This is a genomic window from Polaribacter sp. SA4-12 (genome assembly GCF_002163675.1).
GTDB lineage: Bacteria > Bacteroidota > Bacteroidia > Flavobacteriales > Flavobacteriaceae > Polaribacter.
Genome location: NZ_CP019334.1, coordinates 298,357 through 356,027, shown reverse-complemented (window position 1 = coordinate 356,027; position 57,671 = coordinate 298,357). Strand labels below are relative to the sequence as shown.

Annotated in this window: 54 protein-coding genes and 1 riboswitch (2 of these 55 only partly in view); of the genes, 38 read left to right on the top strand and 16 right to left on the bottom strand. The window is 29.2% G+C overall.

All coding sequences use genetic code 11. The features are described from left to right. Both BTO07_RS01550 and BTO07_RS01545 read right to left on the bottom strand, forming a co-directional pair. On the bottom strand, positions 1-1,194 hold the 5' portion of the coding sequence (locus BTO07_RS01550; protein ID WP_087519551.1) for a phytoene desaturase family protein. It extends 273 nt beyond the left edge of the window; the window shows 1,194 of its 1,467 coding nt (coding positions 1-1,194); it begins with the start codon at positions 1,192-1,194; the stop codon falls past the left edge of the window. Between the two features lie 61 nt (positions 1,195-1,255). Beyond that, positions 1,256-2,149 (bottom strand): MerR family transcriptional regulator, encoded by an 894-nt coding sequence (locus tag BTO07_RS01545; RefSeq protein WP_198342497.1) that lies wholly within the window; start codon positions 2,147-2,149, stop codon positions 1,256-1,258. 120 nt (positions 2,150-2,269) lie between these two features. Here BTO07_RS01545 and BTO07_RS01540 point away from each other — a divergent pair, with 120 nt between their 5' ends. From BTO07_RS01540 to BTO07_RS01530, 3 genes are read left to right on the top strand one after another with little or no spacing between them, the layout of a single operon-like run. After that, positions 2,270-2,764, top strand: coding sequence for an RNA polymerase sigma factor (locus BTO07_RS01540; RefSeq protein ID WP_087519550.1), 495 nt, complete (start codon positions 2,270-2,272; stop codon positions 2,762-2,764). Positions 2,765-2,768: 4 nt separating this feature from the next. Continuing rightward, positions 2,769-3,383, top strand: a complete 615-nt coding sequence (locus BTO07_RS01535) for a hypothetical protein (protein WP_087519549.1) — start codon at positions 2,769-2,771, stop codon at positions 3,381-3,383. An 8-nt stretch (positions 3,384-3,391) separates the two neighbouring features. Beyond that, a complete protein-coding gene (locus tag BTO07_RS01530) occupies positions 3,392-3,883 on the top strand; it encodes an alpha-ketoglutarate decarboxylase (RefSeq protein WP_157663256.1) in 492 nt (163 codons plus the stop codon). Here BTO07_RS01530 and BTO07_RS01525 read toward each other — a convergent pair. Further along, positions 3,880-4,899 (bottom strand): threonine aldolase family protein, encoded by a 1,020-nt coding sequence (locus BTO07_RS01525; RefSeq protein WP_087519547.1) that lies wholly within the window; start codon positions 4,897-4,899, stop codon positions 3,880-3,882. The two genes, BTO07_RS01530 and BTO07_RS01525, sit on opposite strands and share 4 nt — an antisense overlap. Before the next feature lie 102 nt (positions 4,900-5,001). Here BTO07_RS01525 and prfB point away from each other — a divergent pair, with 102 nt between their 5' ends. From prfB to BTO07_RS17615, 4 genes are all read left to right on the top strand, one after another. Next, positions 5,002-6,105, top strand: a complete 1,104-nt coding sequence (prfB, locus tag BTO07_RS01520) for a peptide chain release factor 2 (RefSeq protein ID WP_087519546.1) — start codon at positions 5,002-5,004, stop codon at positions 6,103-6,105. 117 nt (positions 6,106-6,222) lie between these two features. After that, a complete protein-coding gene (gene arsC, locus BTO07_RS01515; protein WP_087519545.1) occupies positions 6,223-6,564 on the top strand; it encodes an arsenate reductase (glutaredoxin) in 342 nt (113 codons plus the stop codon). A 101-nt stretch (positions 6,565-6,665) separates the two neighbouring features. Further along, on the top strand, positions 6,666-9,125 hold the full coding sequence (locus tag BTO07_RS01510) for a TonB-dependent receptor domain-containing protein (RefSeq protein ID WP_087519544.1): 2,460 nt from the start codon (positions 6,666-6,668) through the stop codon (positions 9,123-9,125). A gap of 404 nt (positions 9,126-9,529) precedes the next feature. Beyond that, on the top strand, positions 9,530-9,652 hold the full coding sequence (locus BTO07_RS17615; protein ID WP_257789759.1) for a hypothetical protein: 123 nt from the start codon (positions 9,530-9,532) through the stop codon (positions 9,650-9,652). A gap of 210 nt (positions 9,653-9,862) precedes the next feature. Here the strand turns inward: BTO07_RS17615 and BTO07_RS01505 are convergent, their stop codons facing one another. Then, positions 9,863-10,912, bottom strand: a complete 1,050-nt coding sequence (locus BTO07_RS01505; RefSeq protein ID WP_087519543.1) for a YncE family protein — start codon at positions 10,910-10,912, stop codon at positions 9,863-9,865. 3 nt (positions 10,913-10,915) lie between these two features. Next, positions 10,916-12,784: a TonB-dependent receptor domain-containing protein gene (locus BTO07_RS01500; RefSeq protein ID WP_087519542.1), complete on the bottom strand. Its 1,869-nt coding sequence runs from the start codon at positions 12,782-12,784 to the stop codon at positions 10,916-10,918. A 30-nt stretch (positions 12,785-12,814) separates the two neighbouring features. Next, positions 12,815-13,031, bottom strand: a riboswitch (cobalamin riboswitch). A gap of 371 nt (positions 13,032-13,402) precedes the next feature. On the opposite strand from BTO07_RS01500, the gene BTO07_RS01495 reads away from it, so the two are divergent. From BTO07_RS01495 to BTO07_RS01460, 8 genes are all read left to right on the top strand, one after another. Next, entirely contained in the window at positions 13,403-13,906 is a 504-nt protein-coding gene (locus tag BTO07_RS01495) for a bifunctional adenosylcobinamide kinase/adenosylcobinamide-phosphate guanylyltransferase (protein WP_087519541.1), read from the top strand. A gap of 3 nt (positions 13,907-13,909) precedes the next feature. Then, the gene (cobT, locus tag BTO07_RS01490) at positions 13,910-14,947 is read left to right on the top strand and encodes a nicotinate-nucleotide--dimethylbenzimidazole phosphoribosyltransferase (RefSeq protein WP_087519540.1); all 1,038 of its coding nucleotides are present in this window, start codon (positions 13,910-13,912) and stop codon (positions 14,945-14,947) included. A 4-nt stretch (positions 14,948-14,951) separates the two neighbouring features. Next, positions 14,952-15,719 carry an adenosylcobinamide-GDP ribazoletransferase gene (locus BTO07_RS01485; protein ID WP_087519539.1) on the top strand — a complete coding sequence of 256 codons (768 nt, stop codon included), beginning with the start codon at positions 14,952-14,954 and terminating at the stop codon, positions 15,717-15,719. Further along, complete coding sequence (gene cobC, locus BTO07_RS01480) at positions 15,704-16,231, top strand: alpha-ribazole phosphatase (protein WP_087519538.1); 528 nt, start codon at positions 15,704-15,706, stop codon at positions 16,229-16,231. The genes BTO07_RS01485 and cobC overlap by 16 nt, the downstream gene beginning before the upstream one ends. A gap of 1 nt (position 16,232) precedes the next feature. Next, positions 16,233-17,345, top strand: a complete 1,113-nt coding sequence (locus BTO07_RS01475) for an ABC transporter substrate-binding protein (protein ID WP_087519537.1) — start codon at positions 16,233-16,235, stop codon at positions 17,343-17,345. A gap of 143 nt (positions 17,346-17,488) precedes the next feature. Continuing rightward, positions 17,489-18,529 carry a GMP reductase gene (locus tag BTO07_RS01470; protein ID WP_087519536.1) on the top strand — a complete coding sequence of 347 codons (1,041 nt, stop codon included), beginning with the start codon at positions 17,489-17,491 and terminating at the stop codon, positions 18,527-18,529. Then, positions 18,526-19,662: an ABC transporter substrate-binding protein gene (locus BTO07_RS01465; protein ID WP_087519535.1), complete on the top strand. Its 1,137-nt coding sequence runs from the start codon at positions 18,526-18,528 to the stop codon at positions 19,660-19,662. The genes BTO07_RS01470 and BTO07_RS01465 overlap by 4 nt, the downstream gene beginning before the upstream one ends. 10 nt (positions 19,663-19,672) lie before the next feature. Then, entirely contained in the window at positions 19,673-20,233 is a 561-nt protein-coding gene (locus tag BTO07_RS01460) for a hypothetical protein (protein ID WP_087519534.1), read from the top strand. Positions 20,234-20,264: 31 nt separating this feature from the next. On the opposite strand, the gene BTO07_RS01455 is transcribed toward BTO07_RS01460, so the two are convergent. The 5 genes from BTO07_RS01455 to BTO07_RS01435 form a co-directional block, all read right to left on the bottom strand. Continuing rightward, complete coding sequence (locus BTO07_RS01455; RefSeq protein ID WP_087519533.1) at positions 20,265-20,954, bottom strand: aspartate/glutamate racemase family protein; 690 nt, start codon at positions 20,952-20,954, stop codon at positions 20,265-20,267. Between the two features lie 3 nt (positions 20,955-20,957). Beyond that, the gene (locus tag BTO07_RS01450; RefSeq protein WP_087519532.1) at positions 20,958-23,711 is read right to left on the bottom strand and encodes a DNA gyrase/topoisomerase IV subunit A; all 2,754 of its coding nucleotides are present in this window, start codon (positions 23,709-23,711) and stop codon (positions 20,958-20,960) included. Positions 23,712-23,871: 160 nt separating this feature from the next. After that, the gene (locus BTO07_RS01445) at positions 23,872-24,411 is read right to left on the bottom strand and encodes an ORF6N domain-containing protein (protein ID WP_087519531.1); all 540 of its coding nucleotides are present in this window, start codon (positions 24,409-24,411) and stop codon (positions 23,872-23,874) included. A 94-nt stretch (positions 24,412-24,505) separates the two neighbouring features. Beyond that, complete coding sequence (locus BTO07_RS01440) at positions 24,506-24,700, bottom strand: hypothetical protein (protein WP_087519530.1); 195 nt, start codon at positions 24,698-24,700, stop codon at positions 24,506-24,508. Next, entirely contained in the window at positions 24,687-26,549 is a 1,863-nt protein-coding gene (locus tag BTO07_RS01435; protein WP_087519529.1) for a DNA topoisomerase IV subunit B, read from the bottom strand. The genes BTO07_RS01440 and BTO07_RS01435 overlap by 14 nt, the downstream gene beginning before the upstream one ends. Positions 26,550-26,771: 222 nt before the next feature. On the opposite strand from BTO07_RS01435, the gene lysA reads away from it, so the two are divergent. The 7 genes from lysA (at position 26,772) to BTO07_RS01400 (ending at position 34,692) form a co-directional block, all read left to right on the top strand. After that, positions 26,772-28,028, top strand: coding sequence for a diaminopimelate decarboxylase (gene lysA / locus BTO07_RS01430; protein WP_087519528.1), 1,257 nt, complete (start codon positions 26,772-26,774; stop codon positions 28,026-28,028). A gap of 96 nt (positions 28,029-28,124) precedes the next feature. After that, on the top strand, positions 28,125-28,736 hold the full coding sequence (locus BTO07_RS01425) for a fumarylacetoacetate hydrolase family protein (protein WP_087519527.1): 612 nt from the start codon (positions 28,125-28,127) through the stop codon (positions 28,734-28,736). A 9-nt stretch (positions 28,737-28,745) separates the two neighbouring features. Further along, positions 28,746-29,258: a GNAT family N-acetyltransferase gene (locus tag BTO07_RS01420; protein ID WP_087519526.1), complete on the top strand. Its 513-nt coding sequence runs from the start codon at positions 28,746-28,748 to the stop codon at positions 29,256-29,258. Positions 29,259-29,435: 177 nt separating this feature from the next. Further along, on the top strand, positions 29,436-31,559 hold the full coding sequence (locus tag BTO07_RS01415) for a Tex family protein (RefSeq protein WP_087519525.1): 2,124 nt from the start codon (positions 29,436-29,438) through the stop codon (positions 31,557-31,559). 79 nt (positions 31,560-31,638) lie between these two features. Beyond that, positions 31,639-31,815 carry a hypothetical protein gene (locus BTO07_RS01410; protein ID WP_232457068.1) on the top strand — a complete coding sequence of 59 codons (177 nt, stop codon included), beginning with the start codon at positions 31,639-31,641 and terminating at the stop codon, positions 31,813-31,815. 10 nt (positions 31,816-31,825) lie between these two features. Then, a complete protein-coding gene (locus BTO07_RS01405) occupies positions 31,826-32,347 on the top strand; it encodes a hypothetical protein (RefSeq protein ID WP_087519523.1) in 522 nt (173 codons plus the stop codon). 5 nt (positions 32,348-32,352) lie between these two features. Beyond that, positions 32,353-34,692: a DNA topoisomerase 3 gene (locus tag BTO07_RS01400; protein ID WP_087519522.1), complete on the top strand. Its 2,340-nt coding sequence runs from the start codon at positions 32,353-32,355 to the stop codon at positions 34,690-34,692. A 37-nt stretch (positions 34,693-34,729) separates the two neighbouring features. Here BTO07_RS01400 and BTO07_RS01395 read toward each other — a convergent pair whose 3' ends face one another. After that, positions 34,730-36,526: an AMP-dependent synthetase/ligase gene (locus BTO07_RS01395; RefSeq protein ID WP_087519521.1), complete on the bottom strand. Its 1,797-nt coding sequence runs from the start codon at positions 36,524-36,526 to the stop codon at positions 34,730-34,732. 368 nt (positions 36,527-36,894) lie between these two features. Here BTO07_RS01395 and BTO07_RS01390 point away from each other — a divergent pair, with 368 nt between their 5' ends. After that, positions 36,895-37,821, top strand: a complete 927-nt coding sequence (locus BTO07_RS01390) for a sterol desaturase family protein (protein WP_087519520.1) — start codon at positions 36,895-36,897, stop codon at positions 37,819-37,821. Between the two features lie 204 nt (positions 37,822-38,025). On the opposite strand, the gene BTO07_RS01385 is transcribed toward BTO07_RS01390, so the two are convergent. After that, positions 38,026-38,997, bottom strand: coding sequence for an IS110 family transposase (locus tag BTO07_RS01385; RefSeq protein WP_087519519.1), 972 nt, complete (start codon positions 38,995-38,997; stop codon positions 38,026-38,028). A 274-nt stretch (positions 38,998-39,271) separates the two neighbouring features. After that, positions 39,272-39,493, bottom strand: a complete 222-nt coding sequence (locus BTO07_RS01380) for a VF530 family DNA-binding protein (protein ID WP_087519518.1) — start codon at positions 39,491-39,493, stop codon at positions 39,272-39,274. Between the two features lie 134 nt (positions 39,494-39,627). Between BTO07_RS01380 and gcvT the strand changes: the two genes are divergently transcribed. The 13 genes from gcvT to BTO07_RS01315 all read left to right on the top strand — a co-directional run bounded on the left by gcvT (position 39,628) and on the right by BTO07_RS01315 (position 52,607). Continuing rightward, entirely contained in the window at positions 39,628-40,713 is a 1,086-nt protein-coding gene (gene gcvT / locus BTO07_RS01375; protein ID WP_087519517.1) for a glycine cleavage system aminomethyltransferase GcvT, read from the top strand. Positions 40,714-40,827: 114 nt separating this feature from the next. Next, entirely contained in the window at positions 40,828-41,943 is a 1,116-nt protein-coding gene (locus BTO07_RS01370) for an SDR family oxidoreductase (RefSeq protein WP_087519516.1), read from the top strand. Between the two features lie 45 nt (positions 41,944-41,988). After that, a complete protein-coding gene (locus BTO07_RS01365) occupies positions 41,989-42,987 on the top strand; it encodes a metal-dependent hydrolase (RefSeq protein WP_087519515.1) in 999 nt (332 codons plus the stop codon). A gap of 124 nt (positions 42,988-43,111) precedes the next feature. Then, entirely contained in the window at positions 43,112-44,641 is a 1,530-nt protein-coding gene (locus tag BTO07_RS01360; protein ID WP_087519514.1) for an alpha-L-fucosidase, read from the top strand. A gap of 126 nt (positions 44,642-44,767) precedes the next feature. After that, positions 44,768-45,544 carry an N-acetyltransferase gene (locus BTO07_RS01355; protein ID WP_087519513.1) on the top strand — a complete coding sequence of 259 codons (777 nt, stop codon included), beginning with the start codon at positions 44,768-44,770 and terminating at the stop codon, positions 45,542-45,544. Positions 45,545-45,552: 8 nt separating this feature from the next. After that, positions 45,553-45,972 carry a DUF3788 family protein gene (locus BTO07_RS01350; RefSeq protein ID WP_087519512.1) on the top strand — a complete coding sequence of 140 codons (420 nt, stop codon included), beginning with the start codon at positions 45,553-45,555 and terminating at the stop codon, positions 45,970-45,972. A gap of 5 nt (positions 45,973-45,977) precedes the next feature. Further along, positions 45,978-46,520 (top strand): hypothetical protein, encoded by a 543-nt coding sequence (locus BTO07_RS01345; protein ID WP_157663255.1) that lies wholly within the window; start codon positions 45,978-45,980, stop codon positions 46,518-46,520. A 452-nt stretch (positions 46,521-46,972) separates the two neighbouring features. Then, positions 46,973-47,839, top strand: coding sequence for a YkgJ family cysteine cluster protein (locus BTO07_RS01340; RefSeq protein ID WP_087519510.1), 867 nt, complete (start codon positions 46,973-46,975; stop codon positions 47,837-47,839). Between the two features lie 95 nt (positions 47,840-47,934). Next, on the top strand, positions 47,935-48,720 hold the full coding sequence (locus BTO07_RS01335; protein ID WP_087519509.1) for a hypothetical protein: 786 nt from the start codon (positions 47,935-47,937) through the stop codon (positions 48,718-48,720). 214 nt (positions 48,721-48,934) lie between these two features. Next, entirely contained in the window at positions 48,935-49,366 is a 432-nt protein-coding gene (locus BTO07_RS01330; RefSeq protein WP_087519508.1) for a hypothetical protein, read from the top strand. A 246-nt stretch (positions 49,367-49,612) separates the two neighbouring features. Continuing rightward, positions 49,613-51,220 (top strand): glycoside hydrolase family 30 protein, encoded by a 1,608-nt coding sequence (locus BTO07_RS01325; protein ID WP_198342496.1) that lies wholly within the window; start codon positions 49,613-49,615, stop codon positions 51,218-51,220. 61 nt (positions 51,221-51,281) lie between these two features. Continuing rightward, positions 51,282-51,875 (top strand): LURP-one-related/scramblase family protein, encoded by a 594-nt coding sequence (locus BTO07_RS01320; protein WP_087519506.1) that lies wholly within the window; start codon positions 51,282-51,284, stop codon positions 51,873-51,875. Between the two features lie 135 nt (positions 51,876-52,010). After that, on the top strand, positions 52,011-52,607 hold the full coding sequence (locus BTO07_RS01315; RefSeq protein WP_087519505.1) for an aspartyl/asparaginyl beta-hydroxylase domain-containing protein: 597 nt from the start codon (positions 52,011-52,013) through the stop codon (positions 52,605-52,607). Between the two features lie 22 nt (positions 52,608-52,629). On the opposite strand, the gene BTO07_RS01310 is transcribed toward BTO07_RS01315, so the two are convergent. The 3 genes from BTO07_RS01310 to ychF all read right to left on the bottom strand — a co-directional run bounded on the left by BTO07_RS01310 (position 52,630) and on the right by ychF (position 56,348). Further along, positions 52,630-53,817: a hypothetical protein gene (locus BTO07_RS01310; RefSeq protein ID WP_087519504.1), complete on the bottom strand. Its 1,188-nt coding sequence runs from the start codon at positions 53,815-53,817 to the stop codon at positions 52,630-52,632. 290 nt (positions 53,818-54,107) lie between these two features. Continuing rightward, positions 54,108-55,001, bottom strand: coding sequence for a hypothetical protein (locus BTO07_RS01305; protein WP_232457067.1), 894 nt, complete (start codon positions 54,999-55,001; stop codon positions 54,108-54,110). 255 nt (positions 55,002-55,256) lie between these two features. Beyond that, a complete protein-coding gene (gene ychF / locus BTO07_RS01300; protein ID WP_087519503.1) occupies positions 55,257-56,348 on the bottom strand; it encodes a redox-regulated ATPase YchF in 1,092 nt (363 codons plus the stop codon). A gap of 129 nt (positions 56,349-56,477) precedes the next feature. On the opposite strand from ychF, the gene BTO07_RS01295 reads away from it, so the two are divergent. Together BTO07_RS01295 and BTO07_RS01290 are read left to right on the top strand one after the other, a co-directional pair. Then, a complete protein-coding gene (locus tag BTO07_RS01295; RefSeq protein WP_087519502.1) occupies positions 56,478-57,041 on the top strand; it encodes an RNA polymerase sigma factor in 564 nt (187 codons plus the stop codon). Between the two features lie 70 nt (positions 57,042-57,111). Beyond that, positions 57,112-57,671, top strand: the 5' portion of a protein-coding gene (locus BTO07_RS01290; RefSeq protein ID WP_087519501.1) for a FecR family protein. The gene runs 430 nt beyond the window's last position; 560 of the gene's 990 nt are visible here — the first part of the coding sequence; it begins with the start codon at positions 57,112-57,114; the stop codon falls past the right edge of the window.

The window sequence follows — 57,671 nt, the reverse complement described above, 5'->3', positions numbered from 1 at the left end:
CTCAAATCTATCCATTATTTTATGAAAATACTCTTCTCTTAATTCTTCTGTATCTTCTATTCCTGGAGCTAAAGGAATTAAGAAAAACCCAGCTTCTTTGCCTTCTGGTGCTGAAGTTTTATCTGTAATTGATGTAAAATTTGCGTAAAACAAAGGATCTGTTGGCCATTGTGGATTGTCATAAATCTCTTTTGCATGCGCATCAAAATCTGTATCAAAAAATAAAGTGTGATGACTTACATTTTCTATTTTTTTATCAAAACCAACATAAAACAACAATGATGAAGGAGCAAATGTCTTTTTATCCCAATATTTTTCTGAATATTGTTTTAACTTTTCATCTAATAAAGTTTCTGTATGATGATAATCTGCGCCACTTAAAACTAAATCAACAGCTATCGTTTCTCCATTTACAAGTAAACCTGTTATTTCTTCAGATGTGTTTGTTATAATTTTTTCAACATTAGCATTTGTTTCAAATTTTACACCTAAACTTTCTGCTAAAGAAACCATACCTTCTATAACAGTATACATCCCTCCTCTTGGATGCCAAGTTCCAAGTCCGAAATCTGCATAATTCATAAAATTGTAAAATGCAGGCGTATTATTTGGTTTTGCTCCTAAAAACAAAACTGGGAATTCTAAAATTTTGATTAATTTATTACTCTTAATATTTTTTCTGACTTGTTTTCTAATCGTAGAAAAGAACTGTGAAACTCTTGCAATGGTTGTTGTATTTACCAATTCTAATGGTGAAACTCCTGGTTGATAAACCAAATCTGTTATAGCTGTATCATAATTAGATTTAGCTGAATCTAAAAAGGATTTTAAATGTTTTGCACTTCCTTTTTCTGTAGTTTCGAATAAATCGTAAATCTCTTTTAATTCGCTTGAAATTTTAACGGAATCATTCTCTCCAAAATAAACTTCATAACCAGGATTTAATTTATCTAGAATATAATAATCTGAAGGTTTTTTACCAAAATCTGCAAAAAAACGTTCAAAAACATCTGGCATCCAATACCAAGAAGGACCAATATCAAAAGTAAATCCGTCTTTTTTAAACTGTCTTGCTCTTCCCCCTAGAGTATCATTTTTCTCTAAAACAGTAACGTTGTAACCAGCTTTTGCCATGTAACAAGAAGCTGATAAAGCAGAAAAACCAGAGCCTATAATGTGAATATTTTTTTTCATTTTCTATTTTGTTTAACAAATGTAATAAAATATCAAACAAAACAAACGAATTAAAAAAAAATTATAATTCTTTTAACAAGTCCGATACAGACTTATAGAGTTTAATATTTGATTCAAAATTAAGATTGCTTACTAAATTTGTTTTATTACCTGTAGCTATTAATTGATGTTTTACACCTTTTAATATCCCATCAATTTCTTTAAAATATTCTTCAACTTTAGCATCGAAAGGCATTATTGTCATTGACGTTATAAAACAAAACTCTTTATCACCTTTTAAAAAATAATCTAAATTATTTAAAGGAAGACTTTGTCCTAAATATATGGTATTATTTCCTCTTAAAGTTAATTCGTAATTTAAATACAATAAACCCAATTCATGAATTTCATTTTCTGGAAGAAATAATACATAGGTTTTTGCAGAATTAGAAACACTATATTGAAGTTTCTCTGTATTAATTTGAATTTTTTGTGCGATTAAATTTGATATAAAATGCTCATGTGCAGGAATTAAAGTGTCTGTTTGCCATAATAAACCTATATGATCTAAAAATGGAATAAAAACATCTTTAAAAACTTCTCTAAATGTCATGTTTAGTAAAAGGTTATTATAGGTATTATTAAACAAAACTTTATCAAACTGAAACATTGCTAGTTTAAAAGAGTTGATTGCTTCATCATTATTTAAACTATTAAATGCCATTTCCCGAGATTCTAGGATGATTTCTTCGTCAGACATTTTAGCAATCTTAGAAATTTTAAAATTATTATTGTTTAATAAAACAATATTTAAAAGTTTCTGTAAATTTTCATTAGAATAGAAACGAATATTTGTTTCTGTTCTTTTAGGCGTTAACAAATTATACCTCTTTTCCCAAATACGAATGGTATGTGCTTTTATACCAGAAATATTTTCAAGGTCTTTAATTGTAAAATCTTGTTTAATATTGTTCAATATATTTTATTTTTAGTTCAACAAATTTAATAAAAATTTACAAACTAAAATATTTTTTATAAAAAAGTGTAACATTTAATACATTTACGCTACTTATAGATAACTAACTAATTTACACAAGTGCAAAAAGATTTAGAGACTAAATTTTTATCGGACTTTGAACAAAACCAAAATATAGCACATAAAATTTGTAGGGTTTATACTACAAACCAAAGTGCTCATAATGATTTGTTTCAAGAAATAACCATTCAGCTTTGGAAAAACTATCCAAAGTTTAGAGGAGATTCTAAATTTAGTACATGGATGTATAGAGTTGCTTTAAATACAGCAATTTCGTTGTATAGAAAGTCTACAAGAACTATTAAAACACAAGACATTAGTGACTTTGCTTATAAAATAAAAGCAACTGATTATGATGATACAGAAGAAGTTCAATTAAAAGCATTGTACAAAGCAATTCATAAGTTGAATGATATTGATAAAGCGCTCATATTCTTATATCTTGAAGATAAACCTTATAAGGAAATATCTGAAACACTAGGTATATCTAGTGTAAATGCAAGAGTTAAAATGAATAGAGCAAAAGAAAAATTAAAAAACATTTTAAACCCATAATATCATGGATTTATTAGATAATTATAAAAAAGCCTGGGATAATCAACCAGAAGATACTAATAAAGTTTCTTCAATTGAAATTTACAAAATGGCACAGTCAAATTCTTCTTCTATTGTGAAGTGGATATTTATTATTGGAATTTTAGAATTTGTAGTTTTAAATTCTATGTATTTTTTCATAGATATGGATGAAGCCATGAGAGAGTATGAAAAATTAGGAATAGAGAATTTTGTATTCTATTCTCAAATCGCTGCATACATAATACTCTTCTATTTTTTAGCGAAGTTTTACCAGAATTACCAAAGAATTTCTGCGACAGAATCTACCAAGGTTTTAATGAAGAAAATTTTAAGGACTAGAAAAACAGTTAGAAACTATGTTATTTTTAATTTAGGATACATGGTTTTAGTAATGATGGTTGTATCCATAGCTTCTATTAACTTGAATTTTGATGACTTAAATACCAAACAATTATTACTTATTATTGTTTCTACTTTAATAGCTACATTATTGATATTATGCGTTTTATGGTTGTTTTATCAATTACTTTATGGAATTTTATTGAGAAAATTAAATAGAAATTACAAAGAATTAGCTAAATTAGACAGCACAAATTAAACTGTTTTATGAAAAAGTCTATTCTACTTTTATTTTTAAGTATCTCTTTTACAATGGTTTCTCAAGAAAAATCAGATTTTTGGAAACACGTTCGTTATGGAGGTGGTTTTGCTCTGAGTTTTGGTAATCAAACAACTATCGGTATTTCACCAAGTGCAGTTTATGATTTTGATAACGGCTTCTCTTTAGGAGCAGGTCTAAATTATACTTATAGTGAAATTGGAAGTACTACAACCAATGTTTATGGAGGAAGTATCATTTCTTTATACCAAATACCAAAAGTAGGAATTCAACTTTCTGGAGAATTTGAACACTCTTTTGCAAAACAAAAAAACGGTGCTAATTCTAATACTTTTAACTCTAATTTCCCTGCTTTGTATTTTGGGGCTGCTTATAACAAAGGAAGGTTTGCAATAGGTTTTAGATATGATGTACTATATGATGAAAATAAAAGTGTATATGCATCTCCATTTTCACCAATAGTTCGATTTTATTTCTAAAAATTTTTCAATTCATTTAAAAGAATTTCGTGCATTTCATTTGTATAATCTAAATGGGTAACTATTCGTATTCTTCCTTCTCCCATTGGAGTTAACAGAATATTTTTTTCTTCCATTTTTTTGATGAAATTTGTATCACCTATTTTTTCATCAACATAGAAAATTACAATATTGGTTTCAATCGTTTCTACTTTTGTAACATATGAAACTGATTCTAAAACTTGTCCTATTTCTTTTGCTTTTTGATGATCTTCAGCTAATCTTTCTACATGATTATCTAGCGCATAAATTCCTGCTGCTGCTAAAAAACCAACTTGTCTCATTGCTCCACCTAACAATTTCCGAACTCTTAATGCTTTTGCAATATGTTCTTTAGAGCCTAATAAAATAGAACCAATTGGCGCTCCTAAACCTTTAGAAAGACAAATTGAAATGGTATCAAACAATTCTCCATATTGTTTTGGAGTTTCATTTTTTTCTACCAAAGCATTAAATAAACGTGCTCCATCTAAATGAAAAGCTAAATTATTTTCTTTTGATACTTTTTGTAATTTTTCTAATTCAGAAAAGTCCCAACAAGCTCCTCCTCCTTTATTTGTAGTATTTTCTATACAAACCAAACTCGAATACGGAACATGAATATCTGAACGACCTCCTATAGCATCTTCCAATTGTTTAGCTGTAAACATTCCTCTATTTCCATCAATTAATTTACAAGTTACTCCAGAGTTAAATGCTGCTCCTCCTCCTTCATAATTATACACATGTGCATATTTATCACAAAATAATTTATCTCCTGGTTGCGTGTGTAATTTTATTGCAGTTTGATTTGCCATCGTTCCTGAAGGGAAAAACAATGCATCTTCCATACCAAACATCGCTGCAGCTTTTTCTTGCAATTCGTTTGTTGTTGGATCCATTTTAAAAACGTCATCACCAACTTTGGCATTCATCATTGCTTCCAACATTTTAGGTGTTGGTTTTGTTACTGTATCAGAAATTAGGTCAATAATCATAAAGCTATTTTGTTGGTAAAATTATTTTTTGATAAATCTATAAAATATCTATCAGCTTTTAAAACAAGAAGTCTTAAAAATTCATTTATTTTTGTTCAACCTATGATTACACAAGACCAACTTAAAGATATTGCCTCTAGAATCGAAAAATTAAAATCTTATTTAGAGATTGATAAAAAACTGATTGAAATTGCGAATGAAGAAGAGAAAACGGTAAATCCAGATTTTTGGAACAATCCTAAAGAAGCAGAAATTTTCATGAAAGAACTACGTTTCAAAAAAAAATGGGTGGACGATTATAAAAAAACCATCACATTAAATGAAGACGTAAATATTTTATACGAGTTTTATAAAGAAGGAGAAGTTGAAGAAGATGAAGTAATCCAACAATTTGACGAAACAAGTTCTTTTTTAGAAGATTTAGAGTTTAGAAATATGCTTTCTGAAGAAGGAGATTCTTTATCTGCAACCATACAAATTAACGCCGGAGCTGGAGGAACAGAAAGTTGCGATTGGGTAGAAATGTTGTCTAGAATGTATACAATGTGGGCAGAAAAGCAAGGTTTTAAACTAAAAACATTGAATTATCAAGCAGGAGATGTTGTTGGTATTAAAACAATTACCATAGAAATTGAAGGCGATTACGCTTTTGGTTGGTTAAAAGGAGAAAATGGCGTTCATAGATTGGTACGAATTTCACCTTTTGATTCTAACGGAAAACGTCACACAACTTTTGGTTCGGTTTATGTTTTTCCTGTAGTTGATGATTCTATAGAAATAGAAATAAACCCTGCTGATATAGAGATTGTAACTGCAAGATCTAGTGGCGCTGGAGGTCAGAATGTAAATAAAGTAGAAACCAAAGTTCAACTGACACATAAACCTTCAGGAATTCAGATTTCTTGTTCAAACTCTCGTTCTCAGCACGATAATAGAGCAACAGCAATGAAGATGTTGAAATCTCAATTGTATGAAATTGAATTAAAAAAACAACAAGCTGCTAGAGATGAAATTGAATCTGGTAAGCTAAAAAACGAATGGGGAAGTCAAATTAGAAATTATGTAATGCATCCTTATAAATTAGTAAAAGATGTTAGAACAGCTTACGAAACAGGTAATGTAGATAACGTAATGAATGGAGATATTAACCCGTTTTTAAAAGCATATTTAATGTTAAATGGGCAGAAAAAAGAAAGCCCATCTTAATCTTCTCAAAGGGAGGAAACACGGTTGTGTTTAAAATGACAAAAATAAATACAAAAATAATACTCAATTCCCAGCAGAGTATTTTTCCCCTTCGGGGAAATTAAAAGGGGCTTATTTATGATAAAAATATACCACAATAATAGATGTAGTAAATCTAGACAAGGAGTTCAAGTATTAGAAGAATCAGGAAAAGAATTCAAAATAGTAAAATATTTAGAAGATGTTCCTTCAGAAAAAGAATTGACAGAGATTATCAGCTTATTAGGCATCACTCCTATTCAATTAGTTCGTAAAACAGAGAAAATCTGGAAAGAAGAATTTAAAGGAAAAGAATTGTCTGACGAAGAGATTATCAAAGCAATGATTGAAAATCCTAAGTTAATAGAGCGCCCAATTGTTATCAATAATAACAAAGCAGTTATTGGTAGACCTCCAGAAAATATTTTATCAATAATTTAGTTTTAACTTTTTTATATTTTCTTTAACTTTTCTTTAACTAATCCTGTTTAAACTTAACATCAACTTTGTTGTCTTAACTGAATAACTATTCAAAGACACACATGAAAAAACCATTACTCTTACTATTATGCTTATTAACATCAACCTTCTTATTGGCACAAAGGCCATCTCAAAAAGGAGTTTCAATAACAGGTAAAATTGTTGATGCAAAAACAAATCAACCTTTAGAATATGCAACTATTGTTTTAAAAAACACCAGAACACAGAAAATTTCAGGTGGAATTACAGATGAAACAGGAGCTTTTAAAATTTCAACTCCAAAGGGAACATATGAAATTAGTGTTGAGTATATTTCTTTTAAAACGATAAAATTAGCCGTTCAAGAAATTTCATCAAACAAAAATCTTGGAATCATAAAATTAACGGAAGACGCAAGCAGTTTAGATGAAGTATTTATAATTGCAGAAAAATCTACCGTAGAAATTCGTTTAGATAAAAAAATCTACAATGTTGGTAAAGATATGACTGTAAAAGGTGGTACTGCATCAGATGTTTTAGACAATGTACCCTCTGTAGATGTTGATCCTGAAGGGACTGTAAGTTTACGAGGAAGTGAAAATGTTCGTATTTTAATTGATGGTAAACCTTCTGCTTTAGTCGGTTTGAGTGGTGCAGATGCATTAAAACAATTACCTTCTGATGCTATTGAAAGAGTTGAAGTTATAACTTCTCCTTCTGCAAGATATGATTCTGAAGGTACAGCAGGGATTTTAAATATCATTTTAAGAAAAGGAAAAGCTTCTGGTTTTAATGGTTCTATAAGTGTTACTGTTGGTGATCCAAAAAATTATCAAACGGCTGTAAACTTAAATTTACGTACAGAAAAAATAAACATTTTTTCAAACTTTGGCTATAGTGACAATGGTGGTCCTGGAGTTTATAATTCTGATATTACTTATTTATCTAATGGAAGTATAGACAGTTTAAGAATAGAAAACAGAGATAATGAGCGATTTAGAAAAGGCTTTAATGGTAATTTTGGATTAGAATATTTTTTAAATAAAAAGAGTTCTATTACTGGTACTATCTTTTTAAGAGATTCTGATGGACAAAATATATCGACCAATAATATCAGTTCTTTTGATCCTTCTAATACTAATTTATACAATTCTACTCGTATTCAAGATGAAGACGAAATAGATCAAACAATTCAATTTTCTTTAAACTACACCAATAACTTTAATGAAAACGGACATAAATTAACGTTAGACTTTCAGCACAGTGCAAATAGAGAAATTGAAAACGCAATTATTATTGACACTAATCCAGAAACAAATGCTACAAATGAGCTTTCATTAGACAACTTATTACAAGCAGATTATGTTTTACCAATTGGTAAAAACTCACAATTTGAAGCAGGTTATCGTGGAAGTTTTCAAGACTTAACTTCAGATTATTTAGTAATCGCTCCTAATTTAGATCCAGAATACAATCCTTCTAATAACCTAGAATTCACACAAAATGTAAATGCTTTCTACACACAATTTGGGAGTAAGATCAACAAATTCTCATACTTGTTAGGTTTAAGGGCAGAAATAACAAACATCGATATTAAGTTAATTAATACAAACGAAGATTATACTAAAAAATATACCGATTTGTTTCCTACATTAAATTTCGGATATGAATTAACAGAAGATCAAAGTTTTACTTTAGGATATAGTAGAAGATTAAGAAGACCACGTTCTAGATATTTAAATCCGTTTGAAAACAGAGCAAGTGAAACCGTTATTTCTAAAGGAAATGTAGATTTAGACCCAACATATACAAACTCTTTCGACTTAGGATATTTAAATAAATGGGGGAAATTAACTCTGAATTCATCTATCTATTACCAACATTCAACAAACAATATTGCTAGAATTAATAGTCAAGAAGTTAGAATTATCAATGGTAAAGAAACCAACATTTTAGTAAGACAACCCATTAATTTATCATCAGAAGATAGATCTGGTTTTGAGTTTACAGCAAACTACAATGCCAGTAAAAAAGTAAAATTATCTGGTAGTTTCAACTTTTATCAATTCGAAACAAAAGGAGAATACGTTTATAATGTTACCGATTTAGCAACAAACGTTAGTACTCCAGTCACTCAAAATTTCGACGCAAAAAATAATTCTTGGTTTACACGTTTCGATGCAAAAATTACACTTCCTTGGAACATTCAATCACAAACAAGAATATTTTATAGAGGCCCTAAAAACGATGCTCAAAGTAATGTAAAAGGTATTTTATCTGCAAATTTAGCATTTAGTAAAGACATCTTAAAAGACAAAGGAACCTTAGTTTTTAATGTTAGTGATGTATTTAACACCAGAAAATACCAAGTTGAAAGTTATGCTCCAAGTAGAGAAAACCCAACAAATATTACAGATCAAACGTTTCAAAGAAGAATGCGTCAAATATCTTTGAATTTTACATACAGATTTAATCAGAAGAAAAATCAGAGAGGAAGAAAATCTGGTCAAAGAGAAAATTCTGGTGGTGATGGAGAATTTTAAAATTTAAATTTGGGCGTTTAAACGGGCTTTCCGTACTCGCTTTTTTTCCGAAAAAGAAAAAAGAGCTCAAACAAATACTTCAATCCCTAACGCTCTCACTCAAATCCATAAAAAAACTCGTTCAATTTCTTGAACGAGTTTTTACTTTATAAATCGTCTCGACCTGAAATAGTGTCACATTTAACACTATTTACTTATTGAGATACAAGATTCAAATTACAAAAAGCAAACACAAAAGGATTACAGTTTAAGTTTAAAACTACAGATTGTTCAAGAAATATAACAATGATTATTAACCATAACAAGAGCTTTAAATAAGTACGGAATTCAATACTGCTTCTACTATTCTCACTTGATTAAAAGAGTCTAGTAACTTTGATTATCAATAGACAATCAGAAATGGGATGTCAATATTATTAGATAAGAATAAAATAATACCAAGAATAGCTGAACAATATGATTCTTATGAAAATACAATTACAGAAAGAATAAATGGAATAATAAAACAAGAATTCAATATTGATTAGTATAATACAAAATTAAAAAAAAGATAGTGCAAAATGATATAAAAATATACAATAATTTTAGGCAACATTTATCTAATTATATGCTCACTCCTAATCAAATGCATCAATAAAATCAAAAAAGGCAGTGATATAAAATCACTACCTTTAGTTTATTAACTTTGTAACGCTATTTCAGGACGTCACATACTTTCCTTTTTCAAAAGATTTTTCTTAATTAAAATATATTTTTGAAGCTCCTATTGCAACAGACTTCGTTTGAGTCTTTACTTTAGTAGTAATATCAAACACATTAAGCGTGCTTTCATCAGTAAAACTTGCGTTTAAAGTAAATAATGAATTACCTTCTACTTCAATTCCGTATAAATAACCTTCTGCAGTAACTATTTCTGTAGTAGATAAACTAGTAGCATCTACGTCTATAGAATAAATTTTACCACTTAAAGCATAATAAATTGTATTATTTTCTAATACCATTAAAGAAGGATGTTCTCCACTTGCAAAATCTAATTCACTAACAATTGTATTGTTAGAAACATTTATTGTAATAATACTTCCTATTGTATTACCAATAACACTCCAGCTAGCATCATATTGAACAGCTCCTTCTGATAAAACAACTAATTGTCCATTGTTATTAAAGAACATTTCATCTGGTTTATCGCTTACAGTAATTTCTTCTACACCTTCTGTGGCAATATCAATTACAGAAATTATATTATTAGATCCCCAACCTCCTTTGTGAGAAACATATAATTTTCCATTACTTTCAATAATTCTTTCTGGCCCACTACCAATGTTTATTTTCTTGATAAAATCATAACTAGTAAGATCGTAAACAGCAACATAAGCTTCCGTTGTACCCCAGTTTGTAACATACCCTTTGTTATCTGCAACTGTCATAAACCTAGGAGTTGCTAGTTCTTCAGAAATTGTAGCTTCTTTTATAAATGAATATCGATCAACAACAGTAATCGTGTTCTGGTTATCTACAACAATAAAAGCGTTATCAGTATCAAAAGCCATTGATTGTAAATAAGTTCCTAATTCTGTCGAATTTACTTTTTTGTAAATTGTATTTTCTGCAGTTTCATAATCATCAGATACAAAAGAAACAGAACCTGTACCAGCACCACTACCTTCTCCACTAATTAATACTCCTCCATCATAATCACCTCTTGGTAAACTTGGTGAGTCATCTGTACATGAAGTAAATGCAATTGCTCCAAATACTAAGGCTGCTAGTAATTTATTAATTCTCATTGTTTAAAATTTATAGTTTATATTTAAATTAAAGTTTCTGTTTGGCATTGGTCTTCTTGGTTGCGTAACATAATTTTTGTCGAACACATTATTAATTTTAAAACCAATCGTAATTTCTTTTTTTATGTTTTTTGTAATTCTATAATCTCCTCCAAGGTTTCCAACAAAAAAACTAGGAAGCATAAAATCTTTAGAATTACTTTCTGTAGTAAAAATTTCTCCTGTGAATAATTGTTGATAGAAAAAACTGATTCTTTTATGAGAATACCCAAAACTTCCATTAAACAGATGTTTAGGTACAAAAATTAAAAACCTTTGAGTATCTTTATCTTTAGCTTCGGTGTAACTATAATTTGCTCTAAAATCAATAAAATGATTGTTATAGTTTTTAGCATAAGAAAGACTAAGTTCTACTCCTTTGTTTGCTACATTAGAAAGGTTAATTGGCGTCCATATACCTGGTCTACTAGAATCTCCATTTGGTGTCCAAACAATTTTATCTTTAGCAGAAATGTAAAATACTCCCAAATCTGCAGAAAATTTCTTTTTCTTATAAATTACTGCAAACTCACCCTGAACTGCTGTTTCTGGAATTAAATTTACGTTTCCTTGACCTGGCCAATACAAATCATTGTAAGTTGGTACTCTATAATTTTTAGAGGCATTCGCTCTCAAAGAAATATTTTTAAGCACCTTGGCTTTCATCCCTAAAGAATAACTATTAGGAACATTATAATCAGAATTAAAGTCTTTTCTCACCTTTAAATCAAAGAAAACTGTATTTAAAATATTTTGATTATAGATAAATGATTGTGAAAACTGTCTTCTATTTTTTTCTCTAATTTGATCTGTTTTACCAAAAACAGATTCATACTCAGAATAGGATGTTATCTTCGCATTTATTGATGAAATTTTATAAGCTACATCATAATTAATCAAATAACGTTTCGATTTTCCAAAATTAAAATCATCTACTAATTTATTATCAAAAAACTGATATTCTTGCGTTAAAAAAGCTAATTTCAATTCGTGATTAAACTTATTATTCTGATAATTATACACTAGGAGATTTCTATTATTGAAATCTTTGTATTTATCATTTGCTCCTGATGGATTTGGTAACTCTCCAGAAAACAAACGTTTACCCACATAACTTGTACTATAAAATTTAAGTTGTGATTTTGGATTAAACTTATAAGCTAACCCAATACTCATATTGAAGTTATTATATGCACCATTAAAGTTTTTTAAATCGGTACCTAATAATTTATAATCATTTTCAGATTCATTATAAGACATTCCTAATTTTAAGGCTAACTTTTCTGTAGATAATTTAAACTTATATAAAGTATTATAAGTGCTAAAACTACCTATTGAACCCACAAATTGATTCACAATTACTTTCTTAGACTTGTATAATAATTGATCATTTAAATGGATTGTACCACCAACAGCACCAGAACCATACTCAATACTTCCTCCTCCGCTTCTAACATCAATCGCATCAAATAAACTAACAGTTAATGAGTTAAAACCTGTTTGACCATTATTAACAGAATTTATATTTATCCCGTTCCAAATAACAGCTGTATTAGAAGAACTTGTACCTCTAAAACTAGCTGTACTTGTACCTCCAGAGCCATATTCTTTTAAATAAATTAAAGAGTTAAAACGTAAAAGTGAAGTAAATGATTCTGTATTTTTAGTGATAATAGAATCGTTTAATACCTGAATTTTATATCCTTTAGAGTTTTCTATTTTTTTATCAGCAACAACAATAATTTCTTTCAAAACTGTTCTTATAGAATCGTTTTGAGCCAAAATAGCATGTGTAATAACAAAAAAAGTTGTAAAAAGTAAGTGTTTCTTCATAATCCATTTAACCTTTATCCCGAAAGTTTTAATTGTTTAAAAATCGAGGCAGGTCTCCTGGCTTGCTTTATGTTATTATACCTTCCCAACATATATGTCAGTGGTAAAAGAGCTAATAACATCTTCTAATGAAGTGCTGAAATAAATTCAGCATAAACTTACAGTTGCGGGAACAGCTTCGGTATTTAACCGAATTCCCTTTTAATTTGTTCTCAGAAAGAACAAAACCCTAATTTTCTGCAAATGTAGATTATTTTAATAATTAAAAACCACTATTTTTAAATTTATATGCTAATTATTTAACTATTTTTAACAGTTCTGAATAAATCATTTTAGAGAAACATTGTATTCAATTTAATAAAGTATTCGCAGAAGATTATTTGAGCAGAAAAAACCTGTATTCTAACTTACAACGATAAGAACTTATTTTATCTAAAAAGTAATTCCACTATAATTTCTTATAAATCGATATCACAAACCCTTTAGTTTCCCTTTAAACCAAAAGAGAAAAAATCATTTTTAAGTATTTTTAAATCAATAGTTTTACATAGTAATTAAAATATCCTTTACTTTTTAAAGAAATGTTTCTAACCTTTGCATTTATATATTTTTAAAATTATGATTCATTATATTTCTGGAGGAGAACGTTCTGGCAAAAGTAGTTTTGCTCAAAAAATGGCGGAAGACATTTCTAAAAATCCTTATTATTTGGCAACTTCTAGAATTTGGGACGAAGACTTTAAAGCAAGAGTAAAAAGACATATTTCTGATAGAGATGAACGCTGGACAACCATTGAAGAAGAAAAAAATATTAGTGCAGTTATTCCTGATAAAGCAACTGTAGTTATAGACTGTGTTACTTTGTGGCTAACAAATTTTTATGTTGACACAAAATATGATATTGAAGAATGTTTAAAACTAGCCAAAATAGAAATAGAAAAATTAGTAGAAATAGATGCCAACATCATCATTATTTCTAACGAAATAGGCATGGGATTACATGCTACAACCGAATCTGGTAGAAAGTTTACAGAACTACAAGGTTGGGTAAATCAATTTATTGCAAACAAAGCCAACAAAGCCACTTTTATGGTTTCTGGATTACCTCTAAAATTAAAATAAAACATGACTTCAACAATTAAACCTCTTTGTAAAGAAATACAAATAGCACTTCAAAAAAAAATAGATTTTAAAACAAAACCTTTAGGTTCTTTAGGACTTTTAGAAACTATTGCAATTAAAATAGGAAGCATACAAAACACACTAACTCCAAAAATTACAGAACCAACAATTGTTGTGTTTGCAGGAGATCATGGAATTACAAAAACGAAAGGTGTAAGCCCATATCCACAAGAAGTAACACAACAAATGGTGTTCAATTTTTTAAATGGTGGCGCAGCAATTAATGTTTTTTGCAAACAAAATAGTATCAATTTAAAAATTGTTGATGCCGGTGTAAATGTCGATTTTGATCAAAATAATGAATTAATTTCAGCAAAAATTGCAAAGGGAACAAAGGATTTTTCTTTAGAAAAAGCCATGACAACTGAGCAATGTAATTCAACCTTAGAAAAAGGAAAAGAAATTGTAAATACATTGTTTCATAAAAACTGTAATACGATTGGTTTTGGTGAAATGGGAATTGGAAATACTTCTTCTGCTGCACTTTTAATGAGTTATTTTACAGCAATTAATATTGAAGATTGTGTTGGAAAAGGAACTGGATTAGATGATAAAGGTCTTCAACAAAAAAAGACAATTTTAAAAGAGGTTTACCAAAAACATATAAAAAATATAGACTCGCCAACAGAAGCACTCGCAACTTTTGGTGGTTTCGAAATTGTAATGATTGCTGGCGCTATTTTAGAAGCTGCTGCTTTAAAAATGACTATTTTAATAGATGGTTTTATTGTTACATCTGCATTATTAGCGGCAAATGCTATTGATAAAAATGTATTAGATTATTGTGTTTTTACGCATACATCTGGTGAACAAGGACATCAAAAAGTATTAGATTTTCTAAAGGTAAAACCTGTTTTAAATTTAGGTTTACGTTTGGGAGAAGGTACTGGTGCTGCAGTTGCATTTCCTATTATAAAATCTTCTGTTCAATTTTTAAATGAAATGGCAACTTTTGAAAGTGCTAATGTAAGTGAAGCTTAAATCTATGAAAAAAGAAATCCATTATTTTTTAACTGCAATACTTTTCTTTACAAGGATACCTTGTCCTAAATGGGTAAATCATTCGTCAGAAACACTAAATAAAAGTAATAGATATTTTTCTTTAGTTGGTATTTTAGTAGGATCAATTGCTGCTCTTGTTTATTACATATCAACGTTTCTTTTTACTATAGAAATTGCTATTGCATTAAGTATGATTGCTTCTGTTTGGACAACCGGAGCTTTTCATGAAGATGGTTTTGCAGATAGTTGCGATGGTTTTGGTGGTGGTTGGACCAAAGAAAAAATTTTAATAATAATGAAAGATTCTAGATTAGGAACTTTTGGTGTTATTGGGTTATTTTCTATTCTGATTTTAAAATTTTTAGCAATAGAAGCATTAAGCGTTTCTACTATAAATATTCCACTCCTTATTATTTCTGGTCATGCAATTAGTCGTTTTATAGCTACTATCCTACTCTACACACATCCTTATGTTAGAGATATTGATAGTTCTAAAATAAAACCAACAACAACTCAAATGAGTCCAAAATCTTTAGCAATTTCTTTCTTTTTTGGAATTTTACCACTTTTATTTTTTAAAAATTATTGGGTTTTTCTAAGCCTTTTACCATTATTAATATCGTATTGGTATTTAGGAGGCTTTTTTAAGAAATGGATTGGTGGTCAAACTGGTGATTGTGCTGGTGCTTTACAGCAAGTTGCTGAAGTTGTTTTTTATCTTTTTATACTTGTTTTATGGAAATTATACTAATTAGACACACAACTCCTAAAATAGCAAAAGGAATTTGTTATGGACAGGCTGACCTTGATATTACTGATACTTTTTTAGAGGAAATAAAACCTATTATTAAGGAGGTATCTGTAAATAATGATGAAATCATTTACTATAGTAGTCCACTTAAAAGATGTAAAAAACTAGCAGAAAAGCTTTCAAATAAAGTCATTTTTGATGATCGCCTAAAAGAGTTAGATTTTGGAGATTGGGAGTTACAAAATTGGAACGATATCAATAAAGAAGAATTAGATCATTGGATGAATAACTTTGTAAAGGTCGCCACTACAAATGGAGAATCTTATTTAGATTTACATGCCAGAACTACTGATTTCTTATTAGATATAGCCAAACAAAAGCATAAAAAAGTTGTTATTATAACGCATGCTGGTGTTATTAGAAGCTTATATTCTTTTATCAAAAAAACTTCATTAGAAAAATCCTTTGATTTAAAATTACAATATTCACAGGTTTTAGAAATAAAATATTAAAATGAAACACATTTTATCGCTCTTAATTATAAGTAGTTTCTTTTTTTCTTGTCAAAATAAGTCGGATCAAAAAACAGTAAATAAATCTGTAAAAAGCACCATAAAATATGCTAAAGGATTTGATATCGTTACAATTGGTAATCAAAAAAAATTAATCATTAAAAAACCTTATCAAAACGCGAAACACGAATTTACATACCTACTTGGTAATAAAACAGATCTTAGTAAAAATGAATTGAAAATACCAATTAAAAACATTGTGGTAACAAGTACTACACACATAGCAATGTTAGAACAAATTGGTACTGAAAATTTTTTAAAAGGATTTCCACAAACAAATTTTATTTCATCAGAAAAAACAAGAAAACGAATTGCAGATAGCAAAATCATAGAACTTGGTAATGAACAAACTATTAATACAGAAAGGTTAATAGAATTAGCTCCTGAGCTTGTAATTGGTTTTGGGTTAAATGGAAATAATAAATCATATAAAACAATTGAGAGAAACGGAATTCCTGTTATTTACAACGGAGATTGGCTAGAAGAAACAGCATTAGGACGCGCAGAATGGGTAAAGTTTTTTGGTGTTTTATTTAACAAAGAAAAAGAAGCTGATAGCCTTTTTAATATTATTGAAAACAATTATTTAGCTGTTAAAAAAATAGCTTTAAAAGGGGGGGGATTTCCTTCAATTATATCTGGAAATTTATTTAAAGACACTTGGTATATGCCTGCTGGAGAAAGCTTTATTGCTACCTATTTTAAAGATGCAAATACAAACTACTTATGGAAAAACACGAAAGGAAATGGTAGTTTACCTTTAAGTATTGAAAGCGTTTTAGACAAAGGAAAAGATGCTACATTCTGGATTGGTTGTGGTTTATTTGAGAATAAAGAAGACATGTTAAGGTCTAACCAATATTACAATTCATTTACTGCTTTTAAAGAAAAAGAAATTTACACATATGCAACAAAAAAAGGAGCAACTGGAGGTCTTATTTATTTTGAAAAATCTCCAACAAGACCCGATTTGGTTTTAAAAGACATTATTAAAATTACAAATCCAGATTTGTTGCCTAATTACACCTTGACTTTCTTTGAGAAAATGAATTAGAAGTTCTATTTAATAACTTTAAGTTATAGCTCTTTATTTAAATAGCATTCCTTTTTTTATTCAAATTAAAATGATTTTTACAAACAATCTTGTAAAATCGTTTCCAAATTTAATACCTTTATCACTTAATTAAATTGTAAGAAATGAGAATAGAAAATGAGTTAAAATTAGGTTTTAAAGATGTTATGATTCGCCCAAAACGATCTACATTAAAATCTCGTTCACAAGTAACTTTAGAAAGAGAATTTACTTTTTTACATAGTGATGTTGTTTGGAAAGGAATACCGATTATGGCTGCAAACATGGATACTGTTGGTACTTTTGAAATGGCAGAAACTTTAGGGAAACACAATCTTTTTACAGCAATTCATAAACATTATTCTTTGGATGAATGGAAAGAATTTGCATCAAAAGCTGATGAAAAAACATTAAAGAATATTGCTGTAAGTACAGGAACAGGTAAAGATGATTCAGAAAAAGTAAAACAAATTTTATCTGAATTCCCTCAAATAAATTTTATTTGTGTTGATGTTGCTAACGGATACTCAGAACATTTTGTAGATTTTGTCAAAAAAATGCGTAAAAACCATCCAAATAAAGTAATTATTGCTGGTAATGTTGTTACAGGAGAAATGGTGGAAGAATTATTATTAGCAGGTGCAGATATCATTAAAGTTGGTATTGGTCCAGGTTCTGTTTGCACAACTCGTGTAAAAACAGGCGTTGGTTATCCACAATTATCTGCAATTATAGAATGTGCAGATGCAGCTCACGGTATGGGAGGGCAAATTATTTCTGATGGTGGTTGTAAAACTCCTGGAGATATCTCTAAAGCTTTTGGTGGAGCTGCAGATTTTGTTATGCTTGGAGGAATGCTTGCTGGTCACACAGAAAGTGGTGGGAAATTGATTGAAAAAGATGGAGAGAAATTCAAAATTTTCTACGGAATGAGTTCAGAAACAGCAATGACAAAACATGTTGGTGGTGTTGCAAATTACAGAGCATCCGAAGGAAAAACTGTTGAAATTCCTTTTAGAGGAAATGTAGATGATACCATTATAGATATTTTAGGAGGAATTAGGTCTACATGTACTTATGTTGGAGCTAGTAGATTAAAAAACTTAACAAAAAGAACCACTTTTATTAGAGTTCAAGAACAAGAAAATCAAGTGTATACGAAATGAAAAAAGTAAATTTAATTCCGATTTTATTATTCTTATTGATCTCTATTTCTTGTAAAAAAGAAGTTGTTAAAGTTGATAAAAAAGTACAATCAGAAAGTACCATTAAATATGCAAAAGGTTTTGACATTATAAATGATAATGGAACAAAAAAACTAATAATAAAAGCTAGTTATCAAAATTCTGATGATATATTTGAATATGAAATTCATAATAAAAATTCTACCAAAAATATTAAGTATACAGACTTAAATATTGAAGTTCCAATTGAAAAAATAGTAGTAACCTCAACAACTCACATACCTATGTTAGAGTTATTGAATGAAGAGACTGCAATTGTTGGTTTTCCATATTCTAAATTTGTTTCTTCAGAAAAAACAAGAGCCTTAATTGATGCAGGAAAAATTACTGAGGTTGGAAAAGAAACTTCTTTAAATACCGAAATTCTATTAGATTTACAACCAGAATTAGTTGTTGGTTATAGTATTTCATCTGCAGATAAATCTTTAACCACCATTCAAAAAGCAGGAATTCCTGTAATGTATAATGGAGATTGGCTAGAAGAAACTCCATTAGGAAGAGCAGAGTGGATTAAGTTTTTTGGCGTTTTATTTGATAAAGAAAAACAAGCTGACAGTATTTTTAAAGTTATAGAAAGTAATTATTTAGACGCTAAAAAAATTGCTTTAAAATCTGATAAAAAACCTACAATTCTTTCTGGTGCTATTATGAGCAAAGATATTTGGAATTTACCAGGAGGTGAAAGTTTTGTTGCTACCTTCTTTAAAGATGCAAACTTTAAGTATCTATGGAAAGATACCAAAGGAAAAGGAAGTTTATCTTTAAGTTTTGAAAGTGTTTTTGATAAAGGACAAAATGCAGATCTTTGGCTTGCTCCTGCTCATTATACAACAAAAGAACAATTGATAAAAAGCAATCCTTTATATACAGAATTCGATGCTTTTAAGAACGATAACATTTATACACCAATAAGTTTAAAAGGTAAAACGGGCGGTATTATTTATTATGAATTAGCTCCTACTAGACCTGATTTAGTCTTAAAAGACTTGATTAAAATTGTACAACCAGAATTACTCAAAGAATATGAATTTACTTTCTACAGAAAATTAAATTAAGTTGTTTTTTATGAAAAAACTAAGACCAAAATCTAATATTGATGAGCTTTGTTATCCTTTTATGTATGAAGAGTCTTCTCTTTGTGATTATGAAATAGAAACGGACCAACTTACACGTATGGTTGCTTGGGCTATTGATGAACTTTCAATATTAAAATTAGAATATCCTAATAGTAAAGATTTAGAAAACCTAGGACAAGAACTAGATTGGTTATTGCCTCTTTGTTATCATCTTAACGGTTCTATTAGAGGAAAACTTGCTATTACAGAAAATGATCATCAACAATTATTAGATCATTATAGAAATATGAAAATAGTTGTTGAAGATGCTATTTCTAGCTTTGTTTTACCAGGAGGAAAATCTCCTGTAGGAATATTGAATCAGTGTTCTTCGATTTCTAAAAAAGCAATTAGATTAATGGTAATTATCCACAATAATGAGAACAAAGAAGTTGCAGATATTTTACCAAAATTCGCAAATTTACTTTGCAACTATTTTTTTACAGCCACAATTCTAATCAATAAAGTAACTGGTTTTAAAGAAACTCCTTTTATTAGTAAAAGCTATTAATCATTTAGTTTTAAGTAATATTATGCTGATGTTATTTCGTTGAAAACTCAAAAGCAGCAGTAGCATGAATTGTTGTAGTATCAAAAACAGGAACAGCAACATCTTCTTGTTGTATTAATAAAGGAATTTCTGTACATCCTAAAATAATACCTTCTGCTCCACTTTTAATCAATCTATCTATAATTTTTAAATACTTCTCTTTTGAAACAGGATTCATTTCACCTAAAGAAAGTTCATCATAAATTATAGTATGAATAATATCTCTATCTTCTAATTCAGGAATAATTGTTTCTATACCAAAGGATGTCAAAATATCAATAAAAAAATCTTTTTCCATTGTATATTTTGTTCCTAATAAAGCTACTTTTTTAAGCTTCTTTTCAATAATACTTTTTGATGTTGCTTCAGCAATATGAATCACAGGAATTGTAACTACATTTCTAACTGCATCTATACATAAATGCATGGTATTTGCACAGATTAAAATACAATTAGCGCCAGCATTTTCTAGATTCTTACCGGCTTCTGCCATAATATCATTTAACAAATCCCATCTATTTTCTTTTTGAAGTTGAGCAATTTTACCGAAATCAAATGAGTTAATCACAACTTCTGCAGAATGAGGTTGTCCTAAATTATTCGAATTTAATTGATTTAAAATTCGGTAATATAAAATGGTAGACTCTGGAGTTATTCCTCCTATTAATCCTATTTTTTTCATATTTTAAAACAACTTTGTTTGGTCCTCGTCAGATTTTTTCTTCTCTTCTGCTTTCTTTCTTGCAATCGATTTTCTCAAAGCTATTTGCGCTTTTTCTGCGGCAGAAAGTTCTTCTAAAACAGGTTTATTAGTCGTAATTACAGGAATATCAATTGGCAATAATTCTTCAATAACTTCTTCATCTACAACCTCAATTTCTTCTGTAATTTCTTCTACTGGTTCTTCAAAATGTAAAGACTCTAATAAATTTACGTTCTTAATTTTATCTGTAGTTAATTGATTTCCTTGAGCTTTAATTCCTTTAATAGCAATAAATTCTTCAAAATTAACTTCTTCGTTTTCTAAACTTCTTTTAGAATATTGAATTTCTGCAAGTGGTCTATAATCTGTTGACACTATTTCTAATTGCGATTTTGGATGCTCCGAAATAAAAGTTTCTTCTTTGTCTGCTGTATCCATTAAAAAACGCTTTACATAATAACGCTCTTTTTCTCCATCAAAATAAATGGCAGAAATAGGTTTATTAGGTTTCCATTTTTCTAAAACAATCATATCATCATCAAAATGCATTGCTAAATCTGGCTTTACAGCTTTTGCTTTTCCACTTTGAGTAATAATCAATAATTTATCTTCTGCTCTAAACTCTCCTAACAACTCTCCTCTTTCATCAACATTTAAACGCTGAACAGCATCATCAAACCAAATTTTACGAGGCTTTAAGGTAGAAACTCCTTCAGATTTAAAATCTACAGATTTAATAGTATGTTTTGTAATTAAATTTCCTCTAACCGCTCTTCCTTTTACTGATAAATCAGCAAAATCAATATCCCATTTCAATTTCTTAACACTACCAACAGATCGCAAGTTTATACTAACAACTTCTGCTTCTCCATTTAAATTTGCTGTAAAATATAAAACTTTAGAACCTTTATTTCCGTTGGTTAAATCGTATTCTTTATCTCTTGTAACAGAGGTAACATTAAAACGTTTCATATAAGAAGGTCCTTTTGCACCATCTTTATACATAAAATTATAAACCGTTCTTTTATCTTTCTTTTTAAAGACAGCAACATGAATAATATCTTTACCCACAAAGGTTTTAGAATCTATTTTTGTTACAGTCATTACACCATCTCTTCTAAAGATAATAATATCATCAATATCAGAACAATCTGTAACAAACTCATCTCTTTTTAAAGAAGTACCAATAAAACCTTCTTCTCTATTTACATAGAGTTTTGCGTTATTCATTGCCACTTTTGAGGCAACAATATCATCAAAAATTCTAATTTCGGTTTTACGCTCTTTTCCTTTTCCGTAGGTTTCTTTTAAGCGTTTAAAATAATTTACAGCATATTCAATTAGGTTTGCTAAATGATCTTTTACAACTGCTATTTTCTCTTCTAAACCTTCTATAAATTGTTTCGCTTTATCAATATCAAATTTTGATATTTTCTTAATTCTAATTTCTGTTAAACGTGTAATATCCTCAACAGTAATTGCACGTTTTAAATGTTTAATATGTGGTTTTAATCCTTTATCAATCGCCTCAATTACGCCATCCCAAGTTTCTTCTTCTTCAATATCTCGATAGATTCTATTCTCAATAAAAATTCTTTCTAAAGATGAAAAATGCCATTGTTCTTCTAATTCGTTTAACTGAATTTCTAATTCTTTCTTTAACAAATCAACCGTTAAATCTGTAGAATGTTTTAGCATTTCAGAAACACCAACAAAAACAGGTTTATTGTCTTCAATAGTACAAGATAAAGGAGAAATAGACGTTTCGCAATTTGTAAAAGCATACAAAGCGTCAATCGATTTATCCGGAGAAACATTTGGAGGCAAATGCACTAATATTTCTACTTCTGCAGCCGTATTATCTTCAATTTTTTTTATCTTAATCTTCCCTTTATCATTCGCTTTTAAAATACTATCAATTAAAGTTGTAGTTGTGGTAGAAAACGGAATTTCATTAATAACCAACGTTTTCTTATCTAGTTGCGCAATTTTAGCACGAACACGTACTTTTCCTCCACGAACTCCATCATTATAATTGGTAAAATCTGCAATTCCACCCGTTAAAAAATCTGGTAATATTCTAAAACTTCTTCCTTTTAAATATTTGATAGAAGCATCAATCAGTTCAATAAAATTATGTGGCAATACTTTGGTTGATAAACCTACCGCAATTCCTTCTGCTCCTTGCGCCAATAATAATGGAAACTTTACAGGTAAATCAATCGGTTCTTTTCTTCTACCATCATAAGACATTTTCCAATCCGTAGTTTTTGGATTAAAAACAACGTCTAATGCAAATTTTGATAAACGAGCTTCAATATATCTTGATGCCGCTGCACGATCTCCAGTTAAGATATTACCCCAGTTTCCTTGCATATCAATCAGTAATTCTTTCTGACCAATTTGCACCATAGCATCAGCAATAGAAGCATCACCATGTGGGTGATATTGCATGGTATGACCAACAATATTCGCTACTTTATTGTAACGTCCATCATCTAAATCTTTCATAGAATGCATTATTCTACGCTGCACAGGTTTTAATCCGTCTTCTAAAGAAGGTACTGCTCTTTCTAAAATTACATACGAAGCATAATCTAAAAACCACTCCTTGTACATTCCTGTAACTTTGGTAATGGTTTCTACAGAATCCGTCTGATTATTTAACTCATCAGATTGTTCTTCTAAATTATTTAATTCTTCTTCGTGTTCGTTTTCGTTTATTTCTTCACTCATTCTTTTTAAACGTTTAATTGTTTAATCGTTTAACTGTCTATTTCTTTATTTGGGCGTTCCCTAAAAAGGTCAGGCTTTACGTTGTAATCTTTTTTATGAAAAATAAAAAAGGATTTCCACTTCAATCCCTAACGCAAAACTATCTGCTAACTATTTGCTTTTAACCTTTATCCTTTTTAAACCCAATTTTTGTTCTTTCTGTTTTCTCTTCTTTCTTTTCAATCAATTCATCTAAATACGAAAATACTAATTCTATATTTTTACTTTGATTGGTCACTTTCTTTTTAATTTCTTCTATTTCTAATCGTAAACTTACATTATCAGTTAATAATTCTCTCATTTTAGAGAAAATTCTAATAATTTTAATATTCACTGCAATTGCTCTATCGCTATTTAAAACACTCGATAACATAGCAACTCCTTGTTCTGTAAAGACTATTGGAAGATATTTTGAATGCTCTCCTCTTTTTAAGGTGCCAAATTGACTCCTTAAAGATTCGTATTCTTCTTTTGTGATTTCAAACATAAAATCATCCGGAAAACGATTTATATTCCTACGAACTTGTCTTTTCAATACTTTTGTTTCTACTTGATATAATTCCGCTAAATGGCTATCTAACATTACTTTTTGATTTCGAATCAAATAGATTTTGTTAGTAATAATCTCATCAGGAATTAATAAACTTTCTTCTTCTTTCATTTTTTATAATCTTGAGGACGCTAATTGCGACTTCAAGTTGATTTTCCTTTTCTCTAAATTGGAGCTCACAAATTGTGACCTCCAATATTCACGCTTACTCTTTTGGTACTTTATTTTTAATTTGCAATGAAATGATAAACAGTGCACCTGCTAAAACGCCAAAGAAAGCTCCTGAATTTGCTCTACTAGAAAAATTATTCCAATCAATTTGAAACAACCAGAATATTAATACCAAAACGAATACTACTGTAAAAATATTCTTAATTAACTTTTTATTATATTTCTTCATCTTCTATCGTATCCAACTCTACTTTTAAATTCTCAATAATAAATTTCTGTCTATCAGGTGTGTTTTTTCCCATATAGAATTCTAACATACTTTCAATAGACATTTCTTTGTCTAGCATTACAGGATCTAAACGAATGTCATCACCAATAAAATGTACAAATTCATTAGGTGAAATCTCACCCAAACCTTTAAATCGAGTTATTTCTGGTTTTCCTCTTAATTTACCAATCGCTACTTGTTTTTCTTCTTGAGAATAACAATAAAATGTTTGTTTCTTATTACGAACTCTAAATAATGGCGTTTCTAAAATATATAAATGTCCTTCTTTTATCAACTCTGGAAAAAACTGTAAGAAAAATGTAATTAACAACAAACGAATGTGCATTCCATCGACATCGGCATCTGTTGCAATTACAATATTGTTATAACGTAAATCTTCTAAACCGTCTTCTATATTTAAAGCTGCTTGCAAAAGATTAAATTCCTCATTTTCATACACAATCTTCTTACTTAAACCGTAAGAATTTAAAGGCTTCCCTTTTAAACTAAAAACAGCTTGTGTATTTACGTTTCTAGATTTGGTAATAGAACCAGAAGCGGAATCTCCCTCTGTAATAAATAAAGTTGAATTTAAATGAGCTTCTTTCTTTATATCACCTAAATGGACTCTACAATCTCTTAATTTTTTATTATGTAAACTCGATTTTTTAGCTCTGTCTTTTGCTAATTTTCGAATTCCAGAAAGTTCTTTTCTTTCTTTCTCTGCTTGAACAATTTTTCTATGAAGACTATCTGCAACATCTGTATTTCTATGCAGATAATTATCAAGCTTTGTTTTTACAAAATCATTAATATACGTTCTTACAGTTGGTAAGTCTCCTCCCATTTCTGTAGAACCTAATTTTGTTTTTGTCTGACTTTCAAAAATGGGCTCCATTACTTTAATAGCAACTGCAGAAATAATAGATTTTCGAACATCAGAAGCTTCAAAGTTTTTACCATAAAATTCACGAATTGTTTTTACAACAGATTCTCTAAATGCAGCTTGATGCGTTCCTCCCTGTGTTGTATGTTGTCCGTTTACAAAAGAATGATATTCTTCTGAGTATTGTGTTTTACTATGCGTTATGGCAACTTCTATATCATCGCCTTTTAAATGAATTATTGGATACAACATATCATCCTTATTGTTGTTATCTTCCAATAAATCTTTCAATCCATTTTCTGAAAAGAATTTTTCTCCATTAAAAATAATGGTCAATCCAGGGTTCAAATACACATAATACTTTAGCATTTTTGCTACATATTCATTTCTGTATTTGTAATTCTTAAAAATGGCTTCATCAGGAATAAAAGAAACTTTTGTTCCTTTTCTTCTTGAAGATTCTTCTAAAAATTCTTGATTTTCTAAGTTTCCTTGACTAAATTCTGCTGAAGCTGATTTTCCATCACGTGAAGATTCTACTCTAAAAAACGATGAAAGTGCATTTACTGCTTTTGTACCAACTCCATTTAAACCTACCGATTTTTTAAATGCTTTTGAATCATATTTACCACCAGTATTCATTTTAGAAACCACGTCAACTACTTTCCCTAAAGGGATTCCACGTCCGTAATCTCTAACTGTAACTTTACTTCCTTGTATAGAAATTTCGATATTTTTACCAGCTCCCATTACATATTCGTCAATGGAATTATCTAAAACTTCTTTCACAAGAATGTAGATTCCATCATCCGCAGAAGAACCATCTCCTAATTTACCAATGTACATTCCTGGACGCATTCTTATATGCTCTTTCCAGTCTAAAGACCTGATATTATCTTCTGTATATTTTGTTTCTTGACTCATGAAATCTCTTACTGTTAGTAGGTTTGAAGCCTTGCTAAAATAGCATTAAACGAGCAAAAATAAAATAGCTCTGCTAATTAGTTATCAACATTATTTCAACGGTTTTTTTATACCTTATAAACGCAAAAATCACAAAAAAAAACAATATGTTATATTTTTAAACAATTGATTGTTTACTCAACAATTTTAGTACTTTTGACGTCAGATATAAAATGAAATAAAGTGGAAAACTCACAACTTACAGCGTTAGCAAATAAATACGGAAGTCCTTTATATGTTTACGATACAGATAAAATAGAATCGCAATACAACAGATTAACAAATGCTTTTAGCAGCGTTAAAAGTTTAAAGTTGAATTATGCTGTAAAAGCACTTTCTAACATCAATATATTAAAGTTCTTTAAAGATTTAGGTTCTGGTTTAGACACCGTTTCTTATCAAGAAGTACAATTATGTTTAACAACTGGTATTGAACCTCATGACATTATTTATACTCCAAATGGCGTTTCTTTAACAGAGATTGAAGAAGTAGCAAAATTGGGTGTTCAAATTAATATTGACAACCTTTCTATTTTAGAACAATTCGGACAAAAACATCCAGACATTCCAGTTTGTGTGCGTATAAACCCACATATTATGGCAGGTGGAAATTCTAAAATTTCTGTTGGACATATCGATTCTAAATTCGGAATCTCAATCCACCAAGTACCACATATTAAACGTGTTGTAGAAAATACGGGGATGAATATCAATGGAATTCACATGCACACAGGTTCTGATATTTTAGATATCGATACTTTTTTACGTGCTTCAGATATTTTATTTGATGTTGCTAAACAATTCGAAAACATCGATTTTATCGATTTTGGAAGTGGATTTAAAGTACCTTATAAAGAAGGAGATATTTCTACAGATATTGAGCAATTAGGTTTGCAATTATCAGAAAGATTCAATGAATTTTGTGTAGAATATGGAAAAGACATTACATTAATGTTTGAACCTGGTAAATTTTTGGTTTCTGAAGCGGGTTCTTTTCTTGCAAAAGTAAATGTTGTAAAACAAACAACTTCTACCGTATTTGCACATGTAGATTCTGGCTTTAATCATTTAGTAAGACCAATGATGTATGATTCTTATCACCATATTACAAACATTTCAAATCCAACAGGAAGAGATCGTTATTATTCTGTTGTAGGTTATATTTGCGAAACAGATACATTTGCTTCTAACAGAAGAATTTCAGAAATTTCTGAAGAAGATGTTTTATGTTTCCACAATGCTGGTGCTTATTGTTTCTCAATGGCTTCTAATTATAACTCACGTTATATTCCTGCAGAAGTTATGGTTTATAAAGGTGAAGATTACTTAATTAGAAAAAGACAAACAATTCAAGATTTACTACACAACCAAGTAGTTGTTGATTTATCTAGTGATAAAACGTCTAAAAAAGTTGCTGCTAAAGAAAATATAGAAGCTTAAAAACTATAAATAAACAATATTAAATCCACCAAGAAACTACTGTTTTTTTGGTGGATTTTTTTTACTTTTACTTGAAGAACAAAAACATATTAAAAAATGAAAATATTAGGTATAGGAAGTAATTACGTTACTGATTTAAAAGACATTGAAGAAAAAAAGAAAGGTAAAAAATTCATCTTCTCTAAACCAGAATCTAGCTTAGCTGTTAATTGTGATGTTGAATACCCAAGTAGCATTACCAATGAATTAGTTTACGAAGTTGAATTAGTTGTTAATATAGGAAAAGAAGGAAAAAATATTTCTAAAGAAGAAGCAAACTCTTACATTTCTGAAATTGCAGTTGGTATCGATTATACTGCTACAGATATTCTTAAAAATGCAAGAGAAACAAAACACCCTTGGGAATTTGCAAAAGGTTTTGATGGTGCTGCACCAATCTCTAGTTTTAAACCAGTCTCTGATTATAATTTAGCAGATATTGATTTTGATTTAAAAATTAATGGTGAAGAAAAACAAAAAAGTAATACAGCATTTATGATTAATGATTTTGCTGATATTATTGTGTTTATTTCTGAATACATGACATTACAACCTGGAGATTTAATCTTTACAGGAACACCTGCTCTTGGTAAAGGTAAAATCTTTAAAGGAGATCATTTACAATGCTCTGTTAATGGTGAATTACTATTAGATTTTAAAATGATTTAATTTTTTTTGATGAAAATCCGCCTTTCTAAAATTGAAGATATTCCTGAAATTATGATCATTATTGATGATGCTAAAACGTATTTAGCTTCTCAAAATATTGATCAATGGCAAAACGGATATCCAAATACTGAACAAGTAAAAAATGATACTCTAAAAGGCGAAAGTTATGTTGTTATAAATGATGAAAATCAAGTAATAGCAACTTCTATGTTTACCACAAATCCAGAACCAACCTATAAAGTTATTGATGGAAATTGGATTATCGATGAATCTAAAATTTATGGTGTTATTCATAGAATGGCAATCAAAAAAGAATTTAGAAAATTTGGTTTGGCTACTTTTATGTTTCATGAATTTCATTTACAGTTATTAGAAAAAAACATAGAAAGTTTAAAGATTGATACACATGAAGAAAATATCGGAATGCAATCTTTAATTAAAAAATTGGGTTACAAATATTGTGGCGTTATTTACACTAATTACAATGCAAAAAGATTGGCTTTTGAGAAAGTAATTTCTTAATGTCTGTTCGAGCATTGCTGAAATCAAAATATTTTTTTGATTGAAAGTAGCAAACGAAGTTTCAAGAACTTTTTAACCTTTCGACTGCGCTCAAGGAGACAAAAATCTATTATATTAGCAACCTCATAAATTCATTTTTATGAGGTTTCTTTTTTCTGATAAAATTCAAATAAAAAAATGCAAATCCTTCAATATATAATTCAGCAAACTCAACTTCCTTCAAAATCTGTAGAAAACACCATTTCATTATTAAATGAAGATGCTACAATTCCTTTTATATCAAGATATAGAAAGGAAATGACTGGTAATTTAGATGAAGTTCAAATCGGTGATATTGTAAAATTTAAAGAACTTTTTGAAGCCTTAGAAAAACGAAAAAAAGCCATTTTAAAAGCATTAGAAGAACAAAATGTTTTAACGGATGAATTAACTCAAAAAGTAAACAGCTCTAGAGATTTAACTTCTTTAGAAGACTTGTATTTACCTTTTAAAAAGAAACGTAAAACCAAAGCAGAAACTGCACGTTTACAAGGTTTAGAACCATTAGCAAAAATGGTTATGAGTCAGCGTGTAAATGATTTAGAACACACTGCATCAAAATATACATCCAACGAAGTTGAAACCATTGAAGATGTTTTAGAAGGTGCTCGTTTTATCATCGCAGAATGGATTAACGAACGAACAGATATTAGAAATAATATTAGACGAGAATTAGAACGTTATTCTACAATTTCATCCAAAGTAATTAAGAAAGAAATTGATAATGAAAAAGCTCAGAAATTCAAAGATTATTTTGACTGGAACGAATCTTTAAGCAGAATTCCATCGCACAGATTATTAGCTATTTTAAGAGCAGAAAACGAAGGTTTTATTCGTGTTAAAATAGAAATTGACAAGGAAAGAGTACTTCAGAAAATGGAAGACCGAATTATTCGTTCTAAAAATGAATGTTCAGAACAAATTGAATTGGCAATCGCTGATGCTTATAAACGTTTATTATTTCCTTCTTTATCTAACGAAGCATTGTCTATTGCAAAAGAAAAAGCAGATGAAGCTGCAATTACTGTTTTTGCTAAAAACTTAAAGCAGTTATTATTAGGCGCTCCGTTGGGAGAGAAAAGAATTTTAGCAATCGACCCAGGTTTTAGATCTGGTTGTAAAGTGGTTTGTTTAAACGAACAAGGAGATTTAGTACATAATGAGAATATTTATCCGCACGCTCCACAAAACAATGCTATAGAAGCAATTCAGAAAATTAGTTCTTTGGCTGATGCTTATAAAATTGAAGCCATTGCTATTGGAAACGGAACAGCTTCAAGAGAAACGGAACAATTAGTAAAGAAAATTCAGTTTAAGAATGACATTGAAATTTTTGTTGTGAGTGAAGCTGGCGCCTCAATTTATTCGGCTTCTAAAATAGCAAGAGATGAATTCCCTAATTACGATGTTACTGTTCGTGGTTCTGTTTCTATTGGACGAAGATTGGCAGATCCTTTGGCTGAATTGGTAAAGATTGATGCAAAATCGATTGGAGTTGGCCAATATCAGCACGATGTTGATCAAACTAAACTGAAAAAATCTTTAGACACAGTTGTAGAAAGTTGTGTAAATACGGTTGGTGTAAACATCAATACAGCAAGTGAATCTTTATTGAGTTATGTTTCTGGAATTGGACCAAAAATTGCAGAAAACATCGTGAATTATAGAAACGAAAACGGTTCTTTTACTTCTAGAACTGCCATCAAAAAAGTACCTCGTTTAGGCGGAAAAGCGTTTGAACAAGCTGCTGGTTTTTTACGAATTAAAAATGCTAAGAATCTGTTAGATGATTCTGGAGTGCATCCAGAAAGTTATGGTTTGGTTGATAAAATGGCGAAAGACAACAAAAAGAAAGTTGCCGACTTTATTGGAAATAAAGAAATTCTTCAACAGATTACTTTGAAAAATTATATTTCTGAAACCATTGGTTTACCTACGCTAGAAGATATTATTAAGGAATTAGAAAAACCAGGTGTTGATCCAAGAGCAAAAGCAAAAATGTTTTCTTTTGATCAAAATATTAAAACAATTGCAGATTTAATAAGCGGACAAATCTTACCTGGAATTGTAAATAATATTACCAATTTTGGTTGTTTTGTAGATATTGGAATTAAAGAAAGTGGTTTAATTCACGTTTCTAATTTATCAGATACTTTTGTAAAAGATGTAAATACAATTGTGTCTTTAAATCAGCAAATTCTTGTAAAAGTATTAGAAGTTGATGTTGTAAGAAAAAGAATTCAATTGGCTTTGGTGAAGTAAACATGACAGAGAAAGAAAAAATATAGAATTAAGAAAATTGGAACCATTAACAAGGTCTGAAAAATTAAGTTTCTTTTTTATGTCATTTAACTTTGGTTCTAGAATACCTCCAACAAAAGAATTTAATGATACTGAAATAGAACGTTTTGAAAAATTTGGGTTTGAAAATAAATTAATCGAAGCTAGAAAGTTTAAATATTTTGGTTTTGCTTTTTATATAGTTTTATTTATAATTTTAGTACTTTCGACTTCTTAAAAAAATCTACATGAAAAAAATAGCTTTATTATTCTCTTTCCTTTTCTGTCTTATTTTATCATGTAAATCAGAGTCTGAAGATGACTGTACAAAAACAATCATTGTACAGTATGAATTTAATTTACAATCTCAATATGGTATAATTAACTATCCAGAAATCACTCAAGAAGTTCCTTGTGATTTTCCGGAAATTGATGTTCCAGAAGCAATTACTGAGTTACCTAGATTAGAAGAGTTTTCTTATGAAGTATTAGAGTTAAATGTTATTCCAGATACTGGAAATAACACAAGTAAAATATCATATAAAATTCAAATAAACAATTTAAGTAATGATTTAGTAAAAGGACTCCCTTATTTAACTACTAAATTAAATAATGATAGTTTTACAACTTCTTATGCTTTTAAAGATGGTTGTTCAGAGTTAGAAGCAAACTCTAGCTGTATTATTACTTATGAAGCTGAAGAGTCTCTAGAGCTTATTCAAATTGTTTCATTTTCTATCTTAAATGTTGAATACTTAATCCTTCAATAAAAAAAATGAAAGTCTGTATTGCCGAGAAACCAAGTGTAGCAAGAGAAATTGCTAATATTCTAGGAGCCAACACAAAACGTGATGGATTCTACGAAGGAAATGGCTATGCAGTAACCTACACTTTTGGGCATTTATGCACACTTTTAGAACCTAAAGATTATAAACCTCATTGGAAAAGTTGGGATTTGAACAATTTACCAATGCTTCCAGAACGTTTTGATACGAAAGTTACAGGCGATGCAGGAATTAGAAAACAATTTAATATTGTAAAATCTTTATTCGAAAAAGCAACTGTTGTTATTAATTGTGGGGATGCGGGAACAGAAGGAGAATTAATACAACGTTGGGTAATTAACCAATGTGGCTATAAAGGAGAAGTACAACGTTTATGGATTTCTTCTCTTACAGAGGAAGCTATAAAAGAAGGTTTTAAGAATTTAAAACCTGCAGAACAATATGATAATCTGTATTACGCAGGATTTTCAAGAGCCATTGGAGATTGGCTTTTAGGTTTAAATGCAACACGTTTATACACCGTAAAATTTGGTGGTTATAAACAAGTTTTATCAGTTGGTAGAGTGCAAACTCCTACCCTAGCAATGTTGGTAAATCGTTTTGTTGAAATTCAGAATTTTAAACCTCAACCTTATTGGGAATTACAAACTACCTATAGAAATACACTTTTTAATTATGAAGATGGACGTTTTTTAAAACAAGAAGATGGACAAATTTTAGCGAATAAAGTTAAAGAATCAGATTTTGAAATTGTTTCTGTTACCAAAAAGAAAGGTAAAGAATACGCGCCAAAACTGTTTGATTTAACTGGTTTACAAGTGTATTGTAATAATAAGTTTGGTTTTTCTGCGGATGAAACGCTTAAAATGGTTCAGAAGTTATACGAAATGAAAGTCGTTACGTATCCAAGAGTTGATACTACTTTTTTACCAAATGATGTATATCCTAAAATAGCAGGAATATTATCGAAATTGACAAATTACAGTGCATTAACACAACCGCTTTTAGGACAGAAAATAAAGAAATCGAAACGTGTTTTTGATGATAAAAAAGTAACAGATCACCACGCTATTATTCCTACAGGAATTCAAGGAAATTTACAATACAATCAGCAACAAGTCTACGATATAATTACACGAAGATTTATTGGTGTTTTTTATCCAGATTCTGATGTTTCTAATACTTCTGTAATTGGTAAAGCTGCTGATGTTCCTTTTAAAACAACCGGAAAAGAAATTCTTACCAAAGGTTGGCGAGTTGCTTTTGAAACAGAAGAAAGCAAGATTAAAAAGGAATTAAACGAACAAATGACATTGCCTTCCTTTGTAAAAGGAGAAAAAGGAGCACACGAACCTTCGTTTTTAGAAAAGGAAACAAAACCTCCAAGAAACTTTACAGAAGCTAGTTTATTACGCGCAATGGAAACTGCTGGAAAACAAGTTGATAATGATGATTTGCGTGAGTTAATGAAAGAAAACGGAATTGGAAGACCTTCTACTAGAGCAAGTATTATTGAGACTTTATTCCGAAGAAAATATATTGAACGTAAAAAGAAACTCGTTTTACCAACTCAAACAGGTATTGATTTAATTAATATTATTGATAACGAATTATTAAAATCTGCTGAATTAACTGGACGTTGGGAAAAACGTTTAAAAGAAATTGAACGAGGAGAATTCAATGCTGGAACTTTCATAAATAATATGAAAAAAATGGTAGATGAATTGGTTTATGAAGTACGTTCTAATACTTCTAAAAAACGAATTTCTTCTAACTCAACTGTCAGTTCGAGCGCAGTTGATAAGTCTCAAAAGATTTCTCCACAAGGTCGAAATGACAAAAAGAAAAAAGAAGTTGTTGGTAAAACCTGTCCGAAATGTAAAAAAGGAAAGCTAATAAAAGGTTCTTCTGCTTTTGGTTGTTCTGAATATAAAAACAATTGCGATTTAAAAATTCCTTTTGAAATCTACAGGAAGAAAGTTTCTGAAAATCAATTAATTCGATTGATAGACAAAGGTTGTACAACCAATTTAAAAGGATTTACAACAAATTCTGGTAAAGTTGAAGGATTGATACGCTTTGATGAAAATTTCAGCTTAAAATTAGAACCTAAAAAACAAACTGTCACTTCGAGCGCAGTCGAGAAGAGTTCTGATAAAATTACGTGTCCGAAATGTAAAAAAGGAACTATTTTAAAAGGAAAAACAGCTTATGGTTGTTCTAATTACAAAAATGGTTGCGATTTTGTTTTTACGTTTGATAACATCAAAAAAATAGCCAATGGAAAACCATTGACTAAAGAATTGGTATTAAAGATTATTAGTCAATAATTTACCTTTTTAATATTTTAAAACATAATAGAACTTCTTATTCTGCATACATTTTATCGATAAGCTCTTTATATTTATTTAGAATTACTTTTCGTTTTAGTTTTAAAGTAGCCGTAATTTCTCCGGCTTCAATACTAAACTCTTTTGGTAATAAAGTGAATTTCTTAATTTTCTCAAACTTAGAAAACTCTTTTTGTAATTCTTCAAAACGTTTTTCAAATAGATCTTTAATTTGATTATGAGTAATCAAATCTTCAATATCTTTAAAACTGATTTTATGCTCTTCAGCATATTTTTTAATATTTTCGAAACTAGGCACTGCTAATGCTGTAACATATTTTTGTTGATCTCCTATTACTGCAATTTGCTCAATAAACGAATCGCCAATTAATGCAGTTTCCAATTTCTGAGGAGCAATATATTTTCCTCCAGAAGTTTTCATTAAATCTTTAATTCTATCCGTAATTACTAAGTTGCCAGAATCGTCTATTTTACCTGCATCACCAGTTTTAAACCAACCATTTTCAAAAACTTCAGCAGTTGCTTCAGGTTTTTTGTAATACCCTTTCATTACTCCTGGTCCTTTTACTAAAATCTCATCATTCGCTCCAATTTTAATTTCAGATCCTTGAATCGTTTTTCCTGCAGAATTAAATTCAAAAAATTGATTACCAAACAAAGAAACAGTTGCTGTAGTTTCTGTTAACCCATAACCACATTTAATATTTAACCCAAAAGAATGGAAAAAGGAAACCATATCTGCAGCTAAAGGTGCACCTCCACAAGGCATAAATTTTATATTTCCTCCAAACACCTCTCGCAATTTACTAAGCACCAATTTATCAGCTATTTTAAATTTCAGCTTTAAATTTAATGGTACATTTTTATTAAGACGATTATGGTTGTTGTGGTATTTATTTCCGATTCCTAAAGCCCAACTTGCTAACTTCATTTTAGTTGGAGAAGCTCCTTTTCTTTTATCTTGAATAGCCGCAAAAATTTTCTCAAAAATTCTTGGTACGGTACACATTATAGTTGGTTTTACTTCTTTTAAAACGGTGGCTATTTTTTTTGGATCTTGGTTAAAATAAACTTCAATTCCTTGATGTAAACAGAAAAACACCCAACTACGTTCGTAAATATGACTTAATGGTAAAAAGCTTAAAGAAACGTCGTTTTCATTTACATCTAACTCAGCTTCGTGTGCTTTTAAAGAGGAACCAAAGTTATGATGATCTAACATAACACCTTTTGGTTCTCCTGTTGTACCAGATGTATAAATGATACTTGCTAAATCATCTAATTCAGCTTCAAAAGAACGTTTTTCTAATTCAGTTTCAATGCTTTTTGGAAATTCAGCATTTATAAAGTCTGTAAAATAAACTGCATTTTTATGATTTCTTAAATCAACAGTACTTGTTAAAGCAACTATTAATTTTAAGTATTTATTATTTTTTGAAATCTCTTCAACTTTGTCAAATTCTTCTTGATCACCAACAAATAAGACACTAACCTCAGCATCGTTTATAATGTATTCTGCTTCTTTTTTAGAGTTGGTTGCATAAATTGGAATGGTTACAGCTCTTACGCCCATAATACCAAGATCGGCAATAATCCATTCCGTCATATTTTGAGCAAAAACACCAACATTGTCTTGCTCTTTTATTCCGAAATTAATTAAGGCTTTAGAAACTTGTTGAATTTGGTGATAAAAAGAAGTCCAAGAAATCCCTTTCCAACTTTTTGCAGCTTCATCTTTGTAAAAGATAGCTTCTTTAGTTGTAAATCGATTTGCGTTCTCTTTAATTACTTCTAATAAATGTTTATAATTCATAAATGATGTTTCGTTTTTTCAATTCAAAACTTTAACATAGCGTGCGAATTTACGAATATTTATATAGCTTAAACATGAATATCGGTTTAGATTGTTACTATTTAATGAGTAAAAGAGATAGAATTAAGAAACGCTATTTATGATTCTCTAGCTTTATTAAAAATAGCTAAATGCTTACAAATATTTTAGCCCTGATTGAACGACATGTTTGAGCTCTTTTTGTTTTTACAAAAAAGCGAGTAGTGAAAGCAGGAAATAGCTTCTAAAACAAAAACGAATCCATTTTCTTTTTTTATTAACTATAAACAATTTTACTCTTCCTTATTATTAGTCTACATTTAACAAAATAACAAAAAGCTTAGTATTTAATGGATTTTACAAACCCTCTAGTATATGGTGTTCCTTGTTTTTTAGGTCTTATTTTAGTTGAATTAGCCTATAGCAAACATCATAAAAAAGAAAAAAAGAAAGAACTTTATAAATGGAAAGATTTAGCGGCTAGTCTTACAATGGGTATTGGTTCTGCTATTTTGGCGCCTTTAACAAAAACCATTGCTGCTATTGTGCTTTTTAATTATGTGTATGAAATTTTTAATCCGATTATTGATGGAGTTCGTACAAATATTATGGGGTATGAATCTTTTGGTTATGCTTGGTATATTTGGATTATTTGTCAATTATTAGACGATTTTAGTTATTATTGGTTTCACAGACAAAACCATAATGTTCGTTTTCTTTGGGCTGCACATATTGTACATCATTCTTCTGATAATTTTAATTTAGGAACTGCTGTAAGAAATGGTTGGTTTACGATTTTTTACAAACCTTTTTTTTATGTGTGGATTACTGCAATTGGGTTTCCGCCAGAAATGTTGGTGGTTTGTTTAGGAATTGAAGCTTTATGGCAATTTCAATTGCATACTGTTTATGTACCAAAATTGGGGTTTCTTGAGAAGATATTTAATACGCATACAATGCATCAAGTACATCACGCTCAAAATATGGAATATATGGATAAAAATCACGGTGGTTTTTTTAATATATTCGATAGAGTTTTTGGAACTTGGAAAGAGTTAGATGAAACTATTGATATAGAATATGGTGTAACAACGCCTCCTGATTCATACAATCCTCTAGTGATTTTAACACATGAATACAAAGACATTTGGACTGATATGAAAAAATCTAAAAACTGGTATCATAAGTTTATGTATGCTTTTGCAGCACCTGGTTGGAGTCATGATGGAAGTACGCTTACTATTAAACAGGCACGTAAAGCAATGAATGAAGTCTAATTTAAAAAAGTCTGTTAGCTTAAAAACTAACAGACTTGAAATTGTAATGTTTATGTGATTCCGTTTTTATTACTAATACAAATAGGCGTCATTACGAGTGCAACGAAGTAATCTGTTTCTTAAGATGAGATTGCCACAGTTTACAAAAAATAAACTTCGCAATGATCTGTGTTAAAAAACTATTATTTATTGTTAAAATTTCTTTTATTTCAGAAAATATAAGTTTTGATGATTTTCATTGTAAATTTGTTTGTTAGTCGCAATAGAAAAAATTTGCTTTATTAATTTATTAGCTATTGCAATTTTAATTACTCTCTCGGGTTTTCCTTTTTCTTTAAGTCGTTCATACATTTCGATACAATTTTTATTTACTCTTTTTGCAGACCAACTACATAAATACAAAAGTTTTCTAATTTGAGGTTTGCCCATTTTACAAATATGTCCTTTACCTTTTACACTTGTTCCTGATTGATATAGCCTTGGACTAAATCCTACAAAAGCAGTCAGTTGTTTATAGTTATCAAATTTTGTGAAATTATCTGTAATAACACTCATCATAATAGCCGTTTTTAGCCCGATTCCTGGTATCGTTTTTATTCTTTCAACCGTGTCTTTATAAGCTAATCTTCCTATTTGCTCTATCTTTTTTTCAAACTTATCAATACGTCTTATTAATAATATTAGTACTTGTTTTAATTCTTTTCTAAGATCCGAACTCAACAAACCTGTTGCTTCAAAGGATTCTAATTGTCTTTTTGTTTGATGTTTTTGTTTTTTTAGTAATTCTAAAGCTGTGTAAAGTTGTTTAATTTCTATACTAGGTTTACTCTCTGGACACCATCTTTTTAACTCATATTGAGCACCATATTCGGCAATTGTCTTTGCGTCTTTTTTATCTGTTTTTGCTCTATATAATCTTGTTTGACTATATCTTCTAATTATCAAAGGATTTAATACACATACATTAAAACTAGATGCATGTAAAAAAGTTGCTAACTGAACATAATAAGGACCACTAGCCTCCATTACAATCCAGTCTGATGCACTAATCAATTTAATAAATTGCTCAAAACCTGTATTTTGATTCTTAAAAATTTTGTGAATCCATTTATCTTTTTCTAAATAAGAAACATCAAAGGTTTGCTTACTAATATCAATTCCTATAATTTTACTCATATCAAATGTTTTTATAGAAAAATTACTACATTTACTTATCAATCCTAAATACAGACTTGATGGTCTAATGATCTGTTCAAGTTTATGTAGTAAGGGGTAAAGTGATTAGCATTGCGAACGGTCTTTAATGACAAATGACGGACTATAATCTTTTCCTTTACCCTTACTTTTCTTGTTAAATATTAAATCTAATTTAAGCTTTTTAAAAACAGATCCTTATTTTTACAAACATAGGATGACAGTAATAGAAAGCAGGAAATAGCTTCTAAAAAAATTAATCAATCATATTTTTTTCATAAAACCTTTCTACTTTTTCTCTAGCCCAAGGAGTTGTTCTTAAAAATTTTAAACTCGATTTATACGTCGGGTTATTTTTAAAAGCATTTATATTTAGAATATCTCCTAACTCTTCCCAACCATATTCTTTGAACAATTGTTCTAACATGGTGGCTAATTTTATTCCGTGTAACGGGTTATTTGGTTGATCTTGGCTCATTTTTATATCAAGAAATTATAATAAAATCAAATGTAATGCTATTATTTTTTTTAGTTCGTAAATTTTAACAATTAATAGGAATTGTTTATTGCGAATTTTTCAATAATTTAGCTGAAATTATAAGAAATCTACACATGAAAAATATAGCTTTAAATGATATTCACGTTGCTTTAGGTGCTAAAATGGTTCCTTTTGCGGGTTATAATATGCCAGTACAATATGAAGGAGTTACTGCAGAACATTTAACGGTTAGAGAAGCTGTTGGTGTTTTTGACGTAAGTCATATGGGAGAATTTTTAGTTGAAGGAGAAAATGCTTTGGCTTTAATACAAAAGGTTACCTCTAACGATGCTTCTAAATTAGAAATTGGTGATGCTCAATACAGTTGTTTCCCGAATGAAGATAACGGTGTTGTAGATGATTTAATTTGCTATAGAATTAAAGAGAACACCTATTTATTGGTTGTAAATGCTTCTAATATTGAAAAAGATTGGAACTGGATTTCTAAATACAATGAAGATTTTAATGCAGATTTAAGAGATTTATCTGAAGGATATTCTTTATTAGCAATTCAAGGTCCAAAGGCTGTGGAAGCTATGCAACCTTTATCTTCTTTAGATTTAGCAGAAATTCCTTTCTACAAATTTAAAATTGGAGATTTTGCAGGTATTGAAAATGTAATTATTTCTGCAACTGGTTATACAGGTTCTGGTGGTTTTGAAATTTACTGTAAGAATGAAGAAGCTATCCAAATTTGGAACAAAGTTTTTGAAGCTGGAGCAGATTATGGAATTAAACCAATTGGTTTAGCTGCAAGAGACACACTTCGTTTAGAAATGGGTTATTGTTTATACGGTAATGATATTGATGATACAACATCGCCAATTGAAGCTGGTTTAAGTTGGATTACAAAATTCACCAAAGACTTTGTAAATGCAGATGCTTTAGCAAAAGAAAAAGAGCACAAACCAGAAAGACGTTTGGTTGCTTTTGAATTGGATGAAAGAGGAATTCCAAGACAAGGTTATGATATTGTTGATGGAAGCGGAAAAGTGATTGGTAATGTAACTTCTGGTACAATGAGTCCTTGTTTACAAAAAGGAATTGGTATGGGTTATGTACCAAGAATTCTATCTAAATCTGGAACACAAATTCATATTCAGGTTCGTAAAAAAGCGATTCCTGCAACAATAGTAAAATTACCTTTTTACAAAGGATAGATTTAATACTATAAAACTAAGATTTATAAAACGGCACATTCAAAATTTTGAGTGTGCCGTTTTTAATATAAAAAAAGGTACTTTTGCCCGCTAAATAGCACTAAAAACAGAACTATGAATTGTCTATTAACTGGTGGAGCAGGAATTGTTGGAAGCCACATTATTTTTGAATGGCTTCACAAGGCAATTGTTGAAAAAACCGTAAATCATCTTTTTGTTGTTTTAAGAGATAATGAAAAAGTTGCTGAACAACGTATGTTAGCTATTTTACAGGATGAATCTCGTCCGGAGTTTTTAAATAATTTTACGTTAGAAGCTTGTTTAGAAAAAATTACTATCATTTCTAATGATTTATCTACGATTACAAAAAGTACTTTAGAAAAATTTGATTTCGATACAGTAATTCACTGTGCAGGTTCTACAAATTTAGCCAGTACTAGCGATTCTAAAGAAAAGGTACACTCTCAAAATTACTTAGTTACAAAGCAACTTTTAGAGCAGTTACCAGATGCTGTAAATCGTTTTCTTTACATAAGTACAGCGTATTCTTTTGGTATTCAAGATGAAAAAGTAAATGATTGTATTGAAAATTACGAGGTTACTAAATTTAGAAATCCATACGAACAATCTAAATACGAGAGTGAATCGTATGTAAAAGAAACATGTAAACTTAAAAATATTGATTCTCAAATTTTAAGACCTAGTATTATTTGTGGTCGATTAATTGATAAACCTTTTTTTGAAACTCCAAAATTTGATGTTTTCTATTCTTGGGCAATCTTTTTAGCAAAATATGCGACTAAAGCCAAAGAGGAATTCAGAATTTGGATTGACAAAGAAAGTGGTTTGAATATTGTTCCTGTAGATTTCGTTTCTAAAGCAATTTTACATGCATATTTAACTCCAACTATCAAGGAATTGAATATTGTAAATCCTACTCCGATTTTACACAAAGATTACGTTGGCGATGTTTTAGAGTCTTTTAATGTAAATTCTTATGAATACGTATCAGAAAAGCCTGAAAACTTAAATACGTTTGAGAAACTGTATTACAAAACCATAGGAGATATTTTTGAAAATTATATTTCGATTCCTGATTTACAATATCAATCAGATTTAATTTTGAAATTTATAGATCAATTAAAATTGGATGTTACTTTAGGTGTTCATGAAAATTTTATGAACTTAATTAATTTTGCTGTAGAAAAGAAATTCAGAAAGAGTTACTAATAGTATAGATTGTTAGATAATTAGATTGTTCGATAAATTTTAAAAATGGATTCATTAACGCAAATAGTTTTAGGTGCTGCAGTTGGAGAAGCTGTTTTAGGGAGGAAAATTGGTAATAAAGCCATGTTGTACGGAGCAATTGCTGGTACAATCCCTGATTTAGATGTGCTTTCTGCTTTTTTTACAGATAAAGTTACAGCTTTAGAAATGCATAGAGGTTTTACACATTCTATCTTTTTTTCTGTACTCTTCGCTCCTATTTTAGCGTTTATAGTTACTAGGTTCGAAAAATATAAAAAATTAAAGGATTGGTCTTGGCTTTTCTTTTGGGCTTTTATAACACATCCTATTTTAGACGCACAAACAACTTGGGGAACACAACTATTTTGGCCTTTAGATATTCGATTGGCTTTTAAAAATGTTTTTGTTGTCGATCCTTTATATACTGTTCCGTTTTTAGTGTTTTTAGTTTTGACAATGTGTCAAAAAAAGGAATCTAAAAAAAGACGTTTTTATAATAATTTGGGATTAATTATCAGCAGCTCATATTTAATGCTAACATTGGTTTTAAAAGGTATTTCTTATCAAACCTTTACCAAAGAATTAGCAGCACAAAATATTAAATATACAGAAATAAAAACAAAACCATCTCCTTTAAACACCATTTTATGGACGGCTAATGTAGCTACTGAAAACGCTTATTTAATTGGTCATTCTTCTTTTTTAGATAAAAATCCGATTACCTTTTCTAGTTATCCTAAAAATCATCATTTATTAGGTGATTTGGCAAAACATCCGAAGGTAAAACGAATGATTGCTATTTCTAAAGGATGGTATACTATCAACAAAAAAAATAACATTTTGTATTTTAATGATTTACGATTTGGTACATTAAGTCTGAAACCAAATGCTGAAAGTTTTGTTTTTAAATATAAAATTGAAGTTGACGAAAATGGAACTCCGATTTTCACAGAAGAACCCAAAGAAAAAAGAGATGCTAAAAAATTGTTATCAGAACTGTGGATAAGAATTAAAGGAAATTAAGGATATTTCTTAAGTAAAGACATTAGTGTTCTAAAATCAATCATTTGTATTTAAATAAATAGGCTAGAATAACAATATTTGTATTACAAAAATTAGTTCATAGAATAAACTAGATAATACAAGTATGAAAAACAAATCTCTTTTGGTTATTGTTATTTTAGCCATCATCATTAACACTACTTCTGCCCAAGAAAAATTCAAACCAAATTGGGAATCATTAGTAAAATATGAAACTCCAGAATGGTTTCAAGATGTAAAATTCGGAATCTTTATTCACTGGGGTCCAACAACAGTTCCTGCTTATGGAAGCTCAGAATGGTATGGATATCATATGTGGAATGAAGGACAGGTTGATGCTTTAGGAAATCCTGCAAATGAACCTTCAGGAGATTACAAATATCATTCAGAAAATTTCGGAAAACCAGAAGATTTTGGATACACCAAATTTATACCAATGTTTAAAGCAGAGAAATTTGATGCCAAAGAATGGGTAGATCTTTTTGTTGAAGCTGGTGCTAAATATGTGGTTCCTGTTGGTGAACATTGTGATGGTTTTGCAATGTACGATTCTAAAGTTACTCGTTGGAAATCTACAACAATGGGACCTAAAAAAGATATTGTAGGTTCTATTTTTAAAGAAGCTAAAAAACACGGATTAAAAGTAGGTATGTCTTCTCACTTTGCTTACGGTTGGCATTGGTGGACTTATAAAGACAAGTTTGAAAGTATGAATCCGGATTTAGAAGATTTCTACGGAAAAAAACACGATCGTTGGGAACCAGCATCTAAAGAATTTGTAAAACATTGGTACAAAAGATCTATGGATATGATGACGCAATACAAACCAGATTTATTTTGGTTCGATCTTGGTTTTAGCGAACCTGCTTACGAAGAATATCGTAAAAAGTTTATTGCCAACTATTACAACCAAGGTTTAAAAGAAAAACAAGAAGTTGTTTTAAACTACAAAAACATTAAATGGAAACCTGTAAAAGACGGTGCTGCAGTTTTAGATATAGAAAGTGGTAAATTAGATAGAATTAGACAAGAACCTTGGCAAACAGATATGTCTTTAGGTGGCTGGCGTTGGGGTTATACAAACGATTATCAAATGCGTAAAGCAAGTGCTTACATTAACGATTTAATAGATATTGTAAGTAAAAATGGTTGTTTGTTATTAAACGTGGCTCCTAATAAACACGGCGTTATTCCAGAAGATCAGCAAGCTATTTTAAAAGAAATTGGTGCTTGGTTAAAAGTAAATGGAGAAGGTATTTACAAAACGCGTCCGTTTACAGTTTTTGGTCAAGGACCAACTAATGCAGTTATGAAGTTGCACGGAAATATGCACGACAAAGGGTTTACACCTAATGATGTACGTTATACTAAAAACGGACAAACAGTGTATGCTTTTATAATGAAACAAGAAAAAGGGCGTACATCTTTTAGCTTCGACGCTTTAGGATTTGAAGACAGAGTTCTTAATGATGCCATAAAAGAAGTTTCTATTATGGGATATAATGGAAAAATAAAATGGATTCAAAAGAAAGATGAATTAGTTGTAGAAATTCCTACAGATTTAAAAGTAAATAATGCCATTGGTTTTAAAATTGAATTAGTACCTGCACCAAGTGATATTTTAAAAACTAAATAATATAAATTTCAAATAAATTAATTCTCAAGAGCTTTTCTATAAAGAAAGGCTCTTTTTTTATGATTATTATCATTGATTCCCCTCTCCAAAAATGATATTTTACACTCTTGTAAAGACCTTTTTATTATGAGTAATTTTATAACTTTAAATTCAGATTCTATATCAAAAGAACACATTTGTTGTGCAATCTCTGATAAGAAGTATAAAGAAAGTTATGATGCTAAAAAAGACTGGCTTAAAAACGAATTTGAGAAAGGTTATGTTTTTAGACGAATTAATGAAAGAGCAAAAGTATTTATAGAGTATGGAAATGCAGAAGAATCAAGGGGTCCTATCACAGCTCCAAATTATTTAAACATCAACTGTTTTTGGGTTTCTGGAAAATATAAAAAACAAGGTCACGCAAAAAAACTATTACAATCTGCGATTGATGATGCTAAAAATCATCAAAAAAGTGGCTTAGTAACTGTTGTAGGAACAAAGAAGTTCCATTTTATGAGTGATACCAAATGGTTTTTAAAACAAGGTTTTATAGAAGTTGATAAAACTATAAGCGGATTTAGTCTTTTAACGCTAAAAATTGACTCAGAATCTAAAAACCCTACATTTAATGAATCTGTAAAATCTGGTAGTTGTCAAGATAAAAAAGGAATTGTTGTCTACTACTCTAACAGATGTCCTTTTGCTGAATTTCATGCTTTAAATTCTATTAAAGAAACTGCAGAGAAAAGAAGTTTATCGCTTAAAGTTATCAAATTAAAAACGAAAGAAGAAGCACAAAATGCACCAAGTCCTGCAACAATTTTTAGTTTATTTTTAGATGGACAATTTATAACCACAGACATTAGCATTTGTATGGACTCTAGGTTTGATAAAGTTTTAAATAAAGTACTTAATAAATAAGATAAAAAATGGCGGGAAGTATTTATAATGACAAACTAATAGAACCTACAGAAAAAATGCTTTCAGTAGATTTGGAAGCATCTTATATGTTTCTAACAGAAATTAAAGAATTCATCGAAAGTGAATATGGGCATTTAAAACCTGAATGGAAATTCTATAATAAAAAAACAGGATGGCTTTTAAAGTTATTTCACAAAAAACGAAATGTGCTATTTGTGGTTCCTTATTACAAATATTTTAGAGTTGCATTTACATTTGGAGACAAAGCAACTAACAAAATATTAGAAAGCGAATTACCAGAAACGATTAAAACAAAACTGTCTGAGGCTAAAAAATATATGGAAGGCAGAATTATAGAAATTGATGTTAAAAATGAAGAAGAGATAAAGTACATTCTAAAATTGATACAAATTAAATTAGAAAAATAAGTAAGATGAAAACTTTAAAACTTTTATTGATTGTCTTTACAATAATTTCATTTAGTAATTGCAAAAAAGTAACTAGCAAACCTGATTCAGAAAGTACTTTTAAAATTATAAAACCAAGTGATAGCACTATCATTGGTCTTTGGAAACATATGAGCCCTCATGGTCTTGTAAAAATCCATTTTAAAGAAAATGGTGTTGCAGAAACAGATTTAGGAGATAATAATTCTATTGATGTTATTTCTAACTATGAGATAAAAGGAGACACAATAGTTTTCTTTGACAAAAAAGGAAAGTCTTGCCCTAATCGTGGAATTTACAAAATGTACCATAGAGGATATACAGTTGCTTTCGATGTTTTAGACGACCTCTGTAATGGTAGAATTAAATCTACATCTGGATTTTGGGTAAGACCAAATCATAATGAGCAAATTAACCAATTAAATAACATCCTTAAAAAAACAAATGACATTGATTTTGTTTTACAAAGAGGAAGAATGTATTTAGCACTCACAAAATATAAATTGGCCAAAAAAGACTTTGATACTTAATTAAAAAAAGATTCTTTAAATGCAAAAGTATTTATACACAGAGCTGCAACAAGATTCCCTCACGGATTTAAAGGAATAGTTTCTGATTGTAATAAAGCAATTGCAATAGATGCAACAGACAAAAACGCTTATTTTTTAAGAGGTATTGCCAATTATGGATTAAACAAAAAGCAAAAAGGATGTGATGACTTTCAAAAAGCAATAGATTTAGGATTTGAAATTTTAAAAGAAGCAGGGTATGATAAATGCAAAAAATATTGGTAGAATGAATAAACTACTTATCAACTGTTTTCTTACTAATTTTTTGAATCAAAAAAACTAACTTCGCTATTATTAGCAATGATTCAACTTTTATTAAAAACATTGTTAACCCGAAGGAATAATTTGGATATTTAAATCCTTCTTAATTTAATTCTTATTATTAACCAGAAAAAAAATAAACGATCAAAATAATGCAAACAACAAAACTCAGCACTCAAAGTATATTACCACTCACCTGCTCTCGCTCTGGAAGTTGCTGTTTTGGTAAAGCAGTAATGCTAAACCCTTGGGAATTGTTAAGTTTTAGTAAAGAGAAAAAAATTACCCCAAGAGAATTTCGTGATTTGTATTGTGATTTTGGTGGAATTCGATTAACTTTTAATGGAAAAGAAGATAAAAAAGGGCAAAAAGCATGTAGTCAATATGTAGATAATGTTGGTTGCAGCGTTCATTTAGGTCGTCCTTTAGCGTGTAGATTATATCCTTTAGGTCGTCAAATACAATTTGATGAAGCTCATTATATTTATGAAGGAAATCAATTTCCTTGTTTAACAGACTGTGCAGAAGTTTTAGAATTACCAAAATTGAGTGTTGGCGATTATTTAAAAGGACAAGGAGCAAATCCGTTTGAGAAAGCGCAAGATGAATATTTAAAGGTGATGCAAAATATTGCCAACATTGCTTTTGAGTTATTATTAGATTCTGGTTTAGCTGCCTCTGGCGATACAAAAACATTGGCAATTTGGAGAGAAATGGGTGACAAAACACCTGATGCTTTAACGGAAAGAATCGGTAAAGAATGGATAGACAGCTTAATGATTCCTGAAATAACGGATGTTATTGAAAATCCTATTTTATTTGCTCAAAAACACAACGATTTACTACTATTAAAAGCACAAGAAAAATTTGGAAGCTTACAAACACTTCAAGAACTTCATGAAGCTTCTGTTTTAATTATGGGAGTTGCATTGCATTTATCTAGAGGTTTAGGAGCTGACACAAAAGGAATTTCTGAGCTTTGGATAGAAACAGCAAAAAGCCATGGCGCTAACGAATAAAAAATATTACATTCTTCTTTAAAAGAATGTAAGGTTTCAATTTTTAATTCGATTATAAGTTATTGTAACCAATTCGTATAAATTTAAACCAAAACATGAAAAAAATAATTATCACATTATTTGCAAGTTTACTACTTGTAGTTAGCTGTAAAAAAGCACCAGAAACTACCAAACAAATTGTAGAAAAACCTGTTGAGAAAACATTTTCTCAAAAAATTGAAATAGCACATAAAAAAGAGGCTTTTTTATCAAAAGAAGCCATACAATTTGATGCAGCTATTGAATTTGGAGGAAATGAAATTTTTAATGCAACAATTACAATTTCTACAACTTCAGACTTGTCTAAAATCACCTATAAAAATGGTGATGAAATTTATGTAAATAAAGAAAACATCTTTGTTTCTCCTAGTTTAGAAGACAATAAAGGAGTTCGTTTTCATGCATATACTTGGGGATATTTTTTCTTATTTCCTTATAAGTTAAGTGATCAAGGAACAAAATGGAATTATAGTTTTAAAACAAAAGAAACTAAGAACGATTTTGATGTCGCAAAATTAACTTTCGGAGCAAATATTGGTGATGCACCAGATGATTGGTATATTGTGTATAGTGATAAAAAAACACATCTTTTAGAACACGCTGCATATATTGTTACTGCTGGAAAAACGAAAGAAGCTGCAGAGAAAGATCCTCATGCAATTAAATACGAAGACTATAAAATGATTGATGGAATTCCGTTTGCAACAAACTGGGGTTATTATGGTTGGAGTCTAGAAAAAGGATTGTCTGATAAAATTGGAAATGCAAAAATTACCAATATTCATTTTGTAGAAGGTTTTAGAAAAGACTTTTCTGTTCCTAAAAATTATATTAAAAAGTAAAAACCTTTTTTACTTTAATATTAAAAGAGCCTTTCTAACAAGAAAGGCTCTTTTTTTATGACTATTATCATTGAATTTTTTCTTAAGAATAAGAACTTTATTTCTTATTAAAATCATTCTAATTAACGTTTAAGGCTAATTAATATTAGCTATATTTATAAAATAAATAGATGTATTAAATTGCTGAATAATTAATGCTTTAGAAAAATAAAAAATGACAAAATACATCGTAAAAGATAAATTTTTATATCCAATTTTAGTTCTTCTTTTTATTGGGGTTTTAAATTTAAAAAAATCAAATGACTGGGGTTTCATCTTAATTTTTATTTTGATTTCGTTAATAATCTTATGCATTATATTTTATCTAAAATCTGATTATTATATTCAAGATATTTCAATTGAAAACGACATATTAAGAATTCAATATCAAAGGAATTTTGCAAAAGACAAAGTGAATACAGTTTCTATTGATTCTAAATCGTTAAAATCTTTTAAGTTTAATTCTAATTCTTCACCTAATTCATCTCACTTAATTACTATTAGATATAATGACGATGAAGATCTACATTACAAAAAGACTTTTAAAACAAATTGTGATGATACTTTTATCAAACTTATTAATGAACTAAGAAGAATAAAAAATTAAGCACAATAATCTTATCCTAAAAGAAAATACATCAATATTCTTTTATGACTATTATCATTAAATGGCTTCTTTTAGTATGATAACTTACACTCTTGTTAAAGAGTGTAAATAAAGACTAAGAGTAAGTGTTTTCTACTTTGACTTTTAAACTCAAACAAACTAATTTTTATAATTAAGTTTACAACTTATTAAAATATTATAGATATGCTAAAGTTGTACAACAATAGAAAAAAACAAAAATATAGAATGGAAGTATTTGGTATCAAAAAGAGGTTTAAAAAATCAAAAATTATAGGATTACAGTTTCTAATTATAACCTTTGTATTTTTTAGCTGTTCGCCTAAAAGTGCATATCAAGATTACAAATCTGAAGTTTATCAAACATCACAAGCTGGTGACAACCTTAAATTAATATCAAATGATGAAACTAAAACAACTACCACAAAAATAAAGAAAGTCACTTTACAATTACTGCCAAATGAAGAGTTTCAAAAATATTACGGTTTTGGTGCTTCATTTACAGAATCTTCAGCGTGGAATTTAGCTACAATTCCTGTAGATGCACGTAAAAAAGTTTTAACTAAACTTTTTAGCCCAACAGAAGGAGCAGGATTTACTCTTACAAGAACTCACATTAACAGTAGCGATTATTCTAACACGCACTACACATATATTGAAGAAGGTGATGAAGATCTTTCAACTTTCACCATACATGAAGATTTAAAAGGTTTTTCTGGTGATGAAAACGAGCAAGTACGTGATATTAAATTGATAGATCCAAAATACGACCTTATTCCAATGATTTTAGAAGCATCTAGTATTCCTGGAGCAGATTTTAAAATTATCGCTTCACCTTGGAGTCCTCCATATTGGATGAAAAAAGGAGAAACTGCGAAAATGACTAACGGAACCTTAATGCCTAAATATTATGGACTTTGGGCTGAATATTTATCAAAATATATAACTGCTTATGCAGAACAAGGCATTAATATTTGGGGACTTACACCACAAAATGAACCTCTACACGCTCATAATGCACAATGGGACAGTAATGGATTTACGCCTGAGCAAGGTCGCGATTTTTTAAAAAATTATCTTGGTCCTCAACTTGTTAAAGATGGTCATCTTAATCTCGAGGATTTAGATTCAGGATTACGAGTACTGATTTATGACCACAATAAATCTACGATGAACAATTATGTAAATGCTACTTACAAAGATCCTGAAGCTTCTAAATACGCTTGGGGAACTGCTTTTCATTGGTATACAAATTCTGAACTTAAAGAAAACAATTGGTATGCTAAAGAATTAACTGAGTTACAAAAAAATTGGCCAAATAAAGGAATGATTCATTCTGAATCGAGTATAGATATTGATGCTAAAGACCCAATTGGTCAATATTGGAGAGAAAGTACAGATTACGCAGGTACTTTTGTACCTTTCGAAACGTATGCTTATGATATTATTACAGATTTAAATCACGGAACTCAAGGATATGTTGAGTGGTGTAGTATTCTAAGCCACAAAGGCCAACCAAACCCTTACAACAACTTTAATAGTGCACCAGTATTGATTAACCCAGTTACTGACGAAGTAATTTACACACCACTTTATTATTTATTAAGCCATTTTAGTAAGTTTATTCGCCCAAACGCACACAGAATTGGTTTAAGATCTGAAGAAACTAAGGGACTTATTTACACAGCTGCAAAAAACCCTGATGGTTCAATAGCTCTTGTTGTTTTTAACAAAAACGAAGAAGCTTATGAATTATCAATAGCATTAGAAACAAAGACTTTTACAACAAAAATTGCACCTAGAGCAGTTCAAACTATCCATTTACAGAGCAGGTAAGGAAGCATTACAAAAATTTAATAAACTAAACAATACAAGTCTAATTAAAACTATTAAAAAGATGAGTTCAAATTTCTTTGAATCTAACAGTTACTTTATTGACGAAAAAGTTAATTATTTTAAGTTTGAAAACGCTTACAAAGTATTTAATAATAAAGGAAACGAGATAGGTTCTGTAACCCAAAAACTCTCCTTAGGGCAAAAAGCACTTCGATTATTATTAAACAAGAATATGTTGCCTTTTCAACTAGCAATAAAAGATAAATCAGGAAATTTACAAACAACAATATCTAGAGGTTGGACTTTCTTTATGTCTACAATTCTTATTGATGATTCTAAAGGCAATAATATTGGTTCCATAAAGCAAAAATTTAAATTGTTTAAACCAACTTTTAAAATATATAATAAATCTAAGCAACTTGTAGCTGTAATTACTGGTGATTGGAAAGCTTGGAATTTTAAAATAAATGATGCTTCCAAAAAACAAATTGGAACCATCAATAAAAAATGGAATGGAGCTATGAAAGAGATCTTTACCTCAGCAGACAAATATAATGTAGATTTAATTCCTGGTTATACCAATGTCTCAAATAAAATGGCAATTCTATCTAGCGCAATAACGATTGATATGATTTTAAAAGAAAATAATAAATAGGGGTAAAAATGAATAAATACTTCCTTTAATAAAGGAAATGTACAATTAAAAACAGGTATTTTCACTCATTATTAATTGCACTTAATTTAATAAATTCGAACAAATATTATTTTCAATTTCATTAATAAAATAATTATGTTCGAAAGCAAAGAAATAGCAATAGCTATAAAAGATAGAATACAATTGCCTTTTCATTTTGATGTTCATAAAATGTTATCAGAAACAAAGGCTTTAGCTTTAGAACAATTTGAGTATTATAAAGTAATTCAATTAAGAGCTCCTGCTCATTTGGTAGATACTTCTTTGCCTTTTCCCCCTCCTGCAAATGATTATGCAGATGGTTCTTGGACAGATTGGTTAAATACTACTGCTCTTAATAAATCGCCCTATTTAAAAAGTATTATAGAAATTTTTCAAAAAAATACAAACGTAACTTTAGTTAGATTATTAAGACTTGCGCCTAATTCTATTGTAAAAGAACACACAGACCCAACTTTAGGTTTAGAGGTAGAAAAATCAGTAATACGTTTAACAATTCCTATTTTAAATAATGATAAAATGGTTTTTAACTTGAATAAAAGTCCTGTTCATATGAAACCTGGTGAATGTTGGTATTTAAAACTAACAGATCCTCATGAAGTAATTAATAACGGAAATGAAGAACGCATTAATTTAACAATTGATATGACTCCAAATGATTGGTTAAGAGATCTCATAAAAAAATCCCAATAATTTCTTATTGGGATTTTTTATTTTAATTTCTAAAATTATTTTGAGTTATAATTGATTTTAGTCGTCCTTTTAAATCTTGACCTGCATCGTAAATCATTTGTTCGTTTGTTGGAAAAGGAACTACTCGCAATCTAATTAAATCTAAATAGGAAGATTCTAAAGCTCTTTTATCTCCTCTGTGATTTGCATACATATGCTGAAAAGAAAACTCACTTGCAATAGGATACGTTTCTATTGTTTGCCTTCTATTTAAATCGACATACTTTACTTGCCCTGTTACTTTTGCTGATTTAAATTGTGTAAATTGATATAATTCACAACGTACTTTAACAAGCTTATCTACTTTAATTTTATTACCATCTTTATCTAAAACGTAATTATTGTTTTTATCTAAAAGATACTTAAAACCATCCTTAACCTCTTTTTCTTTGATAATTTCCTTTTCTCTAACCTGTTCTGGAGAGACTTGAATTTTTCTTAAGTTTAATTCTAAACCAAAATCATATCTAATACTTGGGTCTTTTGCGCCATGATAAACTGTCCAAAAATCATTTAATCCATACGTGTCAAAATTTAATAAATCTTGTTCTAACCTTTTTGGAATCACTTTTTGTGTTTGATTTTTCATAGAAACAATTACAAAGTCTAATCCTCTTTCATGTGCAACATTCATTAAATTACGAACATCTTTAAAGTTAGAATTTATCTTTTCGATATACTCTAAATCTTCATAAGCATTTCTATAATCTAATTTATTATTAGCATTAAAAAGCGTTTTTGCTTTTCTATATAAATAATCTGACAATTGATTTTTAGCAGCTATAATTTCATCATTATAATTATCAAATTCAAAACGAACATCCTTACCTTTATTTAAAATTGATAATGGTAACAATGGTTTTATCCTTTCTTGCCTATTTTTTAAATTTTGATATAAAACAAAAATGGTTTCTAGGTTCTCAGGATTTTGATCCTTTTTTAAATAAGAAATTCTGTCTAAATCTTTTAAAGTTGCTTTAGAGAAAGCTTCCTCTAACATTAAAACATAAGGCTGATTTCCTTTTTTGGTTTTATTCCTTTTTAAGTTTTCAAGAGCAATATCAATCGCTCTATCATAATTTCCGTTACTAATAGCTTCTTGAGTGTTTTTTACTGAACTACAAGAAATAAAAAATAAAAGAGATAAAATAACTAGTAATTGTTTCTTCATGATAATTCGTTTCGTTTCGTTATTTCAATAGATGTGCCAAAAGTATCATTTTTTAAAATTTAAACGAGAATAAGCTTACTAACTTTTACTTGTAAGTTAAAATACTAATGAAATTAAAAAAAATGGGGTTTTCCCTCTTGACTTTTTACTTCAAAAAAACTAACTTCGCTAACTACTAATATAAGTCATTAAAACGGACATCATATCAGTGTTGACGTTAGCGAAAACAAAAACACCAATGATTTCTCTTTGGTGTTTTTTATTAAACTTCTACCAAACTCTTAACTTAATTACTTTTCTGTAAGCGCTTTTAATTGGTCTTTAATATTATTTGGTGTACTCATTATTTTCATAAATTGTCCCATTGTTAATTCTGGCCAATGCAATGCTAATCTATATTTCCCATGAAGCATTGTAGCTTTTTTTCCTTCTAAAATTATTTCATAAGGCATTGCTGCAATATGGTCTTCGCCTATTTTCGGTAAAAATGCTGCTTCACCATCAATACCGTGCAAACCAATACCAAATACGGCAATTTCTTTATCCTTAAAAATCAATTCATACACTTTTACCGTTTTCCCTTTATGGTTTTTTAAGTTACTTTGTATGGTTTTTACACCTTCATCAAAAGAAGAAAACTCCATTAATTTAACAGGATCCGTAAAATATGGCATTCCTATCATATAATGATATTTACGCAATTTCTTTGCTGTTTCAGAACCTCCAAACTCAGTAAAATCTGAACCAACATTCTTTAAAGCTTCTTTTAAGTCTAATGATATTTTATCTAATGTTGATTTGTAAATTGTTGCTTTCTCTTTTAAATACGCATTAAATATATATTCTGGATTTAGGTAAGAAACAATAACATTTGTCCCTTTTTTTAGCAACCCAATTTTAATGACTGATGCCAACGCTCCACGATCTTTTGCATTTAAACAAGTATTTATTAAATCTTTACGCGTAAAAGCAAGAACCTTAAAATTATTTTTATTTTCAGGTTTATAAGATCCTAGAAAGGTAAACTCTTTTTCATTTAAACCTTTTTTTATCTCGGTTGTTAATTCATCTAAAGATTTAGGACTTTCACCAACTTTAATATAGGATGAAATTTCTTGAGCCGTTATACTTAATGTAAAGAATGATAAAAGGAGTAAACCAGTAATTTTAATTTTTGAAAACATAATTTATTGTTTTTATATTTTTAAAGATATAGAATTCTATATTTTTAAAACATGACAAAACTCATGTAAAATCTATAAATCAACAACATTACAAAACAAAAAAAGGCAACATCATTAATTTAGTTATCAATAGATTAGAAAATATTTGATAGATTTAATACTCGTAATCATGTCTGTGAAAAATTACAAAAAATTATAAAAAAAGTCCCAATGATTTCTCATTGGGACTTGTATATTTTATAAAGTATAAAACAATTATACGTTAAATCTAAAGTGCATTACATCACCATCTTTAACGATATATTCTTTACCTTCTACTCTCATTTTACCAGCTTCTTTAACTTTAGCTTCAGAACCATAAGTAACGTAATCTTCGTAAGCAATTGTTTCTGCTCTAATAAAACCTTTTTCGAAATCTGTATGAATTACTCCTGCAGCTTGTGGCGCAGTAGATCCAATAGGAATTGTCCAAGCTCTAACTTCTTTTACACCTGCTGTAAAATAAGTCTGTAAGTTTAATAATTTATATGCAGAACGAACCAATCTAGAAACACCAGCTTCTTCTAAGCCAATATCTGCTAAAAACATTTGTCTTTCTTCATAATCGTCTAATTCTGTAATATCTGCTTCTGTACCAACTGCTAAAACAATTACCTCAGCATTTTCATCTTTAACAGCTTCTCTAATTTTTTCTACATAATCGTTTCCAGAAACTGCAGAATTTTCATCAACATTACAAACGTATAATACTGGTTTTAATGTGATAAATTGCAATACTTGCACAAATTCCATTTCTTTTTCAGAAAAGTCTAATGTTCTTACAGAAACTCCTTTCAATAAAGTTTCTTCTATTCTTAATAAAACAACTAATTCTGCTTGAGCTTCTTTATTACCAGTTTTTGCAGTTCTTTTTACACGTTCTAAACGTTTTTGAACTGTTTCTAAATCTTTTAATTGAAGTTCAATATCAATTGTTTCTTTATCTCTAACAGGATCTATAGATTCATCAACATGAATAATATTATCGTTATCAAAACAACGTACAACATGTAAAAGGGCATCTGTTTCTCTAATATTTGCTAAAAACTGATTTCCTAAACCTTCACCTTTACTTGCTCCTTTTACAAGACCAGCAATATCAACTATTTCTACAGTAGCAGTTTGAACTCTTTCTGGAACCACCAATTCTTCTAACTTCTTTAAACGTGTATCTGGCACATTTACAACTCCTAAATTTGGTTCTATCGTACAAAAAGGAAAGTTTGCACTTTGTGCTTTTGCATTTGATAAACAGTTAAATAAAGTTGATTTTCCTACGTTTGGTAATCCTACAATTCCGGCTTTCATGTAAATAAATTTTGCGACTGCAAATATAGAGGAACTTTAATAAAAATTGAATTAAATCAATAAAGAAAGCTTAGAATCATCATTTTTATTTATTTTTAGAAAATTATTTAAAACTCTATATTATTAAACATGGAAAAACTAACGGATAAATTTATTTGGAAATCACTAAAAGAAGGCGACTTAAATGCCTTTTCTGTGCTTTTTGAAAGTTATTATCCGCAGTTACATAGTTATGGTTTAAAAATATCTAATAACGTTGCTCTTACTGAAGATACTTTACAGGATTTCTTTATTTACATCTACGAACACAGAGAAAATTTAAGCGATTTAGAAACCATTGCTCCTTACCTATTTACATCTTACAAAAGGTTCTTATTAAGAGTGATGAAAAAAAATCAGAAATTGAAACATACAGACTTTTCTACTGAAACCTTTGTAGACATTCAATTTACTGCAGAAGAATTAATGACAAATCAAGAAACTGAAAGATTTAAAAATAAAAATATTTCTAATTTATTAAATAAATTACCAAAAAGACAAAAAGAAGCGATCTACTTAAAGTATTATAGTGGACTAAAAGCCAAAGAGATATCAGAAATAATGGGTATTAATTATCAAAGTGTCGTTAACACACTTCACAAGGCTATAAAGAGTTTAAAAGAAGAAATATCTATTATAAAATTATTTAATTAATTTTTAGATAAAAATAAGGGTATAAAAAAAGGAAAACATCCTTATTTAAATACATTGACACATTATTATAATGATTAAGAAAGAATATAATACCATAAACGATTTTTTAGAAGATGCTTCTTTTAAGAATTGGGCACTCCAACAAAATGGTACAGACATCAGTTTTTGGGATTATTGGATTGCAAATAATCCAGATAGAGAAGAATTGGTAAACAAAGCAAAAGACCTTGTTTTAGGCATTTCTTTTGATAAAAATTTTGTTAGCAAAGCGAAAGTTTCTTGCGAATGGGAAAAATTAGAAGCTAAAATTAATGCTAAAAAAGCAACTCCAAAAAGAAAAGTAAGATATTTAAAACCTTTAAGCATTGCAGCTTCTATACTTTTATTAGTTTCTGTTGGTTTTTATTTTATCAATGGTTCTTCTAAGGTTACTCACAAAACCAATTATGGTGAAATTTTAAATATAAAGCTACAAGATGGTAGTGATGTTACGTTAAACTCAAACTCTAGTTTATCTTATTATAAAAACGAAAGCAGAAAAGTTTGGTTAACAGGTGAAGCTTTTTTTCAGGTTGATAAAAAAGTAGTTACAAATGCAAAGTTTTGGGTTTTAACAGACGATTTATCTGT

Coding starts and splice junctions, on each gene's coding strand:
- BTO07_RS01535 (WP_087519549.1), top strand. CDS start 2,769: ATGGATTTATTAGATAATTATAAAAAAGCCTGGGATAATCAACCAGAA.
- BTO07_RS01530 (WP_157663256.1), top strand. CDS start 3,392: ATGAAAAAGTCTATTCTACTTTTATTTTTAAGTATCTCTTTTACAATG.
- BTO07_RS01525 (WP_087519547.1), bottom strand. CDS start 4,899: ATGATTATTGACCTAATTTCTGATACAGTAACAAAACCAACACCTAAA.
- prfB (WP_087519546.1), top strand. CDS start 5,002: ATGATTACACAAGACCAACTTAAAGATATTGCCTCTAGAATCGAAAAA.
- arsC (WP_087519545.1), top strand. CDS start 6,223: ATGATAAAAATATACCACAATAATAGATGTAGTAAATCTAGACAAGGA.
- BTO07_RS01510 (WP_087519544.1), top strand. CDS start 6,666: ATGAAAAAACCATTACTCTTACTATTATGCTTATTAACATCAACCTTC.
- BTO07_RS17615 (WP_257789759.1), top strand. CDS start 9,530: ATGTCAATATTATTAGATAAGAATAAAATAATACCAAGAATAGCTGAA.
- BTO07_RS01505 (WP_087519543.1), bottom strand. CDS start 10,912: ATGAGAATTAATAAATTACTAGCAGCCTTAGTATTTGGAGCAATTGCA.
- BTO07_RS01500 (WP_087519542.1), bottom strand. CDS start 12,784: ATGAAGAAACACTTACTTTTTACAACTTTTTTTGTTATTACACATGCT.
- BTO07_RS01495 (WP_087519541.1), top strand. CDS start 13,403: ATGATTCATTATATTTCTGGAGGAGAACGTTCTGGCAAAAGTAGTTTT.
- cobT (WP_087519540.1), top strand. CDS start 13,910: ATGACTTCAACAATTAAACCTCTTTGTAAAGAAATACAAATAGCACTT.
- BTO07_RS01485 (WP_087519539.1), top strand. CDS start 14,952: ATGAAAAAAGAAATCCATTATTTTTTAACTGCAATACTTTTCTTTACA.
- cobC (WP_087519538.1), top strand. CDS start 15,704: ATGGAAATTATACTAATTAGACACACAACTCCTAAAATAGCAAAAGGA.
- BTO07_RS01475 (WP_087519537.1), top strand. CDS start 16,233: ATGAAACACATTTTATCGCTCTTAATTATAAGTAGTTTCTTTTTTTCT.
- BTO07_RS01470 (WP_087519536.1), top strand. CDS start 17,489: ATGAGAATAGAAAATGAGTTAAAATTAGGTTTTAAAGATGTTATGATT.
- BTO07_RS01465 (WP_087519535.1), top strand. CDS start 18,526: ATGAAAAAAGTAAATTTAATTCCGATTTTATTATTCTTATTGATCTCT.
- BTO07_RS01460 (WP_087519534.1), top strand. CDS start 19,673: ATGAAAAAACTAAGACCAAAATCTAATATTGATGAGCTTTGTTATCCT.
- BTO07_RS01455 (WP_087519533.1), bottom strand. CDS start 20,954: ATGAAAAAAATAGGATTAATAGGAGGAATAACTCCAGAGTCTACCATT.
- BTO07_RS01450 (WP_087519532.1), bottom strand. CDS start 23,711: ATGAGTGAAGAAATAAACGAAAACGAACACGAAGAAGAATTAAATAAT.
- BTO07_RS01445 (WP_087519531.1), bottom strand. CDS start 24,411: ATGAAAGAAGAAGAAAGTTTATTAATTCCTGATGAGATTATTACTAAC.
- BTO07_RS01440 (WP_087519530.1), bottom strand. CDS start 24,700: ATGAAGAAATATAATAAAAAGTTAATTAAGAATATTTTTACAGTAGTA.
- BTO07_RS01435 (WP_087519529.1), bottom strand. CDS start 26,549: ATGAGTCAAGAAACAAAATATACAGAAGATAATATCAGGTCTTTAGAC.
- BTO07_RS01425 (WP_087519527.1), top strand. CDS start 28,125: ATGAAAATATTAGGTATAGGAAGTAATTACGTTACTGATTTAAAAGAC.
- BTO07_RS01420 (WP_087519526.1), top strand. CDS start 28,746: ATGAAAATCCGCCTTTCTAAAATTGAAGATATTCCTGAAATTATGATC.
- BTO07_RS01415 (WP_087519525.1), top strand. CDS start 29,436: ATGCAAATCCTTCAATATATAATTCAGCAAACTCAACTTCCTTCAAAA.
- BTO07_RS01410 (WP_232457068.1), top strand. CDS start 31,639: ATGTCATTTAACTTTGGTTCTAGAATACCTCCAACAAAAGAATTTAAT.
- BTO07_RS01405 (WP_087519523.1), top strand. CDS start 31,826: ATGAAAAAAATAGCTTTATTATTCTCTTTCCTTTTCTGTCTTATTTTA.
- BTO07_RS01400 (WP_087519522.1), top strand. CDS start 32,353: ATGAAAGTCTGTATTGCCGAGAAACCAAGTGTAGCAAGAGAAATTGCT.
- BTO07_RS01395 (WP_087519521.1), bottom strand. CDS start 36,526: ATGAATTATAAACATTTATTAGAAGTAATTAAAGAGAACGCAAATCGA.
- BTO07_RS01390 (WP_087519520.1), top strand. CDS start 36,895: ATGGATTTTACAAACCCTCTAGTATATGGTGTTCCTTGTTTTTTAGGT.
- BTO07_RS01385 (WP_087519519.1), bottom strand. CDS start 38,997: ATGAGTAAAATTATAGGAATTGATATTAGTAAGCAAACCTTTGATGTT.
- BTO07_RS01380 (WP_087519518.1), bottom strand. CDS start 39,493: ATGAGCCAAGATCAACCAAATAACCCGTTACACGGAATAAAATTAGCC.
- gcvT (WP_087519517.1), top strand. CDS start 39,628: ATGAAAAATATAGCTTTAAATGATATTCACGTTGCTTTAGGTGCTAAA.
- BTO07_RS01370 (WP_087519516.1), top strand. CDS start 40,828: ATGAATTGTCTATTAACTGGTGGAGCAGGAATTGTTGGAAGCCACATT.
- BTO07_RS01365 (WP_087519515.1), top strand. CDS start 41,989: ATGGATTCATTAACGCAAATAGTTTTAGGTGCTGCAGTTGGAGAAGCT.
- BTO07_RS01360 (WP_087519514.1), top strand. CDS start 43,112: ATGAAAAACAAATCTCTTTTGGTTATTGTTATTTTAGCCATCATCATT.
- BTO07_RS01355 (WP_087519513.1), top strand. CDS start 44,768: ATGAGTAATTTTATAACTTTAAATTCAGATTCTATATCAAAAGAACAC.
- BTO07_RS01350 (WP_087519512.1), top strand. CDS start 45,553: ATGGCGGGAAGTATTTATAATGACAAACTAATAGAACCTACAGAAAAA.
- BTO07_RS01345 (WP_157663255.1), top strand. CDS start 45,978: ATGAAAACTTTAAAACTTTTATTGATTGTCTTTACAATAATTTCATTT.
- BTO07_RS01340 (WP_087519510.1), top strand. CDS start 46,973: ATGCAAACAACAAAACTCAGCACTCAAAGTATATTACCACTCACCTGC.
- BTO07_RS01335 (WP_087519509.1), top strand. CDS start 47,935: ATGAAAAAAATAATTATCACATTATTTGCAAGTTTACTACTTGTAGTT.
- BTO07_RS01330 (WP_087519508.1), top strand. CDS start 48,935: ATGACAAAATACATCGTAAAAGATAAATTTTTATATCCAATTTTAGTT.
- BTO07_RS01325 (WP_198342496.1), top strand. CDS start 49,613: ATGGAAGTATTTGGTATCAAAAAGAGGTTTAAAAAATCAAAAATTATA.
- BTO07_RS01320 (WP_087519506.1), top strand. CDS start 51,282: ATGAGTTCAAATTTCTTTGAATCTAACAGTTACTTTATTGACGAAAAA.
- BTO07_RS01315 (WP_087519505.1), top strand. CDS start 52,011: ATGTTCGAAAGCAAAGAAATAGCAATAGCTATAAAAGATAGAATACAA.
- BTO07_RS01310 (WP_087519504.1), bottom strand. CDS start 53,817: ATGAAGAAACAATTACTAGTTATTTTATCTCTTTTATTTTTTATTTCT.
- BTO07_RS01305 (WP_232457067.1), bottom strand. CDS start 55,001: ATGTTTTCAAAAATTAAAATTACTGGTTTACTCCTTTTATCATTCTTT.
- ychF (WP_087519503.1), bottom strand. CDS start 56,348: ATGAAAGCCGGAATTGTAGGATTACCAAACGTAGGAAAATCAACTTTA.
- BTO07_RS01295 (WP_087519502.1), top strand. CDS start 56,478: ATGGAAAAACTAACGGATAAATTTATTTGGAAATCACTAAAAGAAGGC.